Below are 49,752 nucleotides of genomic sequence, written 5' to 3'. Positions count from 1 at the left end.
TGGGACATTGGCCAGTGAACAGTAACTGCTATGCTCCTATTCCTTCACAGACACAGCCGGCATCTCCAGATACCTGTTCAGATCTTCTGTGAGAATATGGAGCTTAGTTCTGGTATCCTGTTCCTGGTACGTCAGCCGGCCTGCGATCCTGGTGATATAATCCTCTTCTTCGATGATCTCACAGGTCTCAGGAAAATTAATATCATAATACTGTGCAAGATAAGATACCCAGTAATCCACCGGCACATGTCTATCTGCGGATAACACGGATTCTCTTCTGAGACAGGACTCCCACACTGCCGGTGAGATCAGCCCTTCTCCTGCATCTTTCTCAGAGACTCCCAGCATGGCTTCAACAGACGCCTCCAGCTTTACTCTGCAGTTATCCAGCTTATCGGCATCTCGTATCAGTTTTGCATGGAAAAGTGTTCTTGCATCGTGGATTCCTTCCAGTTTGAAATCACTGTGCTTCCGAATTGCTGCATCAATCAGCTCATCAAATTTATCATCCTCCACGAAACGCCGGATCAGCTTCTCCTCCCCGAAGAGAAGTTCTGCACCGAACACGGCATGATCCATGGTTCCCGGCTCAAAGCTGTGAAATCTACGGATCTGCTCAAAACGGCCAATATCATGAAGCAGACCGATCAGCTCCGCAAGTTCCACATCTTCACCGGAACATTCCATTTTTCTGGCAATCTCTCCTGCGTATTTCACCACGCCATAGGTATGTACGATTTTCAGACAGATCTGTTCATCCTCCCGGTCGTATTCATCCAGATATTTTTCGAATTCCTGTTTTGCATGTGCAATGTCGATCATTCTGCCACACCCCCTTCTTCTTTTGTTCATTCTGTAGCTCTGTAAACACTCTGTATTTATTATACCGAAGGTCTCTGACAAATTCTACTGTATTTCCCGGAATTTCAAATCTTCTCTCTGCCGCCGAATGACTTCCCTGCTCAAGGAGCCAATTATACCCTTCGTTTCCGGAAATGATATCCGGAACAACATGGGCAACACCGCCCTCCTCTGTCTGGTCTGCCTCCACATCACGGAGCCATTTTCGGTAGAAGGAATAGGTATTTTCAAGGAAGCATGCCGTACGGCAGAAGATTTCTGCATCACCGGTCCATCCAAGACGCTCATCTCCCTGTGGTGTCTCAAAAATATTTTTTGGTTTTACTTCCTCCATAAGGGAAACCTGTCCGGTAAACCGTTTTTTCCGGTTTCATCTATTCATACTTTACGATTTCTTTCCGCAGCCGCTTCATGATCCGCTTTTCCAGGCGGGAAATGTAGGATTGCGAAATTCCTAAAAGATCCGCTACCTCCTTCTGTGTTTTCTCGCTTCCTTCCCGGTTTCCGATGCCGAATCGCAGACGGATGATCATCTGTTCCCGCTTTGTCAGTTTGCTGATGGCTTTTCCAAGAAGTGCGATCTCCACCTCATCTTCCAGACGTCTGGAAATCACATCGTCATCCGTTCCCAGAATATCCGAAAGTAGCAACTCATTTCCATCCCAGTCCACATTCAGCGGCTCATCAATGGAAACCTCCATCTTTGTTTTGCTGTTTCTCCTCAGATACATCAGGATCTCATTTTCGATACATCGTGATGCATAGGTAGCAAGCTTGATATTTTTTACCGGATCAAAGGTATTGATAGCCTTTATGAGCCCTATGGTTCCGATGGAGATCAGATCCTCCACACCTACCCCTGTATTATCAAATTTCTTTGCAATATAAACCACCAGCCGTAGATTATGCTCGATCAGAACCGACTTTCCCTCTTTTTCCTTTTCTGTTCCCAGCATTTCGATCACTTCAGCCTCCCGTTCCGCTGACAACGGCGCCGGAAGGATATCATTTCCACCAATATAAAAAACCTCTCCCGGACGATTGAACATAAATTTCCGGATCACCTGAAACGGATAGGATCTTGCAGCTGCTCTGTTCATAACATAAGCCCCCTTCTCAATTTAATAGTCTGGAATTCAAAAGTATCTCGTACTCTTCTCCCAAAGCTGAGGGCTCGGATGTTATGGCAAGCACCGGTTTTCCTACATGTACCACCCTTTCGGGAGTCTGGATCAGAAGTTCATCAAGGATCACTGCCAGCAGCAGTCCTTTTTTCCATCTGCGGTATGACAGCTCAGAAAATGCGGCTGCAGACTGACAAATCCTGTATTTTCCAGTGCCTCTGGTTTATCTTTAATATCCATCAGTTTTTTCACCTGCTCTTTCGATATCAGGCTTCCCAAAAGTTCCTGTTTGATGATCGATACCGGCTGTTTTTCACAGGATCCATAAGGAGATTTCCGGTATCATAAAAGCCGTATGTCTGCTGCAGCTTCCCCTGATATTTCAAAGTGACCGGAAAAATATTTCTTCTGCCAAACCGGAAGGTCTCGGTCACACATCCCAGAGTATAAAGTGTGCCATAAATCCCTGCCAGAAAAAGCAGAAATATTTTCACCGTCATGGTTCTTTCCGTTTCCAGTGCCTGATAGATCCCGCCAACCACAAAAGCTGTGAAATACAGAGCCAGAATGGTTTTTACAAGAAGGCCGCCTTTTTTCAGTCGAAAAGCAAACGACGCCATAAAAAAAGCGCAGCCGCCATGGATCAGGACAGCGGCAGGAAAAATGATCTTAAAAGGTACACATACAAGCAGGCAGGATACAAAAGATCCAAAGGCAGCGGATATCACACATCTTCTGCGTTTCCCGTCAAGATGCAGAAATTTTCCCACAAATCTTAAAAGCATGTAATCCATAAGGAAATTCGTCATAAAAACGATATCTATGTATATCCTCTGATACATAAGCCTCCTCCACTGCTGTTTCGTCTGCCATCGATTCTCAGCTTTGGTAAGTGTATTTATTATAGGGCAGGCTCTTTGCATATTTTGTCAAATCCGGATGTCGATTCTTCTAACTTATCGGGTCGTTTCTGTCTGCCTCGACATTTATAGATTTTTTCTATGAATCAGCGACAAAAATGTATAAATTTCCGTACAATATTTGTATTTGTTGATTTTCGCACTTTATAGTGCTAAAATATTTTTTATTATATTTCGTAAAGAAATTCTATTATATGAGATACAGGAGGGAATCGAACAATGATCAATATTACTGGACATACCGGGCTTACCGGCCTTCTGGGAAGCCCCGTGGCACACAGCGTATCACCTTTAATGCACAATGAGGCATTCCGTTATCTTGGACTTGATTATGTGTATCTCTGTTTTGATGTAACAGAGGAGACCCTTCCCCAGGCTGTGGAAGGACTGAAAGCCTGTGGGATCAAGGGCTTTAACCTGACCATGCCAAACAAGAATAAGATCGTAGAGCTTCTGGACGAGCTTTCTCCCACTGCCCAGCTGATCGGAGCGGTAAATACCGTACGCAACGACAATGGAAAATTAAAGGGGTTTAATACGGATGGTTATGGATTTACCCAGTCTGCCAGAGATGCCGGCTGTGATGTAAAAGGGCGCACCATCACCGTTATGGGCGTCGGCGGTGCCGGAATGGCGATCTGCGGCCAGTCCGCCCTGGAGGGTGCAAAAAAGATCCATGTTTTTGCACGTCCTACCAGCCGTTACTGGGAACGTGCTGCTGCCATGGCAGAAAAAATGTCTCATATGACAGAATGTGAGATGATCCTTCATGAGATGGATGATCACACTGCGCTGAAGGACGCACTGGAGGAAAGCAATCTCCTCATCAATGCAACTTCTGTGGGAATGGTTCCGGATGTGACAGGCACCGTGATCTCGGACAAGGCTCTGTTCCATCCGGAGCTTACCGTAGCCGATGTTGTATATGAGCCAAGAGAAACAAGACTTCTCAGGGAAGCCCGGGAAGCCGGATGTCCGACCTTTAACGGAATGTACATGCTGCTCCACCAGGGTGTAAAGGCTTTCCACATCTGGACCGGACTGGACATGCCGGTTGAGCTCGTCAGGGAGAAATATTTTAAATAAAAAATATCCGGCAATACTGACCGCCTCCGCATCACAGCGTGGCCTCAATATTGCCGGATCAAAAATAAAGGCGGCCCGCCTATCACACGGGTCGCCTTTTATTTATCCGTCAATCATCTGTTTTGTTTATTTCTTCTCTTCCTGAACCTCGATCTTACGGATCGTCTTGTTCTTGATCTCTTCTTTGATGAAGTCAATGAACTCACCAAGCTCTTTCATTCCCTCATCGCCAAGATAGCGGCTTCTTACGGAAACCTTACCCTCTTCTTCCTCTTTTGCACCAACGATAAGCATGTAAGGTACTCTCTCAAGACGTGCCTCACGGATCTTGTATCCCATCTTCTCGGAACGTCCGTCCACAGAGCAGCGGATTCCAGCTTCTCTCATCTGAGCTTCAACCTTCTGTGCATAATCGTTGTACTTCTCGGAGATCGGGATCACACGAACCTGCTCCGGGCAGAGCCATGTCGGGAACATTCCTGCGTATTTCTCAATGAGCCATGCCAGTGTTCTCTCATAGCATCCCATGGATGTACGGTGGATGATGTACGGACGCTGTTTGTCGCCATTCTCATCGATATAGTACATATCAAACTGCTCTGCAAGAAGTGCATCCCACTGGATCGTGATCATGGTGTCTTCTTTTCCGTATACGTTCTTTGCGTTGATATCAACCTTCGGTCCGTAGAAAGCAGCCTCGCCCACATCCTCTGTGAATGGAATGTTCAGCTCCTCAAGCATCTGGCGGATATGGCCTTCTGTCTCTTCCCATACCTCCGGCTCACCGATGTATTTCTCTTTGTTTGTCGGATCCCATTTGGAAAGATGATAGGTTACATCTTCCTCAACACCAAGTACCTGCAGACAGTACTGAGCAAGTGCGATACAGTCTTTGAACTCTTTTACCATCTGGTCCGGTCTTACGATCAGATGTCCCTCGGAAATAGTAAACTGACGAACTCGTGTCAGGCCATGCATCTCTCCGGAATCCTCATTACGGAACAGTGTGGAGGTCTCGCCGAGACGGATCGGCAGATCACGGTAGCTGTGCTGCTCTGCTTTGTATACATAGTACTGGAACGGACATGTCATCGGACGAAGTGCATAAACCTCTTTGTCCTTCTCCTCATCACCAAGTACGAACATACCATCTTTGTAATGATCCCAGTGTCCGGAGATCTTGTAGAGATCGCTCTTTGCCATAAGAGGAGTTTTTGTTCTTACATATCCACGCTTTGTCTCCTCATCCTCGATCCAGCGCTGAAGCTCCTGCATTATGATCACACCGTTTGGCATGATAAGCGGAAGTCCCTGTCCGATCACATCTACAGTTGTGAAGATCTTCATCTCACGGCCAAGCTTGTTATGGTCACGTCTCTTTGCTTCTTCCATCTGCTCCAGATGCTCTTTCAGCTCATCCTTTGTAGCATAGGCTGTTCCGTAGATACGTGTGAGCATTGCGTTTTTCTCACTGCCTCTCCAGTATGCGCTGGAAGAAGAAAGAAGCTTGAATGCCTTGATGCCTTTTACACTCATCAGGTGCGGGCCTGCACAGAGGTCTGTCCAGTCTCCCTGTGAATAGAAGGAAATCTCTTCTCCCTCCGGAAGATCCTCGATCAGCTCAACCTTGTATGGCTCATTTTTCTCTTTAAAGTATGCGATGGCATCCTCACGGGATTTTGTAAAACGCTCGATCTTTGCGCCTTTTTTGATGATCTTTTTCATCTCTTTCTCAATGGCGTCAAGATCCTCACGTGAAAATGGCTCGTGGTCGAAATCATAGTAGAAGCCTGTATCAATGGATGGTCCGATGGCAACCTTTGCCTCCGGGTATAAGTTCTGTACAGCCTGTGCCATTACGTGAGATGCTGTATGACGGAGAACTGCAAGGCCCTTCTCGTCTTTCGCTGTAAGGATATTCAGCTCACAGTCGCTGTCAAGAACTGTACGAAGATCTACGACCTCTCCGTTTACTTCTCCTGCACATGCAGCACGTGCAAGGCCTTCGCTGATGTCATATGCGATATCGATCACAGCTTTTGCTTCTGCATATTCTTTTTTGAGCCGTCTTTTAATGTAATGATCATTGTTGTTTCTCCTTTCATTTGAAATGAAGTTTCTATGGTACACAGTATGTGTCTGCTTTTGCAAGAGATTCTGCAATAAAAAATCCCTCACAGTACATCACATACTGTAAGGGACGAGTTCATTCATTCTCGCGGTTCCACCCTGCTTGCTCTGCTGCCCGGTCATGCCAGGATGCAAAGCCTCTCAATTATGATGATAACGGAATCACCGGACCGGATTGGGGCCACTCGGAGGTAGTCTTCGGCTGTTTCCCGATAAGATGTTTCCAGCACTTCACATCTCTCTCTGTAACGTTTCACAGCTTACTCGTCTCGTCAACGTGTTTTTTATTTCTTTTTCTGTGGTTCATTATAAGCGCAGTATTTTTATTTGTCAACGCATGTTGACAAAATTTTTGAGATTTCTCTTCTCGCACAGATCTACAGATTTCCCATGAGTTTGTCTTTGATAATGGCCAAAATCTCACGGGGAATGTAGATAAAAAGACGCCAGCTTCGATACCTGGAAGGTACCATGGCCACTTCCCGGAATCCACATTTTCTTGCAATGGCTGCTCCTCTCCATACATGAAAATTGTTCGTCACCACGCCTACAGAACAGTCTGTGGTTCCGATCTTTCTGCAGCTGAATTCCAAATTCTCTTTCGTACTGGTAGATTCCTCTTCCCGTATCAGTCTGTCCCCGTCTATTCCGTGACAGGTAAGATAACGATACATGGCCTCTGCCTCGGAAATGTTTTCTCCATCGCCTTTTCCTCCAGAGAGCACTGCCTTCGTACCCGGATTTTCTTCAAGATAAAGAAGGGCCCTTCTGGCTCGTTCCAGAAGGGCAAGTGTCATCCGTGTTCCGTCCACATGGGCACCTAACACGATAATGTAATCCAGATTCTTCTTTACGCTCATTATCTTCCGCAGCAGTGTTTGTATTTCTTGCCGCTTCCGCATGGGCACGGATCGTTTCTTCCGACCTTGTGCGGTTTCACAACTGTGCCGGATTTCTTCTGCTCCATGTAGAGGGTTTTCTTTTTCTCTTCTGTGAAGATCTTGTCCCACTGAGGAAGGTTGTAAAGCCAGTCAGCCTTGGCATCTACCATGTTCTTATAGAGTGCCTCTTTATCAAATGCAAGGTTTACCTTGGTATCCTCATCCATAGTCTCGATCGGGTTCGGAACCTTCAGACTGTCATTGATTCCGTCAAGGAAACCAACCATAGTCATAACGTCCTGACCGTATTTCTCAGCAAGCTCTTTTACAGTTCCGGAAACAACCTCATCCGGGTTCTCAAGAAGCTGCTCATAAATATTCTTCTCAATGTTAAAATAATTTGCCCAGAAGCGCTGAAGCTTATTCTTATCTGCATTCTGATTATAAGCAATGGAACGCCACTGCTCAAGAATTGTCATATCGCTCATTGTCTGATCCTCTTTTCCAAAATTTTAGATAAATAAGACGGAGATTTATATTCCGCTTCGCAATTTCTGTTTATTATATCATCTTTTGGCGAAGAAATCAAATACATCTGTTTCATATCCGAGTTATTTTATCACACTGTGATTTAGTTCAAGCAGATATTCGCGCCCCCGCAGGGGACTTACTTGCTTCAGTTAAAATATTTTCTGAGAAGATAAGTCGGAGTGCAGCTCCATGCGTGGCAGTAGCTGTTGACAATGCTGCTTCCATATGGAGATTCTGCAGGATTTTCCGGATTATAAAGCTCCCAGAATGTATCCGCACCGTGGCTTATCATTCCGCCCCAGTAATATTTCATATATTCCATTGCCTGGTCTTTTTTACCACACATCAGAAGTGCTTCCACAAAATGATGGTTCATATACGGAGAAACCATTCCTTTTTCCGGTTTCAGTTCCACCAGACGATTCAGTATTTCTGCTCCTTCTTCGCCGCTGACTGCTTCCGCCAGGATCATCCATACCTGACTTGCTCATGATATAAATGGCAATATCGTGCTTTCCAAGCATTACCGCTATACCCCTGTTTTTCCCCATGAACATGAATTTTTTGAGATTCTCTGTCTGTATGACGGAACTGCCCACACTGCGATACAGGGGATCGAACACACTTTGCATACCGGAGATATCTGTATCATCCCACCGCATACCACTCACAGTGTGGGGATCTTTGATGACAGTGTTGCTTTTAATATTCTGGGCCATGCTGCTGCGTTTTCACGAAAATGATATTGAATCCATCCTTACAAAGGACAGCACCGGAAATTCTGTAACGGAAATCCTCAACTACCTGAACCGTCACTACCAGAGCGTTACCTTACGTGAAGCTGCGAAGCATTTTGGCTATAGTACTTTCCACTTCAGTACCCTGATCAAGGAAAGTACCGGACGGACATTTTTACAGATCATCCGGGATATCAAGCTGAACCAGGCATGTCATGCTCTGCGTGAAACCTCTCTCAGCAATCTTGCGATCTGTGAACTTGTAGGGTATGAAAGTCCGGAGCATTTCATACGTACTTTTAAAAAACATATGGAATGACTCCCGATGAATACCGGAAGAAGAACAGGGAATAAAAGATTACAAGATCTTATATATTTTCTGTATAACAGATGCCGTTCCGGGAGATACTTATCATATCCTCCCCTTTAGAATGCAGAGGGCTTCGCGATGGTGCAGGCCCTCTGCATTTCTCTTTTCACACTGAAGGTCATTTCACACCAAGCTTCTCAAGCGCCTTCGCCGCCTGCTTCAGATTCTCAAACTGGATGGTATGGATACCGGCTTTTCCGGCTCCCTCACAGTTCACGGCACGATCATCCAGAAATACCGATTTCTCCGGTTTCAGGCTGTAACGCTTCAGAAGTGTTTTGTAAATATCCACCTCAGGCTTGATCTGCTGCACATCACAGGAAAATACCACTCCGTCCATATATTTCAGAAAAGACATATCCTGCTTTGTACGATCCAGCATATAAGTTCCGTAGTTGGAAAGGACATAGAGATGATATCCCTGATTTTTGAGATATTTCACCCAGGTTTCCGCATAATCATACAGATGCATACACTCCGGATCACGTCGTACCACCTCACGGATATCTGCTTCATATTCCGGTGCACTTTCCACAAATTTATCTACATACCAGGACTCCTCATGCTGTCCACGGTCCTGTTCCTCCCAGATCGGGTTTCGAAATACTGCATCTGCGATTTTCTGATACTTTTCTTCCGGGAAGTCATAGCTCCGAAGATACTCTTCCCAGTCATAGCCCATCAGCACATTTCCCACATCAAAAATAATATTCTCGATCATACGGTTTTCATCCTCTCTCGGCTTCTTATTTCCCCAGATCCGGTACGCCATCCAGAAAACATACGCTACGATCGGTACCAGAACAGCTGCCGCAAAAGCCCCCCGGAACAAAGCCTGGGCGTTTTCACTGCTTCCCCAGGCAAATGCCATTGGAAGGCAGAATATAAGAAGTAATATGACAACACCTGCAAGTGCCGCTATTCTTTTAAAATTTTTCATTGAGCTTCCTTTCACATGATACATCCGCTATTCTATCTGTTATTTTAACTGAATATCTCTTTGAAACAAAAGGGCGCCGGAGAAATTCTTCCCCGGCGCTTCCTGTTGTCATAATCCTGATACTGTAAAAATAATTATCTGTAAATGATGTCGCTTCTTCCTGGTCCGTTAGAGATCATTGTGATCGGGAATCCAATATGTTTTTCTACGAACTCTACATATTTTCTGCAGTTCTCCGGAAGATCCTCATATTTTTTGATTCCACGGATATCGCATTTCCATCCCGGAAGCTTCTCAATAACCGGTTTTGCTTTCTCAAGCTGCACAGTTGTCGGGAATTCTGTTGTTACCTCTCCGTCGATCTCATAGCCTGTGCAAACCGGGATCTCATCCAGATATCCCAGAACATCCAGTACTGTAAAAGCAACGTCTGTAGCTCCCTGGAGACGGCATCCGTATTTGGATGCAACACAGTCGAACCATCCCATACGTCTCGGACGGCCTGTAGTAGCACCGAACTCACCACCGTCACCGCCACGTTTTCTCAGCTCATCTGCTTCCTCGCCGAAGATCTCAGAAACGAATGCACCTGCTCCAACTGCACTGGAGTAAGCTTTGCATACGGTTACGACCTTCTTGATCTCATATGGAGGCAGGCCTGCACCGATGGCACCATAAGCAGCCAGTGTGGAAGAGGATGTAACCATCGGATAGATTCCGTGATCCGGGTCTTTCAGAGTTCCGAGCTGTCCCTCAAGAAGAACCTGTTTTCCCTCTTTCAGTGCATTCCAGAGATAGAGAGATACGTCGCATACGTATGGCTCAACCATCTTCTTGTATTCCATCAGCTCATTCATGATGTCTTCCGGTTTCAGAAGAGGCTTATGATAGAGATGCTCAAGTGTTACGTTCTTGGTCTCGCAGATACGTACAACCTTCTCTTTCAGTGCTTCCTCATCAAAAAGCTCACTTACCTGGAAGCCGATCTTTGCATATTTGTCAGAATAGAACGGAGCGATTCCGGATTTTGTGGAACCGAAAGCCTTGCCTCCAAGACGCTCCTCTTCATACTGATCGAACAGAATGTGGTAAGACATTACCATCTGTGCTCTGTTGGAGATCAGGATCTTCGGTGCCGGCACTCCACGGCCTACTACTTCGTTGTACTCCTTGAAGAATACCGGAATGTTCAGTGCAACACCGTTTCCGATGACACTGGTCGTATGTCCGTAAAACACACCTGACGGAAGTGTATGAAGTGCGAATTTACCGTAATCATTTACGATGGTGTGGCCCGCATTGGCTCCACCCTGAAATCTTACGATGATATCAGCTTTCTCAGCAAGCATATCTGTGATCTTGCCTTTACCTTCATCTCCCCAGTTTGCTCCTACTACTGCAGTTACCATAACACAGTTCCTCCTTGTGTCTTTCTCTATTATTCGGAACGACATGTTCTCTGCCTGTAATACACAGAGACACGTCATTCCTGTCTGTGTTCATTTCTTAATGTTTATAACATCTTGGAATTATACGTTGATCTCAACCTTAACGCCAAGCAGATCCTTATGTGCATCCAGAACCGGCTGTACCACATTGGCGATAAATGCCTCTGTCTGCTCTTTGGCACGTCCTGTATATCTGGACGGATCCATGGATTTCTGAAGATCCTCAAGAGTCAGGTTAAATGCCGGATCTGCTGCGATCAGCTCAAGAAGATTGTTATCTTTACCCTCTACCTTCACGTTCTTTCCTGCTTCCATGGAAAGCTCACGGATACGCTCATGAAGTTCCTGACGGTCTCCGCCTGCCTTAACTGCATCCATCATGATATTCTCAGTTGCCATAAATGGAAGCTCAGACATCAGTCTCTTCTCGATAACCTTCGGATAAACAACCAGTCCGTCTACAACATTGAGGCAGAGATCCAAGATTCCGTCGATCGCAAGGAATCCTTCCGGAACGCTGAGACGCTTGTTTGCAGAGTCGTCCAGAGTTCTCTCAAACCACTGTGTTGCAGATGTGATCGCCGGGTTCAGTGCATCGATCATCACATATCTGGACAGGGAAGCAATTCTCTCACTTCTCATCGGATTTCTCTTATATGCCATAGCGGAAGATCCGATCTGGGATTTCTCAAATGGCTCCTCTACTTCTTTCAGATGCTGAAGAAGACGGATATCGTTGGACATCTTATGTGCACTTGCAGCGATTCCCGCAAGGATATTCAGCACACGGGTATCAACCTTTCTGGAATAGGTCTGTCCGGAAACCGGATAGCAGGACTTAAATCCCATCTTCTCTGCGATCATCGGATCGATCTTGTCGATGGTCTCCTGATCCCCGTCAAAAAGTTCCAGGAAGCTAGCCTGTGTACCGGTTGTTCCCTTGGAGCCAAGAAGCTTCATAGTGCTTAATACATACTCAAGGTCCTCAAGATCCATCAGGAATTCCTGAGTCCAGAGAGTTGCTCTCTTACCTACGGTTGTCGGCTGTGCCGGCTGGAAATGAGTAAATGCCAGAGTCGGCTGATCCTTATACTGTGCAGCAAACTTGGAAAGCTCAGCGATCACGTTCACAAGTTTCTTGCGGACAAGTTTCAGTGCCTCTGTCATAACGATGATATCCGTATTATCTCCTACATAACAGGAGGTCGCTCCCAGATGGATGATACCTTTTGCCTTCGGGCACTGTACACCAAACGCATACACGTGAGACATTACATCATGGCGAACCTGACGCTCACGCTCCTTAGCCACATCATAGTTGATATCATCCGCATGAGCTTTCATCTCGTCAATCTGCTCCTGGGTGATGTTAAGGCCAAGCTCACGTTCCGTCTCAGCAAGTGCGATCCACAACTTTCTCCATGTGCGGAATTTCATGTCCGGGGAAAAAATGTACTGCATCTCTTTGCTTGCGTACCGCTCTGACAGCGGGCTTACATATCTGTCTGTATTCATTATTATCCTCCTGATTACATACATCCGGGCCGGAATGGCGAATGATCCGTTATCTGCCCGAATCTGGTTAATTCACGCCTCTTGAAATTATATAACATTGCCTCTTTAAAAGCAACCGTTTGTTACTCCATACCCTGATGGAATTTTCCCAAAAATTCCTTCATTCTGCCATTTTCGGAAGAAAATACCTCCTGCGGCGTTCCCTCCACTGCGATCACACCCTTATCCATAAAGATGATACGGTCGGAAATATCTCTTGCAAAATTCATTTCATGAGTAACGATCACCATGGTGATATGCTCCTGAGCAAGATCCTTGATAACCTTCAGGATCTCACCGGTCAGCTCCGGGTCAAGTGCAGATGTAGGTTCATCAAAAAACAGGATCTTCGGATTCATACAGAGCGCACGGGCAATGGAAACTCGCTGCTGCTGTCCTCCGGAAAGCTGAAAAGGATATGCCTTCTCCTTGTCTGCAAGGCCCATTTTCTTAAGAAGGCTTCTTGCCTGGGCGTAAACCTCATCTTTCTTTCTCTTCTGCACCTTCAGAGGTGCATCCACTATATTTTTCAGTACGGAAAAATGCGGAAACAGATTGAACTGCTGGAACACCAGTCCCACATCACCGTTTTTGATGATCTCGCCGCTGTCCGGCGTCTCAAGTCCTGTGGCACAACGCAGGATGGTTGACTTGCCGGAACCGGAAGGACCGATGATACTTAAAACTTCTCCCTCTTCCACGTCAAGAGAGATATCTTTGAGAACTTCCAGTCCGTCAAAGCTTTTTTGATATGTTTCATTTCAAATAATTTCATATTTTATACTCTCCATTCCGGTTAGCGGTAGTAATTCATACTTTTCTCAACCTTCTGCATCACAACAGCCACGATCAGGTTGAACACATAATAAAATATCGCAGCGATCACAAATGGCATCATTGTTGTCTGTGCACTTGCGATCTGCTTGGCAATGGTAAACATCTCCGCAACTGCCACAACAAACGCAAGGGAAGTATCCTTGACCAGCGTAATGACCTCATTTGTAATAGACGGCAAAATCCTCTTGATCACCTGTGGAAGGATGATGCGGAAAAATGTCTGCACCTTATTGTATCCAAGGATCTTTGCAGCTTCATACTGTCCCACCGGCATGGATTCAATGCCGCCGCGATAGATTTCTGCAAAGTAAGCTGCATAGTTGATGGCAAATGCGATAAATACAGCGATCAGACTATATCCCATGGAAATACGGATCCCGAAGATAAAATAAGGGCCGAAATATACCACCATCAGCTGCAGCATCAGCGGCGTTCCTCTCATGATGGATATGTACCCGGATACAATGGTACGGATCACTTTGTTTCTGGACATTCTGCCAAAACAGATCAGAAGTCCCAGCGGCAGAGAAAACAGCAAGGTTACAAAAAAGATCTCAATAGAGACCAGCATTCCTCCTGCCAGCTGCTGGAGCATTACACTAAAACTCATTTTTTTCCTCCTAGTTCGGAGTATCAGTCCCATTTATCGGACTGATACCTGTAATTCCTGTAAACAACAGGAAATGAGCGTGTACGGCAGCTCTTTCTGCGCCGAAGCACCCTCATTTCCTTTTTATGCGGAAGCTTCAAAAGCTTCTGCTATGTTTCTTATTTCTACTGCTGTTGGATAGCTTAAAAAAATATCTTCACAGCTTTTACTGTGCCGGATCTGTACCGGATCATTTGGATTCAGAATCGGTTTCTTTCTCTGTGCTGTCTGCACTTTCTTCTGTGTCAGCTTCTGCTGAATCAGAATTCTCTGTCTTATCCTTGTCCTCGCTGATGCAGAGCATGCTCTTATCCAGTTCATACTTATCTGCAAGCTTGTCAACCTCACCGGACTCGTCAAGCTTCTTGACCTCATCCCATACGAGATCCTTCAGTTCATCATTTCCCTTCTTGAATCCGATGCCATACTGCTCGTTCTGGATTGGCTCGTCAAGGATCACATATTTATCCTTGCCTCTCTGGGAAAGCTGATAGTTAGCAACACCGATATCAACAGCAACAGCGTCTGCAGCTCCGGAATCAATATTCATAAATGCAGTGTTGTAGTCCGGATTCTCTGTAAGAGATGCAAAGCTGTCCTTCAGTTCCTTATTGTCATCGTTGTTCAATGCGTCCAGTGCAGCGGATGCAGCCTGTACAACTACGTTCTTGCCCTTAAGATCCGCAAGCTTCTCAATTTCAGAATCCTTGGCAACTACGATCACCTGCTCATTGTTGATGTATGGATCACTCCATGTATAGTCATCCTCACGTCCGTTGATAGTAAATCCATTCCATATACAGTCGATCGTTCCGGAGTTCAGCTCCATATCCTTGGAATCCCAGTTGATAGGCTTCTTAACAAGTTCCCAGCCAAGATTATCACATACTTCCTGGGCAAGGTCAAGGTCAAATCCTACATATTCTCCGTTATCATCCTTATATCCGAACGGAGGATATTCAGCATCAAATCCTACGATCAGGGTCTTATCCTCAACACCTGCCTGTACACTCACTCCTGTTACCATCATTCCTATCGTCATCGCTGCCGCCATTACTACTGCAACTGTTCTTTTCTTCATGGTCATTCTCCTTTTTTCGGTTATCTCTTTATCACATGGTCACTCTACCACGTGAAAGCGTATGGTTATAGTAACATACCCAAAAGGAGCTGTCAAGAGCAAACCTTCTGCTCTGCCAGATAATCTTTGTATTTCTTTCTGGCCGTTTTCAGATATGTTCTGGAAATTGGGATTTCCGTCTGTCCGACCACAAAACTGTTCTTCTTAAGTGAAGTTACCTTCTCCATGTTGATACAAAAGCTCTGATGACATCTCAGAAAGCTGCTGTCTGACAGCTGTCCCGAAAAATCCCCCAGCCTGGCCCTGCAGCTGATCTTTTTTCCATCGGTAAGATGAAATGTCACACTGTGAAGACTACTGGATATATATGCCAGATGATCGTGCTGCAGTGTATAAACCCGTGTCCTGTAGCGAAAATACAGCGCTCTTCCGCCTTCACGCCTGCACACCTCCAGGATATGTACCAGAACATGTTCCAGTTCTCCACTTTCAACCGGTTTGACCAGATAGTTATAGGCAAACACTTCAAATGCTTCTTTATAGAATTTCTCATTCTCTGCCACCAGCACAACCGGGATATAGTGTCCTTTCAGGCGCATTGTCCGTACAGTTTCCAGACTCCTGCCCTGATCACCATCCAGTCCCAGAAATATCAGATCGCAAATCTTGTGTCCCTCTGCCAGTCCTTTCAGAAGACTCTCTCTGGTCCGATACAGAAGGAGCTCTGCATCAGGGACCAGTGTGGAAAGCTGCCTGTACAGCTTCTGTGCATCCTTTCGTATTTCATCACATATCGCGATCGTCATCACTGCCATTGCCGTGTTTTCCTCCCTCATGCTCTTTCTGATATTAACATTTTATTTTCAAAGAAAGACCTGCGCAATATGTGCTTCTAATTGTGCCTTGTTTTTTACAAATTATTGCAATTCATGATCTGTTTTCGTATAATAATGTCATATAAGCACCAAAAGGAGTACTACTATGTCTGATTTCAGCGACAAATGCCGGGAATACCTAAAGGATACAGGAGAAAACGTTTATCAGTTATCTGCTTCTTCGGGACTTGACCGTACCTCGCTACAACGTATGATCACAGGGAAACGTCTTCCCGGTATTGATTTTGTGCGCCAGTTCTGCGATTCCCTCCGGATCAATCCTTCCCAACGCAGGGAACTGATGGAATTATATAAAATAGAAAAAATCGGAAAAGAAATATATTACAACCGCAAATATATACAGGAGCTTCTGGGTGTTATCAGCTCCCAGCAGGTCATTTCCCGGGAGGGTTTTCTCAGGCTTCCATCCTTTCCCTTTTACCGTGGAACTTTTTCTCTTGATGTGGAAAAGAAGGTCCTGAGCCTTTTTGAGGACATCCTGTCTTCCGGTTCTTCTGAAACGATCCGTACCAACCTTCCGGCCAACTGCCGGCTTCTTGTACAGATCTTTTCCCATCTTTATCCCAAATATGAGAAACTGCCACCGGTGATCCAGATCCTGCCGCTTCACCAGAACCCGTCCGCCTCACCGGATTACAACATGAATCTGGAAACCTTTCTCTGCACACTCCTTCCGATCCTGTCAGGTTTTGTGGGCTACCAGCCATATTATTACTATACTCAGACAGGCCGAGAGTTTTCCAGCTATGAACTGTTTCCTTTTTTCTTACTCACTGAAAAAAAGCTGCTGCTGTTATCCTCGGATATGATGACCTGTATTTTTACTGAAAATCCGGAAGCGATCCACGCATATCAACAGGAATTCCGGCGGGTTCTTGAGAATTCCAGCCAATTCTTCCTGCAGTCGGATTCTCCGGACAGGATCCTTAATATCTTTGGTTCTATCATGCAGACAAAGATCTCAACAAATTTTGCACTGGAATCTCATCCCTGCCTTGCACTGATGTCCTATGGTCAGGGCTTTATTCAGTCATTGTTTGATAACAGGGATATCGATCTTTCCGATCCGGTCTATACCCAGCTGGCAGCGGTTCTGAACCAGACTTCCTTTTCTTTTACAGAAGCTGCCTTTTCCTGCAATTATTTTACACTGAGCGGGATCCGGAAATTTGCCCGTACCGGACTCCTTGACGGACCTTATTCCTACCATCAGACCCCTCTTCCGAAAGAAGAACGAAAAAAGCCCTCAAGCATCTTCTTGACACAGATATGGGACATGAAAAATGCAGGATCCTGAAGCCTTCCGTACTTCCTGAAACCGGGATCCATCTGGAAGTTCTGTCTGACTATTCCGTTTTTCTCTGCTTTCTTTCCGAAAAGGATACTTTTCTCTGTATCTATCTGAAAGAGACCAGTATCGGACAGGCCCTGAATGATTACCTCTGTTCCCTGTCTGAGGAAGAATCCGTATATACAAAAAAAGAAGCCCGGCAGATCCTGCTGGGACTTCTTGAACAGCTTTAAGAGCCGGTACTTCTGTGATATTCTCTTGTGAGATCCTCCAGGATCCTGTCGGTTTCTCCGGATGCGATATGCTGCTCCGGGAGACCGGCAAAGCTTTTCAGAGCCTGGTCTGTTTCCTGCCTTACCATTTCATCTGTCTTCAGATCTTCCTGTCGTTTCCTGTATTCTTCTTCACTGTGAACACTGCGGTAGGCCAGAAGATAAACCTTCAGCGCTTTCTCTGAATGATTCTCCTTCCATGCTTTCCAAAAGCAATCCAGCGCTTTATCCATCTGGAACAGGTAACTGTATGCGCATCCCTGATTATGCAGGATCCTTTCACGCATCTCTCCGGTGATTTCTTTCCCGCCATGCTCCAGAAGCTTCTGATAAACACGGAGTGCATTCACATACATCCGATTCTCCATCAGCGCATCACCTTTGCGTTTCTCCCGTATTTCTTCAGGTTCACGTTTTCTGGCTTCAATGCGCCCGTTTAAGGTCTTAAGCTCTTCATAAGCCAGATAATTGATCTCTTTAAATATCGGATACAGTACTTCTTCAAGTCCGGCCTCTCTTCCAATATAAGGTTTCAGCTTGGCCGCAAGCTTCGGAAGCTCCAGTTCTTCCTCCAGCCAGGTACAGAGCTTACTGCTGATCAATGAGCTGTCCACAAGATAAAGATTGTTATAAAGATAATAGCAGAGTTCTTCTATAGAATAGATATTGGTACTGATATTTTCGATATAAAACGGCTTCTCTGCCTTTTTTACCTGACATAAAATATATCCGCTCATGCCTGCTTCCTTTCTTCCTGCTCATCCCATCGTACCAGTTCCCTCCAGATCTTCCCACTGGAAGGATACATTTCGCCAAAGCCCAGATCCTCTACTGTGATCTCACAGTCTCTCGGCGATACGTATTTCAGCGTGAGGGAAAGCCTTGAAGTCCGATTAGGCCGCTTTGGCAGACCCTCAAGTGCCATGGCCACACGTTTCTTCTCGGTTTCTTCCGGAATACTTACTACAAATACCAGTTCACTGGTATCATCCAGGATCAGCTCGCAGGATGCACTGCATTCATACCAGTTGCTGCCGCTTTCGATCAGCGAATAGTAAGCCGGAGAGCCCATCACCCGCATATCCATTCCTACGTCCGCAGTCACCAGCGAATCACTTAAATAGCGGTAACCTTTGAGTTTTTTATCCTCCAGCCTGTCCTTACCGGCTATACAGGCTCCCTTTGCAAAAAGATTGTTTCCGTAAAAAACCTTCCGTCCCTGATGACACAGAAGCTTTACAGACTGCTGTGCCCACTGCTGGTCAAATCCTTCTCCCGTGATCTGCACACTGGAGAAGAGCTCTTTGCCGAGAGTCTTACTGATAAAACGGTAAAATTCCACATCACGGATCTCTTCTTCCGGTTCAAGCTTTGTACTGACCGGATCCTCCAGTTTTACAAGCACCGGTCTGGAAGAGCCGTTGATGGTCAGCTTCCGGAAAGTTACCGTATCGCCTGCAAAGGCATACCAGCCTACACTTCGATTCCAGGTTTCCCGTTTCTGTCCCAGTGCATAATAATAAAAGCTCTCGCCATAGTCCATAAGCATATATTTCTCACGGGAAAAACCTGCAAGGCTGCAGGCCTTCTGATAATTCCGTACCTGAAGTGTACTAAGCTCCGGCGATGTGATACAAAGGCACCGGGTATTCTTTACGATATCCTGGATTCCCAGAAATTTCAGGATTCCCCTTAGAAAATGTGCCAGAAGCTCTGCCGGCTCTTTTTCCTCTCCTGCCACCTGGATCTTTTCTTCCTTCTGACAGATATCATAAATATTTCCGATCATGATCCCGCCCTTTTCCCTGGCAAAATACTCTGCTTCCAGGCCTACGCAGTAATCACCGTGATCGGTACGATAGCAGATACAGCCCGGAGCTTCGTACTGACTGGCTCCTACTTTCATGGAAAGAGAACGGGCTTCTTCTGCTTTTCTGTCATAATAACAGATCTGTGTGTATTCTTTTCCAATATCAATTCCTATGATCAAGTCACGAATTTCATTCATCTTTCCGGTTCCTTCTCTATGACAAACATTTCATTAACGTACTGTTCCTGCCGGAGATACTGTGCCAGCTTCTCCTTCACTTCCGTGTCTTTCTCCAGTTTCCTTGCACAGAGTATCTGATTGATCAGCTGATATTTGCTGGATGCCTGGTCATTACTCTGGCTCATGGTCAGTATTTTTTCTTCCGTTTTGTGTACACCGGTTTCATCTTCTGTCTGGAAATAATATCGCAGAGTCTCTCCATAAAACAATGTAAATGCTCTGGCAAAAATTCCCTCATAGACATTTTTGAGCGGTTCACTTTTATAGTCCGGTACAGTTCCAAGTCCTGTATCCAGGGAATAATACAGTGTGACCAAAGTCTCCGGTGAAGTATGATACTCTACAAAAGTCTTATCATCCAGCTGATACGGTCGCAGGATACTCTGATCCAGATTCCGGAAAAACTCAAATAGCATTCCTTCCTTTACACAGGAGGAGAGGATTTTTTCCTCCATTTCCAGATTTTCTTCATCAGCAGTTTTTTCTTCGGAAAGCAGTTTCAGAAGGGTCAGGTCACAGATCCGGTCTCCGGGCCACTCCTTTTCTCTGCGATTTTTCAGATACTCCTTAAGTCCAGGCATCTCCGGCATTTCTTTTACAAACATTCCGTAAGACATCAGAGTCAGATACGCACCAATCACACTCTCTTTTCCGGAATGACGGATATATGCTTTCAGGATATCCGCACCCTCTGGCCGGTAATCCCAGTTAAACATCAGAAGAGAAAGGATCCTCTCCTCCAGATTATAGGTATCCATCTCAAACCCACAGGCACTTTTCCAGATATCCAGAAGTTCATCCACAGGTCCAAACCGGAATTTCATCAGATACATGAGGATCACTTCATCATAGATTCCCTGTCGGTATACATGAGAGGAAAGTGCGATCAGCTCTTCGTCTTCCGCACAGTCACAGCGGATGATCATACGGCTTACCAGCTTCAGAAGAGCACGCTCCTCTACTCCTTCAAATCCAAATGCTTCCACCACGCTCATAGCCTGCGGAAACAGTCCCCGCTGGATCAGGATCTCCAGAAGGGTTTTCCGGTCGACCATGGCATATTCCCGATAATCCATCATCTCCAGACAGGCATCCAGATCTTCTCCCTGCACGTGATCCCGATAATAATCCAGGATCTTTTTGCGGATCAGCCTCTTATATTCATCAGTAAACGCCGGTGAAAGGACCAGTTTCTGAAAAATTCCCAGATTCTTACGACTGATCTCCTGACCCTGACAGTAATACAAAAGCACAGCCGGTTCATCCGCCCCTTTTTCCAGCACTGCCGGAACCATCTCACGATCATCAAAAAGTGGTGTCAGATTATAATCTACCGTAGCAGCATAACGTCTCTGTTTTTCATCCTGAAATACAACGGCCGCATCTTCGCTGCAGATCCTTGGGTAAGCGATCCCATGGATACACGGATAGATTTCTTCCTGTTTCATCTGTCTGTGACGGACGATCACACTGCGAACCTTCGGATCATCCGTATACAGCCGGCAGGTAAACATTCTGGAGGCGATCACCTGCGCTTTTTCGCTGTCCGATGGTTCCCGCATGAATTCCTGATAAACAGCGGCATAATTTTCATTCATCCGGCCTTCCCGTAACTTACGGAAAGCAAATTCCTCCATGCTTTCACGATAACTTTCGTATGTCTGTGGATCACGTTCCTTCCCTGCAATGATGCATGCATACAGATAGGCACGCTTGGAATCACCGAGAGTATTGTTGTTATAGGTAAAATACATCAAAAGCGGTTTCGGCAGGACTCTCCGATAAGAAGTATCCAGTGTTTCCACATAATATTCATACAGCCGTGTGATCCGGATCCCGCGGTCCACGGCAGCGGAAAACCACTGAAAATATTCCGGTTTTCTTGGATTTCCCTTCATAATATATTTACAGATAGCTTCCACGGTATCATCCGACGGAAAGGCTTCACATCCCATGGCCATAGCACGGTACAGACTTTCGTTAAAAGCTTTCTCATAACCGGAAAGATATGCCAGGCGCATGACCAGCTCTTCCGTCAGCATCTGTTCTTTTCCTGCAAAAAGGAATACCTGGGCCCAGAACCCATTGATTCGATGCAGCAGAGACATATCTGCACAAATACTGTTCCATGCTTCCAGATACAGAAAAGGACTTGTACATCCCCGCTCAAAAAGTTCCTCCATCAGAAAGATCTTTTTTGACGGAGAAAGCGTATGATCCATTTCAAATACCAGTTTCAGAAGGATAAAGCTGTCTTCCTTCTGCATCTGGAAATTCTGTACCTTGCGGAGGGCCTGTTCCTTATCCCGGTACAGCCCGGTCTGTGTACACAGATACAGATAAATCCCTGCCAGTTCCAGTTCATTGTGATGAAAGGATTTATTCTGATAACGCTCAAGGATTTCTGAAGCCTGGTCATCTTCTCCTTCCAGATGAAGAAGATAGGCTTCCAGAAGCTGATATTCCGGATATTTCAGTCCGTTTTCGCCCATACGGTCAAGCTTCTCATGAGTAGAGGCTGTCCAGGCCTGAAAATCTGTTCTTTTACAGAGATATCCCAGGTATTCCTTCATCAGAGATATCCGGTACTGTTTTTCCAGAAGATCCAGGTTCACGGCACTCTCAGTTCCTCTGGATGCAAGAACGTGATATACCAGTTTCTGGTATGGGGTTTTTACAATGATCTCGCCGTACTGATTTCCTTTTCCAAGTTTTTCCTGGCGGATCACATAGTTTATTTCACAGGTACTTCCGATAAAATCCTCTTCTGTGACCACATGCTTGCCTGCCTCCAGAAAATCCCCGTTTACCTCAATATCTGCCCGCAAGTGTCCCCATCCGCTCCTGTGGATATAAAGGGATTCCTGAACAGATTCACTGACATCATAAAAACCGGCCTCTTCTCTGTTCAGACTCAATGTCACCTTTTCCTTGGCACCGGCTGCGATCAGAAATTCCTCCAGATGCTGATAGGTCACCGGCTGCTGTGACATTCCTGCATAAAGAGAACGGATCTTCTCACTCTGATCACTCAGGATCAGGGAAAAATGTCGTTCTGTAAAGATCCGGTAAGCCTCATGGAAATCTTCCCTTGCAATGTGCAGAAATTCTTCCAGAGAAGATACCTTTCTGCCTGCACTCTTCACCTCTTCCGTCTGTACCTGTACAGTGAACGGCAGCTTATATTCTCCGATACTGGTAGTAAAACACAGCCAGCCTTCAAAGCTCTCTCCCGGCCTCATTCCCTCTGCATCTACCCCATAAGGCATGCGCACTGTGGTTCCGGAAAAGCGGTCAAATCCCGGCACCAGTCTCCGGTCAGATGAAGTCACAAAGCCACTGATCCTGCGGTTGTCATCGGTACCGAAATAAATCTCATCCTTTGTAGTCTCTCCTGCCTTCAGCGTAGCGAAAATACAGTCCTGTGAAAACAGAAGCTCAGGCTGTTCATAAATAAATTTTCCGTTAAGAAGCTGTTCTATCCTCTTTTTCAAAATATATACTCCTCATCAATATACACTGATTGTTGTCACTCGTATTTTATGATTATACACCAGATCAGAATGTGACGCAACAGGTGTTCGCCTCTGTCCTTTTTATAAAGTTTCTGTTGGAAAAGCACGAAAAGCACGTCCGGCTCATAAGCTATAAGGAAATCCCCTTTGAGGTGAACCCTTGAAAACCTTTCTGAAACCGCTTTCTTTTGCGGAAGAGCAGTTCTATCTTCTACAGCTCCAAAGGGGCGATCCGGAAGCAAAAAATATCCTTATCGAACACAATCTCCGCCTCGTAGCACATGTTGCAAAAAAATATCAGGGATGTGACGAGGATCAGGATGATCTGATCTCCATAGGCACCATAGGTCTGATCAAAGCCATTTCCACCTTTGATCCCAGCCGGACTTCCAAGCTTTCCACTTATGCTGCACGGTGCATTGACAATGAGCTTCTCATGATGTTCCGTGCCCGCAGGAAACGTTCCAGAGAAGTTTCTCTCTATGAACCCATCGGCACAGACCGGGAAGGCAACGAGATCAGCCTTCTCGATATCATTGAAAGTCCACCCGTTGATGTTGTGGATGATTGTTTCAAAAGGGACAGCATTTCCTATCTTCTCCGTTGTATCCGGACAGTACTCTCCCCAAAGGAATACCAGGTGATCTGCTGCCGCTACGGTTTGAATGGTCAGGAGCCACTGACCCAGCGAGAGATTGCTGAAAATCTCTCCATCAGCCGCTCCTATGTATCCCGTATCGAAAAGAACGCTCTTCGAAAACTCCGTACTCTTTTTCCTGAAAATCAGTAAAGGGGAGAACGTTCTTTTCGTTCTCCCCTTTACTCTCTTATCCACCCTTTCGGATCATTCACCTCTTCGGAGAATATCAAATACCTCCGGCATCTCAGTCAGTTTCACATAGATCCTCTGCTGAGCATGTGGTGCACTCTCCATAGCTTCGCCCTCTTCATTATAAATGGCTTCCACTGTGACCGGAATATTCCTTCCGTCCGGTTTCATGATTTCGATGGTCTCTCCTACAGAAAACTTGTTTCTCTGTGTCAGTCTTGCCAGACCTCTCTCATCGATCTCTTCTGCAAATCCAAGATATGTGTATTCTCTTACATATGTGTTGCTGTCATAGATCTGGGTATTCTCATCCGGCTTTCCGTAGAAAAATCCGGTGGTAAACTGACGGTAGGTACAGTTTGAGATCTGCTCCTGATACCACGGCATATTTGCATGATATTTTTCCGGACTTTCCATACAGTCATCAATGGCTTTGCGGTAGGTTCTTGCCACTGTTGCCACATAAAGAGCTGTTTTCATACGTCCTTCGATCTTCAGGCTGTCAATACCGCTTGTAAGGATATCTTCCATATGTTCTACCATACAGAGATCCTTGGAATTAAAAATAAAAGTTCCTCTCTCATTTTCAAATACCGGCATGTATTCTCCCGGACGCTTCTCCTCCACAACAGAATATTTCCATCTGCAGGGATGGGTACAGGCTCCCTGATTGGCATCTCTTCCTGCCATAAAGTTACTGAGAAGACATCTTCCGGAATAGGAAATGCACATGGCGCCGTGGATAAACGTTTCAATCTCCATATCCTCCGGAATATGTGCCCGGATCTCCCGGATCTCTTCCAGAGAAAGCTCTCTTGCACTTACCACACGTTTGGCACCAAGGTTATACCAGAAACGGTAAGTCTCATAATTGGTATTATTTGCCTGTGTACTGATGTGACGCTCAATCTCCGGGCAGATTTCCTTTGCATACATAAAGATTCCCGGATCTGCGATGATCAGTGCGTCCGGTCCGATCTCCTTCAGTTCCTGAAGATATTCCCTTACACCCTCAAGATCACGGTTATGCGCCAGGATGTTTACTGTCACATAAACCTTTACACCATGGGAATGGGCAAATGCGATTCCCTCACACATATCTTCTTTTGAAAAATTCTTAGCCTTTGCACGAAGTCCAAAAGCTTCTCCGCCGATGTAAACAGCATCTGCACCATATATGACGGCAACCTTTAAAACCTCAAGGCTGCTCGCCGGAACCAATAGTTCTGGTCGTTTCATAAACCTGTTCTCCTGTTTTTACACTTACAGCCGCTCCGTCTCCAAGAGGAAGCACCGATGTACGAAGCACCGGACTGTGAGTCAGCTGCCAGAGATATTCTCTCATTCTTTTATAGATTGTACGGTTACGCCGTTCCACAAGATAATGAGATTCAATAATATCCCCTTCCTGCAGCACGTTGTCAGATACCAGCACGCTTCCCTCTTTCATCAGTCTCAGCACGTCAGGAAGCCAGTGGATATACTGGCCCTTGGCTGCGTCCATGAAGATCATATCAAAGGTTCCGGTAAGATTCTTCAGGATTTCTCCGGCATCTCCCTCCAGAAGCGTGATCTGTGACTCTCTTCCTGCGCGCCTGAAATTATCCTTTGCGACAGGAATTCTTTTTTCATAATTCTCTATGGTAACAATTTCCATATCTTCCGGCCCATACTCACACATAAGAAGTGTGGAGAAGCCTACGGCAGTCCCCACCTCCAAAATGCGCTTCGGTTGTTTCAGTGCCAGAAGCATCCTCATAAAGCTCTGCATATCTCTCCGGATGATCGGCACCCGGTCTGCAAGTGCCTTTGTCTCCAACTCCTGCAGAAATGGAGTATTCCCCATATCCAGTGAATTGATATAGGTCTGCATGCGTTCTTCTACGATCACTGGCTGTTCGATCCTTCCTTGCTCTCTTCTCCTGACAGCACTGCAATGATCCTGGTCGGTGTATAAGCTGTACTGAGAAGGTATGTACCTGCTTTGATCTGTCCGTGATATGCGGACATTCTTTCCTGTATGGTAAATGCAAGCGCATCCTTGATAAGACCCTTCTGCTCCAGTGTCTTGCCTACTTTATATGCAGAGGCACCTTCTTTTATGACTACCGTGACCTGCTGTCCCTCTCCCGGGCTCATAGCCTGCTGGTTAAACACATCGTAGCCAAACTGATATGCTGATTTTCCAACCCAGATCAGAAATACGATAATAAAGATATATACAGCGGTTTTAAATACCCCTCCAGCCAGAAAAACGCCGGCCCTGCCAACCTTGTCTCTTGTGTCTGCCATAGTCTTTCCTCCTATAAGTCAGGAATCTGTATGTCGATCCCGTCCACCAGCGTCCTGCATATCCGCTGCATCAGTCTGCACAGCGCAAGCTCTGCGTCGAGATAGGCATTTACTTTCAGGTTCTGTCTCAGACTTGCAGACTCCTGATTGAGCTGTTCCGCAATATGGAACAGCTCATCCTTGTCTGAATGATTCTGCAGTCTGAAATTATCTCCACGGAATCTCATCACTCTGGCTTTCAGCTCAGGATCCGCTTCAAGCTGGGCTGCCTGTTTCTGATATTCCTGATATTCATCGCTTCTGTGCACAGCATCGAGAAGCTTCTCAATCTCCATGCTGATCTCATCCATGAACCTACGCCTCCATAATGATAGGCAGGATCATAGGATTTCTCTTGGTCCGTTTCCACAGATACTCTCCAAGGGCATCCTTGACCTCGGTTTTGATCTTGCCCCAGTCCGTGATATTGTTCTCCAGGCAGGAATCCAGTGCAGTTTCCACAACCTGTCTGGCATGCTCCATAAGATCCTCAGATTCTCTTACATACACAAAACCTCTGGAAACGATATCCGGACCTGCGAGAACTACATTACTGTGGCGCTCCAGTGTCATAACTACGATCATGATTCCATCTTCAGACAGGTGCTGACGGTCACGGAGTACGATATTTCCCACATCGCCAACGCCAAGTCCGTCTACGAAGATCGCACCTGTATGAACGCTTCCTGTCACCTTGGCATCCTGTCCGTCCAACTCCAGAACATTTCCGGAAGAAAGGATAAAAATATTCTCCTTCGGGATTCCCAGATCTTCCACAATGTGTTTCTGTGCAGTCAGATGACGGTACTCACCATGGATCGGAATGGCATATTTCGGTTTTACGAGGGAGTAGATCAGCTTGATTTCCTCCTGGCAGGCATGTCCGGAAACATGGACATCCTGGAAAATAACCTTGGCTCCCTTCATAGACAGTTCGTTGATGACCTTGGAAACTGCCTTTTCATTTCCGGGGATCGGATTGGAGCTGAAGATGATGGTATCGTTAGGCTTGATCGTGATCTTCTTATGGATATTGGCTGCCATACGGGAAAGTGCCGCCATGGACTCACCCTGGCTTCCTGTTGTGATCAGAACCACCTTGTCGTCCGGATAATTCTTCACCTGATCGATCTCGATCAGTGTGTTCTCCGGGATCTGCAGATAGCCAAGCTCTGACGCTACGGAAATAACATTGACCATACTGCGGCCCTCCACAGCAACCTTTCTTCCGAACCGGTATGCAGTGTTAATGATCTGCTGCACACGATCCACGTTGGATGCAAAGGTTGCAATGATGATCCTGGATGTACGGTACTCATTAAAAAGATTATCAAATACATGTCCCACTGTACGCTCGGACATTGTAAATCCCGGTCTCTCTGCATTGGTACTCTCACACATCAGTGCAAGCACACCCTTCTTGCCGATCTCTGCAAAACGCTGCAGATCGATGGCATCTCCAAATACCGGTGTATAATCAACTTTAAAGTCTCCTGTGTGTATCACGATTCCCACCGGTGAATAAATAGCAAGTGCGGATGCATCCTGGATACTGTGATTCGTTTTGATAAATTCCACAGCGAAATCCCCAAGATTGATCACCTGCCCGTGTTTTACCTCTTTCAATTTGGTAGAACGCATAAGGTTATGCTCTTTCAGTTTGTTGCGGATCAGTCCCAGTGTCAGCTTGGTAGCATAGATCGGAACATTGATCTCTTTCAACACATACGGAAGAGCTCCGATATGATCCTCATGTCCATGAGTGATCACAAATCCCTTCACCTTGGAAATATTTTCCTTAAGGTATGTTACATCCGGAATGACCAGATCGATTCCCAACATATCGTCCTCAGGGAAAGAAAGACCACAGTCTACAACTACAATACTGTCGCCATACTCAAAAGCGGTAATGTTCATTCCGATCTGCTCCAGACCGCCAAGTGGTATGATCTTAAGCTTGGATGTTGTTCTGCGGCCGGTTTTCCGACCGGATGGCCTGCCGCCGGTCTTTGCCGGCTTCTGTGTGTTTCTGCTGTTTTTTACAGCGCCACCGGCTGCTGTTTTCTTTGCTGTTGGCCGGAAAGGCTTATCCTGACGGTTTTTGCTGCCACCACGATACTGTCTTGTTCTTGATCCGGCATTCTTTTGTCTTGCTGCGGTTCTTCTGGTACCGCCTGCGGAAACTTGTACTCTGCTCTCCGCATTTTTGTTGTCATCGTTGTTCTCGCTTTTCAAAAATCGCTCCTCCATTCAAAATTCACGTCATCCAGCATCTGCTGAAAAACTGCATATACAGCCTGAAGTTCGTCATCATCCTCGACCATCTCATAACAGGCTTCTGTGCTTCCCGGAGCTGAAATATCCTTCAGAATATATGCGTCTGCTTCCTCATCCTGTGAATCGGACACCAAAAGATAAGTCACACCCGCAATATTGGTCTGCTCCTCTACGTAAAACTCAGCAGCTGTGCCGTCGTCTGACTGAAATATTATTTTTTCCATATTTAATTCTTCCTTATCCGTTCTTGTCAAGCGGATATTCACAATCCGCATTTGCTACCTAATCCGCTCAAAATATCTATTTGCGTTTCCGATCATTCTTCCACGCCTTCCTGCTGCTCTCTTCTGTATGCGGCAGCATCCAGATATCCCTGCAGGATAAAGACTGCTGCTACCTGATCCAGATACTGTTTACGGTCTTCCTTATGCACACCGGTCTCCTCCAGAGTACGGTCTGCCGCCATGGTAGTCAGTCTCTCATCCCACATAACAACAGGCAGACCCGTACGTTTCTCCAGCATTTCCTTAAACTCCAGAGATTTCTCGGCCCGCTCTCCTACTGTATTGTTCATGTTTTTCGGGTATCCCAGAACGATCTCCGTAACCTGATACTCCGAAATGATCTCTTCAATACGTGCCAGAGTACGACGAAGCTTGTTTTCCTGCTTGCGCCATACGGTTTCCACACCTTGGGCTGTCAGGCCAAGGGGATCGCTCACTGCAACCCCAACGGTCTTCGAGCCATAGTCCAGTCCCAGTACTCTCATATTACCGTTCCCAGGACTTATTCTTGATATACTCGGTGAGAAGCTCCTCTACCAGCTCATCACGCTCCACCTTCATGATCATGCTTCTCGCACCCTTGTGGCTTGTGATGTAGGTCGGGTCTCCGGACATAATATATCCTACGATCTGATTCACCGGATTGTAGCCCTTCTCATCCATTGCATTGTACACCAGATCCAGGACTTCTTTTACCTGAAGCTCCTGATCCGGTTTTGTTCTGAAATACTGTGTATTTCCCAGATTATTCTCTGCCATTGTCTCTCACGTCCTTAAAATATATTCTTTTTTATTTTAATATAAATTTACATAAATTACAATCTTAAATTTAACGAGGATTGCGAATACAAACTGTCAACGTTACTGTTCACTCCGTTCTCAGTAACACGCTTCGCAAAATATTACCAGTGAACAAACAACCTTTCAACATACGATCCCGTTCTTCACTCCACGGCTTCACCGGTCATGATATGCTCTTCAAGAAAGCCTTCTGCCTTTACGATTACGATATCATTTACGCCATAAGCTTCCGATTTCGGTACAGCAGTTTTTATATACTCCCGGCTGTGTCCCAGATACCAGGTCCGTCCATCCTTTGTATACTCTTCCTCGATCAGTACCTCCAGGTTTTTGCCAAGCATGGATTTCTCATAATCCCCTGCATGACGATGATGCAGCTCGATCATCTTCTCACTGCGGAAGGATTTCTCCGCCTCTGTCAGCTGTCCGTCCATGGCAGCCGCCTTTGTTCCCTGTCTTCTGGAATATTTGAAGATATGAGTCTCGTAAAAACGGATGCTGTCCACAAAATCATAGGATTTCCGGAATTCTTCCTCCGATTCCTGCGGAAAGCCTACGATCACATCCGTTGTCAGTGCCGGATTTCCATACACTTCTCTTAAAAGCTCACAGCGCTCTCTGTATTCCCCGCTTCTGTATCTGCGGTTCATCCTCTCCAGGGTCTCATCACAGCCACTCTGCAGGGAAAGATGGAAATGCGGGCATACCTTCGGCAGCGCCGCGATCCCTTCCGCAAATTCTCTTGTAACGATTCCCGGTTCCAGCGATCCCAGACGGATACGCCTGATTCCTTCGATCTCATGCACAGCACGGATCAGAGAAAGCAGCGTCTCTTTTTTCTCCTCCGGGAAATCCACTCCATAGGAGCTTAAATGGATTCCTGTAAGGACCACTTCCTTATACCCTTTTTCCGCAAGTGCACGGACCTCCTTCAGCACACTTTCAATATTCCGGCTTCTGACACGGCCTCTTGCATAGGGAATGATACAGTACGTACAGAACTGATTGCATCCGTCCTGAACCTTGATATATGCCCTTACATGTTCTGCTGTATGATCAATGGAAAGTTCCTCATACTCTTTTGTCTGATTGATCTTGATCACATGGGAACCATGGCCCGGTTTGTCTTCCGCATATTCGGCCAGTGCCTCCACAATATTGATCTTCTGATTATTTCCCAGAACAAGATCAATGGCTTCGTCTTTTTCCAGTTTCTCGCCACCGGTCTGTACATAACAGCCCGTTGCCACCACGATCGCTTCCGGATTCATTTTTTTGCTTTGTGGAGCATCTGTCTTGATTTTCTGTCTGCAATATTGGTTACTGTGCAGGTATTGATCACATAAATATCCGCTCCCGGCTCAAAAGGCACGATCTCATATCCCGCCTCCTCCAGAAGCTGCTGCATGGCCTCGATCTCATAGGCATTTACTTTGCAGCCCAGGTTGTGTAATGCAACTTTATTTCCCATTTTTCCTCACTTTTTTTACACTTTAACTAATTATTAAAACAATTTTTATCTCTTTTCACCTTGACTTTTTGGGTACTGACAGGTAAGATGAAAGCTGTAAAACAACAAAAATTTATCAAGGGAGGTTATTATAATGAAAACAGCTAAAATCTCACTGAATTCCATCGATAAGGTGAAAGCATTCGTAAACGAGATCAGCAAATTCGACTGCGATTTTGATTTAGTATCCGGAAGATATGTGATCGATGCAAAATCCATCATGGGTATCTTCAGCCTGGATCTTTCCAAGCCGATCGACCTCAACATCCATGCAGATGGCGCTGCTCTGGATAACGTAATGCAGATTATTTCCAAATATACAATCGACTAATCTATACTGTATATTTGAGAGGAACTGTATCGTATACAGTTCCTCTTTTTTCATGCTTTCAGAATCCTTCTGTTCTCAATGAACTCCCTTTTCCTGATATATCGGTAATTCCAGGGAACCTCTGCAGCGAGGTTCCCTGTTTGTTTTTTCTTATCTAAAAACGGATCACTGAATTTCAATGATCTCTGTGGTATTCAGAGCCGTTTCCATAAGCTCATCGATCTTCTCAGAAAGCTTCTGCTCAGAACGGCGGATCACCTTAAGATTCGGCTTTGTTACAGGATGTTTCGCTACAAAGATGGTACAGCAATCCTCAAACGGCTGAATAGAAGTCTCAAAGGTATCGATCTTTCTGGAAATACGGACGATCTCCTCTTTATCAAAGCCGATCACCGGACGATATACCGGAAGTGTGCAGACTTCATTTGTAGAAGCAAGGCTCTGTAAGGTCTGGCTTGCAACCTGTCCGATGCTCTCACCTGTGATAAGTCCGAGACAACGGTCTTTTTTAGCGAAATGCTCGGCAATACGCATCATATATCTTCTCATGATAATAGTAAGCTCATCATGAGGACACTGATCATAAATATAAAGCTGTATATCTGTAAAGTTAACTACATGGAGACGGATCGGTCCGCTGTATTTGGCTACCAGGCGGGCAAGATCCACTACCTTCTGTTTTGCGCGCTCACTGGTGTAGGGCGGTGCATGGAAATATACCGCATCGATCTTAACACCACGTTTTGCGATCATATAGCCGGCAACCGGACTGTCGATCCCACCGGAAAGAAGAAGCATGGCTTTTCCGTTTGTTCCGATGGGCATTCCGCCCGCGCCCGGAATGGTCTGGGAATATACGTAAATCTTGTCACGGATCTCAACAGAAAGATCCAGCTCCGGATGATGAACATCTACACTCGCCTCCGGGAACGCATCCAGGATACGTCCGCCAAGCTCAGCACTGACTTCCATGGAGCTGATCGGATAGGATTTCTTTGCGCGGCGTGTCCAGACCTTGAAGCTTCCGTTAAAGTCCGGATGCCACTGCTTCATATAACCCACAACATCTTCGGCAAGCTTCTCAAAGCCCTGTTCTTCATAGATCATAACCGGGCAGATGCCTACAATACCGAATACATGCTGCAGCGCATCTACAGCCTCATCGTAATCATAATTCTCCGGGCAGAATACATAAACTCTTCCCTGCTCTTTTTTTACTTCAAAATCTCCCTCGATCTTGGAGAGTGCGATCTCCATCTGATGTACGAGAGCATCTTCAAAACGATAGCGGTTTTTTCCCTTAAGGGCAATTTCCGCATATTTGATCAGAAATGCATGTACTAACATAAAAATCCCTTTCTTCTGTATTCTCTATCGACGTGCATACCTGCGCAGCATCGGAATTGTTTTTCCCAGTGCTTCCAGGCAGTAATCTACCTCTTCAAAGGTATTTTCCTCACAGAAGCTGATGCGAACGGTACTCTCCACATCCGCTCTTGAAAGTCCCATAGCTGTCAGTGTTGCACTCGGTTTTCTCTTATGACTGGAGCATGCACTTCCTGCGGAAATATATACTCCGAATTCTTCCAGTGTATGGAGCAGGACTTCGCTTCGGACTCCATGAAAAGTCACGCTCATGATGTGCGGTGCCCCTTCTCTTAAAGGCATTCCGTTGATGGTGATGTCTCCAAGCTTTGAAAGTCCCTCTGCCATCCGTTCTTTCAGGTCATAAAGGTGCTGTATTTTTTTATCAAAATCCGTATATACCATCTCTGCGGCAACGCCAAGGCCTGCGATCCCCGGCACATTGTCTGTTCCGGAACGCATGCCGTTCTGCTGTCCGCCTCCAAGGATCTGCGGCTGTACTCTTACTTTTTCGTTAATATAGAGAAAGCCTACGCCCTTTGGTCCATGGATCTTGTGGCCGCTCACAGAAAGAAGATCGATCCCCAGCTTTTTCGGATAGATACGATACTTTCCGAATGCCTGGATGGCATCTACATGAAAAAGTGCTTTCGGACTTTTTTCATGGACAAGCTTTCCGATCTCTTCTACCGGCATCACGGCTCCCACCTCATTGTTCACGTACATCACAGACACCAGAATGGTATCCGGACGAAGAGCTGCTTCCAGTGCATCCAGCTTTACAACTCCCTGATGATCCACAGGAAGAATGGTCACCTCATAGCCCTGTTCCTTCAGATAAGCAAAAGGCTGGGCCACTGCTGCATGCTCTACTGCAGTTGTGATGATATGGTTTCCCATACGCTTATTGGCTTCCACACCACCGATGATAGCAAGGTTATCCGATTCTGTTCCACCGGAGGTAAAAAGAATCTCTTTTTCATTCACTTTCAGTAATTTTGCAAGGGTCTGGGCACTTCTGCGGACATAATTCTCCGCTTCCATTCCCTTTTTATGCATGGCAGAAGGATTTCCGAAATCTTCTGTCATGGTTTTGCAGACAATATCCTTTACTTCATCGAAGCATCTCGTTGTCGCGGAATTGTCAAAATATGCTTCCATAGTTTATTCATCCTCCAGTTGAAACATCAGAACAGAAAGTACTGCGAGTCCCGCAGTTTCTGTCCGTAAGATCCGGTGTCCCAGGGTGATGGGTTTCGCACCGGCTTCCATGGCATCTGCCACTTCCTGCTCTTCAAAACCACCCTCCGGGCCGATAAAGACACCGATGCTTTTTCCCGGTTCGATCGACCGGATCAGTTCTTTCGTCTCTTTCATTCCCTTTGCAAGCTCATAAGGGATCAATAGAACGTCCAGTTCTTTTGCATAGACAAGGGCTTCTTTAAAGGTCATCACAGAATGTACCTCCGGCACCAGCATACGCTTGGACTGTTTTGCCGCACTTTCTGCGATCTGCTGCCAGCGGGATACTTTTTTTCTGCTTTTTTGTTATCCAGTTTTACCACGCAGCGCCTGGTTGAAACAGGAACTACGGAATATGCTCCAAGCTCTACTGCCTTCTGGATGATCAGCTCCATCTTATCAGCCTTCGGCAGTCCCTGAAAAAGATAAATACGGTTCTGCAGCTCATAATCCGGCTCCTGTACATAGAGGATATGAAGCAGGACTTCATTCTCCCCTGCGTTTTCGATCACACAGTGATATTCTTTTCCTTATCGCTGATCCATAGCTCCTCGTCTTTTTCATACGGAGCACATTGACAATATGATTGACATCATTTCCTGTGATACGGATCTCATGTCTGTCCCTGTCGATCTGATGAGGTTCCACAAAAAATCGCTGCATGAGATCAGTCCTTTCTTGCTGTCACAGATACCCACTCGCCCTGATGAGTCACCTCAACAAGAGTCAGACCGGCGTCTTTTACAGCCTTCACCACGACATCCTCCTTTACATCCAGAATGCCTGATGTAATGTAGTAAGCGCCTTTTTTCATCTGTGCAACGATCACCGGAGTCAACGGTACCAGAACATCTGCCAGGATATTTGCAGTTACGATATCATATTTCTCATATCCGACCTGTTCCTGAACTTCTTTGTCATCGATGATGTTTCCGATCATCATGTCAAAGGATTTCTCCTCGATCTGGTTGGCCTCCTTGTTCTCAGATACTGCCGGAACTGCACAGGGATCAAGGTCTGTACCAACCACATGACCTGCACCAAGCTTCAGTGCAACGATCCCCAGGATTCCACTTCCGGTTCCCACATCAAGGATCTCCATTCCCGGCTTCACAAATTTCTTCAGCTGACGGATCACAAGCTGTGTGGTCTCATGCATTCCTGTACCAAAGGCAGTTCCCGGATCAATGTGGAGGATCATCTTGTCCTTATCTTCTGCCTTCACTTCTTCCCAGGACGGTACGATCAGAATGTCGTCTACATAGAACTGATGGAAGTACTGTTTCCAGTTATTGATCCAGTCCTTGTCCTCTGTCTGGGATTCTGTGATGGTTGCCTCTCCGATATCCACAAAGCTTCTCAGATCCTCCAGTGCAGCCTTCACATCTTTCAGGATTGCCTCGGTATCCGCATCCTCTTCCAGATAGAAGTTCAGATATGCGATCCCGTCATCTGCTGGTCCTTCCGGCATAATATCCACAAACATCTGTGCCTTATCCTCATCGGTCAGCGGCTGCTTGTCCTGGATCTCCACACCTTCAATTCCCACCTCGGCAAGTGTACAGATCACAATATCCTCTGCCTCTGTTTTTGTCTTAAGTGTAAAACGGTTCCATTTCATATTTCTATATCTCCTTATGCTGTATACACATTTACGGATTTCTTTTCCTGTCTGTTGCCTGTTTTCCTGAAAACGGGCACTTCTTTTAATATACACGAATACAGAAAAAAAGAAAGAGGCATTTTGTGCCTCTTTCCTGTTTTCACTTTATTTATTCCTCAAACATTTCCTTAACTTTCTCACGGAAACCTTTTTTCTTCTTTTCGGTTTTTTCGGAAGTCTCGGATGTGCTGTCCTCTGACGGACGGTTTCCACATGCCGCATCAAAAGCTTCCAGAGCTTTCTTTGCTTCCTCATTGAGATTTGTCGGAGTCTGGACTACCAGGGTTACATAGTGGTCACCACGAACATTCTTGTTACGTAATGACGGAACACCTTTGCCCTTCAGGCGGATTCTTGTATCTGTCTGTGTTCCCGGTTTCACCTCATAGGAAACCTCACCGTCAACGGTATTAATACGCATCTCACCGCCAAGTGCAGCCTGTGCAAATGTGATCGGAGCTGTTGAAAAGATATTCATATCCTGTCTCTGGAAGATCGGATGACGGGCTACATTTACCTCAACCAGCAGATCTCCTCTCGGACCGCCGTTGGTTCCCGGCTCACCTTTTTCACGGATACGGATGCACTGGCCATTGTCGATACCGGCCGGTACAGATACCTGGATCTTCTTTCTGGAAGAAGTATATCCGGTTCCACGGCAGGCACTGCATTTGTCCTTGATCACCTTACCGGTTCCGTTACAGTCCGGACAGGTCTGAACATTACGTACCATACCAAACATGGACTGCTGGGTGTAAACGATCTGACCCTGGCCTTTACATTTCGGACATGTGACCGGTGATGTTCCAGGTTTCGCTCCGGTTCCGTGACATGTGGTACACTCATCCTTCAGAACGATCTCCAGCTCTTTCTCGCATCCGAAAACCGCTTCCTCAAAAGTAATGTTCACACGTGCACGAAGGTTGGCACCCTTCATCGGTCCATTGTTGGCCCGTCTGGTTCTGCCTCCGCCGCCGAACAGGTCTCCGAAGATATCTCCGAAGATGTCTCCCATATCCGCACCGTTGAAGTCGAATCCACCAAAGCCGCCGGCTCCGCCTCCGCCGCCGTTTTCGAATGCTGCATGACCAAACTGATCATACTGTCTTCTCTTGTCGGCATCACTTAAAACGGAGTAAGCCTCTGTCGCCTCTTTGAACTTCGCCTCAGCCTCTTTATCACCCGGATTTACATCCGGGTGATATTTCTTGGCCAGCTTACGATATGCTTTTTTAATGTTGCGTCGTCGGCGTTTTTATCCACACCTAAGACTTCATAATAATCTCTTTTATCAGCCATTGTAATTATTTCCTACTTGTCTTAGACTTCCTTGTAATCAGCATCTACAACATCATCGCCGTATCCTGCTTCATTTCCGCCCTGAGCACCAGCGTTTCCGCCCATGTTGCCCATATCCGGTCCCGGACCAGCCTGACCCTGAGCTCCCTGAGTCTGCTCATACATCTTGGAGAACAGCTTCTGAGCGCTCTCCATCATCTTCTCCTGTGCAGCCTTGATGTCTGCAACCTGAGAATCAGTAAGCTCCTGAGCATTTGCTGTCTGTGCAAGAAGATCTTTCAGTGCATTGAGGTCAGCCTCAACACTTGCTTTATCGTTTGCGTCAAGCTTGTCGCCAGCTTCTTTCAGTGCATTCTCAACCTGGAATACCATGGAGTCTGCATTGTTTCTTGTGTCGATAGCCTCTTTACGTTTCTTATCCTGAGCCTCGAACTCAGCTGCTTCTTTGACAGCTTTGTCGATATCGGAATCGGACATATTGGAACCAGCTGTGATTGTGATGTGCTGCTCTTTACCTGTTCCAAGGTCTTTAGCGGATACATTAACGATACCGTTGGCATCAATATCAAATGTTACCTCAATCTGCGGAACTCCACGACGTGCTGGCGGGATTCCATCCAGACGGAACTGGCCGAGGGATTTGTTGTCTTTCGCGAACTGACGCTCACCCTGTACAACGTTGATATCTACAGCTGTCTGGTTATCTGCTGCTGTGGAGAAGATCTGGCTCTTCTTTGTAGGAATTGTAGTATTTCTCTCGATCAGACGAGTTGCGATACCACCCATTGTCTCGATGGACAGTGACAGTGGGGTAACATCCAGAAGAAGGATATCACCGGCACCTGCATCACCTGCAAGTTTACCACCCTGTACGGAAGCACCAAGTGCAACACACTCATCCGGGTTCAGGTTCTTGCTTGGCTCTTTGCCAGTTAACTGTCTTACCTTATCCTGTACAGCCGGGATACGGGAAGAACCACCAACCAGAAGTACCTGGCCAAGCTCGGAAGCTGTGATACCTGCATCAGACAGTGCACGGCGAACCGGCTCTGCAGTCATCTCTACAAGATCATGTGTCAGCTCATCAAATTTAGCTCTTGTAAGGTTCATATCGAAATGCTTCGGTCCCTCAGCTGTAGCTGTGATGAACGGAAGGTTGATGTTTGTTGTTGTTGCAGAAGAAAGCTCTTTCTTAGCCTTCTCAGCTGCCTCTTTCAGTCTCTGAAGAGCCATCTTATCGTTGCTTAAGTCTACGCCCTCTGTTCTCTTGAACTCGGAAAGCATGTAATCTGTGACCTTCTTATCAAAGTCATCTCCACCAAGACGGTTGTTACCAGCTGTGGAAAGAACCTCGATAACACCATCACCGATCTCGATCACGGATACATCGAATGTACCGCCGCCAAGGTCGTATACCATGATCTTCTGCTCTTTCTCATTGTCAAGACCATATGCAAGAGCTGCTGCTGTAGGCTCGTTGATGATACGTTTTACATCAAGACCTGCGATCTTACCTGCATCTTTGGTAGCCTGACGCTGAGCATCGTTGAAGTAAGCCGGAACTGTGATAACTGCCTCTGTTACTTTCTCACCAAGATATGCCTCTGCATCCTTTTTCAGTTTCTGAAGGATCATTGCGGAGATCTCCTGTGGAGAATATTTCTTGTCATCGATGGTTACACGGTAATCGGTACCCATCTCTCTTTTGATAGAGGAGATCGTTCTGTCTGCATTTGTAACTGCCTGACGTTTTGCAGGCTCACCTACCAGACGCTCTCCTGTTTTTGTGAATGCTACAACGGATGGTGTTGTTCTTGCGCCTTCTGTATTTGCGATAACTGTCGGCTGTCCACCTTCCATTACGGCTACACAGCTGTTTGTTGTACCTAAGTCAATACCAATAATCTTTCCCATGATTTTTTCCTCCTGTTTTAGTCTGTATCTGTTAAAATAAAGTTTGTTGTCAGTTAGTTCGCAACCTTTACCATACTGTGGCGTACTACGAAATCCTTGTAGGTGTAACCCTTCTGGAATTCTTCCACCACGATGTTCTCTCCAACCTCTTCATCCTCCACATGCATCACTGCATTATGGAAATCCGGGTTGAATTCCTTTCCCACTGCTTCGATCGGCTTCACACCAAGCTCATCCAGTGTTGTGGTAAGCTGCTTGTAGATCATTTTCATTCCATCTGCAAAAGCATCGCCTTCCTGTGCCTGTGCAAGACCTCTTTCGAAGTTATCCACAACCGGCAGGATCTTTTCAACGATCTCTTTTGCTCCGATGATGTACATACTGGATTTTTCTTTTTCCGTTCTTTTACGGAAATTGTCAAATTCAGCCATGGTACGCTTCAGGCGATCGGTAAGTTCCTCCACCTTCTGCTCAGATTTATCTTTTTTCTTCTTTCCGAAGAAGGAAGTTTTTGATTTTTCTTCTTTTTTATCCTCTGAGGCAGCTTCTTCGCCTGGAGTATTGTTTTCTTCCTCCGGCAGATCTTCTCCCTCCGGTGTCAGGTTTTCTTCTTCCTGATCTCCGTCAGTTACGGGGATTTCCTTCTCCGCTTCCTGCTCTTCGGATGTTTTCTTTGTTTCCTCCGACACTTTTTTTCTACCGCCTTTCTAAGTTTTCTTCTTTTTCAAAACGTCATCCAGATGATTCTTCAGTTCCTTCAGACTGTCCACTACATTCTCATAATCCATTCGTTTGGGACCGATGATCCCGATGGTTCCGTACATTCCGTCTCCCAGTTCATATCTGGCAGTTACAATGCTGCAGTCCTTCATGGTCTGGATTGGCATCTCATCACCGATGTAAACCTGGATTCCTGTATTCTCTCCATCTGACATCTGTTCTTTTACAAGATCGGCAAGTTCATGCTTCTCCTCAAATGCGGAGATCAGCTCCGTTGCCTTCTCTTTATCGGCAAGCTCCGGATACTTGAAGATGTTAGTTGCACCTGAAGTATAGATCTCCATATCTTCCTCTTCCACATGAATGGTGGCTGCCACTGCATCCAGAACCGTTGCCACCACACCGCTGTGGCTGCCTGCCTGTTCCTTCAGTCTGGCGATCATCCCAAGGTTGATATCCTGGATCGGGATCCCATTGAGATTGGTGTTAAGAAGAAGATTCAGTTTCAGGATCGTCTGGTCGTCCATTTCCTCATCCAGATTGATGATCTGGTTCCGGACTGTGTTGTTGTCACTGACAACCACTGCCACAAGCTGAAGCTCGCTCATCCTCGACAGCTGGATGAACTTGATCTTGTTGCCGCTGTACTGCGGAACGGAAACCATGGTAGCATAGTTGGTATTGGAAGCAAGAACCTTCGCAACCTTCTTAAGCACCTTATCCATCTTATCTGTCTTCTCAATGATCAGATCTCGCAGCTCTGCGACCTCCGCTTCCTTCTCCTTCATTAGCTCATTGACGTAAAGTCTGTAGCCCTTATCTGAAGGAATCCTTCCTGCTGAGGTATGAGGCTGGACGATATAGCCCATATCTGTCAGGTCTGACATTTCATTTCGGATCGTTGCGGAACTGACATTGAGATCCGCATACTTGGAAATGGTCCTGGAACCAACCGGTTCTCCGGTTTCCATATAGGTCTTGATGATTGCTTTTAAGATTTTTTGCTTGCGCTCATTCAACACCTCTTCCATGAATCCATCTCCTTTCCTTTTTATTCTTTCCTGACGGATGTTGATTCTTTTTTATATCTGTTAGCACTCATTTTAGTGGAGTGCTAACATCTACAGTCTTTAAGATATCACCATGTAAAATATTTGTCAATATGTTTTGAAAAAAAGTTCTTATTTTTTCGCAACAAAAAAAGCATCAGTACGATGCTTTTTTGTAATACTGGTCTATGCATTTCTGTGCCCCGGCAAAAAATTCCGCTTCTGTTTTCTGTCCCAGCACATATTTCTGAAATTCCGTACCCATAGCCGAAATAGCTTCTATGGAATCGGCACACAGTGGTCTTGCTTTCAGCTTATAATCTTTCAGATATTGCCGGATCATTTCAATGCCATCCAGATCAAAATTCTTATCCTCGATCACATCCAGTCTTGCCGGACACATTTTGGTCAGCTGTCCGTAATTTTTGCTTGCCTCATATCCGGACACATACTGAAGGAACTTCAGAGCTGCTTCTTTATGATCAGAATTTTTATTCAGTACATACTGCCAGGTTGCGATATTGGTCACCTTCTTGGCAAATTCCGGCAATAGTGCCATATGGATCTTATCTTTTCCATATACGCCTGCATTCTGAAAGGTCCTCAACGCACCGGTATACATGAACATACATCCATACTGGCCGTTTATAAATTTTTCATTCAGCTGATCATGCTGGTCGATCAGATTCTCCTCTGATATCATCCCTGTATCCAGCATTCGCTTCATATATTCTGCCGCTTCTCTGGTTTTCGGATTCGTCCAGTCTGTATAATCTCCTCCGAAAAAATTGACATACTCGCTGATACTGTTATATATGTAGGAAATCTCCCATGCATCCCCGTATGCATATTTTCCCGTATTCTGAAGCTTTTTCTGAAGGATCTCAAGATCACTGAGACCGGAGAGTCTGTCCAGACCAGCCTGATCCAGCAATTCCTGATTCACCCAGAATGCCATGATATCCATCCTGAACGGTACCGAAAAAATATGTCCGTCTGACATGCATATTTCTTTCAGGTATTCCTGCAGAAAATTCGCCGCTGTCTCCTCTGTCATAACCGTATCTTCCAGCGGAAGAAGAAATCCCTTATGTTTAAATTCGGATATCATCTCATCATTTACTGTGATCAGATCAACAGAATCATCTCCTGATGTCAGAAGAGTTGCTATTTTGGCCTGGCGATTGTCCGCATTGGCCGGACATTTTTTCAATATGGATCTTTATTCCAAGATCTTTTTCCGCCTGGCTGATAAAAGAATCAAAGCCTTCTGTGCCTGCATCCACATGAAGGATCGTCAGTTCCTGTCTGTTCTCCGGCACAATATCAGATGCAGCCTCCTTCTTCTGGACTCCACATCCTGTCACTGCCAGAGCCAGGGCAAATACCCCGCAAAATACCTGTTTTTTCAATCTCTACCACCCTTTTTATCTGGGCCATCTATCCTCTTTTGACATCAACGGCTGGAACGGTGCATGAGGAAGTGTCTGATACCAGTACGCTACACTTGCCACATCATCCTGTCGTTCAAACAGGCCACGGTATCCGACGCCTATCTGCTGAATCGTAACGCGAAGATCCTCTTCAAAGCAGATTGGATCCTGTAAATGCCATCTGTAAAAGCCTCTCATTGGCGGGCAGTCATCATTATGATAAAAATTGTGGATCAGCTCGTCATGGGCAGAATAATACGGATATCCCAGATACGGCGTGTTATAATTCTGTTCCACGGTTTTTCCATCCACCTGTTTGGCAAAGCTCCAGGAACCACCAAAGTAATCTTCCGTTCCTGTTCCACAGATGGTCGGATACTCCTCATCTCCGTCAATATAAAACTTCATTTCTCCCTCGCCCCACCAGTAACGTTCCAGTGTGGTAAGTGCCATGTAGGTTCCTATATAATGGCCTTTTCCTTTTACTCCATCCAAAATTGTATAATCTTTTGTTTTTCTGTCAACCGTTCCCTTCTCCACTGCGCATGGAAATAAGCAATATCGTCCGGAAGCTCATCATAGAGACAGTAATCTACCTGATAAAAGAAAGCCGGGATTTTATTTGCATGCTGGTTTTCCAGTGTGATCTTTGCTTTCTTCTTAAACGGCATCGGGAAATAGCAGTTAAAGCCCCTGTTTGGAACAACAGCCACCGGAACAGAATTTACAAAACATTCCCTTCCGAATCCGCAGCAGAAGAAATCACCCAGAGGACTTTCCACGGAAGGAGTTTCCTCGTCATCCCAGTACATACGGATTACAAGATCTCTCAGTACAAAGCAATCTGCCTCTGTAGTCTTGTTATCAACGGTGATCCAGATATGATTGATCTGTCCCGGTCCTTCCATTTCTGCCAGAGTTACCACAGTTCCCGGCTCAATATCCCTGAGACACGGGCTTCCTTTTCTGGACGGTCCCAGATGACTTGCAGCCATACCGCCTCTGCCTTTTTCTCCATGAGGATTTTCTGCGTTGATCGCACGGCTTTTTCCATGCTTTGCAAGTGCGATCCCTCCCAGTCCGCCTGTAAATGCCTGATACATATCTGTTTTCTCCTCTCTTTTGGAAATTAAAAATATTATATTTACGCTTTTACTCCACCTGCCATGATACCATCCATGATCTGTTTCTCAAAAACAGCTACAAAGATAATGATCGGAAGAAGGATGATCCATCCCATGGCGCTGACCAGATCCCACGGAACTCCATACATGTTGTCACGTAACGGAAGCTGTACGATGGAAACAGAAAGTACCTGAATACCATTTGAATAAAACAACGGTGTGAAAAAGTTATTCAGACAGGTAATAAAGTTGATAATGCAAACCGTAGCGATTGCCGGCTTCATCAGCGGCAGAACGATCGTAAACAGTCTCTGTGAAAAAGATGCGCCGTCAATAGCAGCTGCCTCCTCCAGTGAGATCGGGATCTCACCGACAAAGTTTCTGAGGATCAGAACCGTAAACGGTATAACGGTACTGATATAAAGAAGGATAAGTCCCGGATATGTATCATACAGCTTTACCTTCTGCATAAACTCATACAGCGGGCGGGCTGTGACAACCTCAGGGATCAGCATGGTAGCCAGAACAAACGCAAATGCAACAGAAACTCCCTTTGAGTTAAATCTTGAGAAGCCATAGGCAGCCATTGCACACAGCACGGTACTGATCACAAGTGTAATGCCTACGATCAGAACTGTATTTCCGATCTTTGAAAGCAGTCCTACATTCTGTATCAGAAATTTATAGCTTTCCAGTGTGGGATGATCCGGAAGATAATCGATCGGTGTTTTAAACAGTTCTCCTGACGGTGTGATCGAAGAAATAAAGATCCAGTAAACCGGGAACAGGATCAGAAAAGCCACAACTGCAAACAGAACCCATCTTCCAACGGCTACCACTCCATGATAAACATTATATTTTCCTGTATTCTTCACGATAATTCCCCCTAACTGTCAAACTTATTCATAACACGTATATTCAGCCAGCTGAAGATCGCCATTACAACAAACAGCAGCATAGCCAGCGCCGAAGCATATCCTACGTTTAGATTTGTAAATGCTTCTGTTGTGATTCTGTATGCGATCAGCGCAGTATCCTCTCCAGGGCCTCCAGATGTCATGGAATAAACCAGATCGAAGGTTGTCAGTCTCCAGAGTGTGAACGGAATACATAAAGTCAGGACATTTTTTGCGATCAGCGGAAGTGTGATCCGGAAAAAGCTCTGGATCCCGTTTGCACCGTCTACCTTTGCTGCCTCATAGATATCGCCGGAAATAAACTGAAGTCCGGAAAGTACAAGAATTGCAAAGAACGGAAGGTCCTTCCACAGGTCCATTGCAATTACCGCTGCTCTTGCAGTACCTGTATTGATCAGCCAGCTGTTCTGGTAACCCGGTACAAACCAGCGGATAAAATCATTGATCAGACCATAATCATTGTTAAATGCCCATTTTGCAGCCATACCGGCTACTACTGCAGGCATAGCCCACGGGATCAGCACGATGGTCCTCAGAAAACGGCGGCCTTTGAATTTCATATTCAGGATCAGTGCCAGGATAACTCCGAGGATCACATGAAAGATCATGGAAGCAACCACAAATATTGCCGTAAAGCTGATCGATGTGAGCACTTTAGGATCAGAAAATACCTTCAGGTAATTCTTGAAGCCTATAAATTCATTGATACCTGCAAGGATACTGATATTAAAGAAGCTGTTTTTCACAGTCATCAGAATGGGATATACTGTTGTAAAACCTCGAATCAGTACAACCGGCAGGATCAAAAGCCATGGTATCCACTTCATATTTTTTTGCTTATTGTCATGGAACTTTCCTCCCTGTTCATCAAGCAATGTAAAGCAGACTTTTACCTCTGCTTTACATTGCTGTTTTTTATATCTTTTACTTATACATATCTACCACATCCTGAGCCTTCTTGCAGAACTCATCAACTGTAATCTCGTCTTTCATACAGGACTGGAAGATTGTTCCCATATCGCTGATAAATTCCATTGTCTGTGCCACCATCGGACGTCCCTGTACATTGCATTCATTTGCATATCTGCTGTACATTTCTTTTGCCGGGTCAGAATCCGGAACTACCTTCTCTGCAACATCCTTTCTTGCAGGATATCTGTCAAATGCTTTATAGGAAGCTTCCATTCCGCCTTCATCAGCCATATACTGGAGGAATTTCACAGCTGCATCTTTATTCTTGGATGCTTTGTTGAGAACATAGCTCCAGGAATCTGTAAAGATCGCACGCTCTCCCTTGCCGCTGAAATCCGGTACCATTTCCATGTGGATCTTATCTGCGCCAAGCATATCTGCCTTTGCATAATCTGTTCCAAGGCCCCACATGAACCAGCATCCGTATTTTCCGTCATTGATCTTCGGATTCATCTGCTCATATTTATCAGCGATCTGCTCGATGGATGTTTCTTTATCAGCAACCAGATCGTGGAGGAACTGAACTGCTTCCTTGTTTTCCTCTTTGGTCCAGTCAAAATAATCGCCGCCGAACATGTTTACAAACTGTGCAAGCTCGTTAAATGCATAAGTTTTCTCCCAGGAACCGCCGTAGCCGAATCTTCCGTCCTTGGAAACAGCCTTCATATACTTCATGAAATCCTCTTTTGTATCAATGGATTTGATTCCGACCTCATCCATGATCTCCTGATTTACCCAGAATGCAAAATATCCTGTATAGCCTGGAACACCGATAATGTTTCCGTCCTTATCTGTGATCATATTCTTTACATATCCCTGGGCAAACTGATCAGCGATATCATCTGTCATTACTGTATCATTCAGTCCTTCCAGCCATCCGGAATTTTTAAATGCCGCACTCATCTCATCGTTGATCTGAATGACATCCACGGAAGCATCTCCTGTGGAAAGCATTGTGGTGATCTTCTGCTGACGGGTATCTGTATCTGTAGGTGCCGCAATTACATTAATGTTCAGGCCCGTAGCATCTTCCACATTTGCAAGCCAGTCCTCAAAATCCGGGTCTGTGGTGTCGATGCTGTATAAGGTAAGATCATATTTCTCCTCTGCGGAAACAGTAACCACGTTACCTGCCATACCCACAACCATCGCTGCTGCCAAAACTGCACTCATTACTTTTTTCTTCATATCTTTCTTCCTTTCTGGACATTTTCGTGTTTGTCCACACCTGTTTTTGATGGTTTAAGGATACCAGAGAGCCCCCTCATTCTAAATACAATATTTTATGATTTCTTTATATTATTTTTCGTTCTCTTGTATTTTTGTTGTTAATTTTTATAATCCTTTTATATAATCTATATTTGTAACGGCTTTTTTCACAGCTGGATTCGGTTTCATTAATTTGTTTTCGACATAAAGGAGAGTATGTACTATGAAATTCCACAAATGTATCCCACCCATTTTTTCCTCATTTCGCTATAAGCTCCTGCTCGCATTTCTGATCGCAACTATGGTACCTCTGATTTCCCTGACCTTCATCAGCTATCACATTTCCTATAACATTGCCAGAGATCGTATCATCGATTCTGCCGTAATGACTGACAAGCAGCTGGTCTCTCAGCTGAACGACCGCCTCGGTCAGGTTGAAAATGTAGCAGATACCATACAGTTTCAAATGTACTCCCTAAATCAGCCTTCCTCTAATAAGGTAGATGCACTGAAAAAATTCACCACTGTAAAAAACAATATTTCGCTGTATAAATCCACATTCGATTTCTTCCATATATATGTTTTTCTGCAGCCCGATCAGCTCGGTTCAAAAGAAAGCCTGTACTTCTTTTCCACAGATGAGCTTTCTGCATATGGTCTGGATAAAAATATTGTTTCCGGTTCAGGCTTTTCCTCTGTCTGGATACCGGTTTCCAATATGCCTCTGCCTAAAATACTGTCCACAAAAAAATCATCTGCCGATGTGATCCTCTGCGTCCGGGCACTGAAAAATCAGGCCACCGGTATTCTGGAATACGCCTACGGCATTGCTCTGGACACCTCAGAGCTTACCACTTATCTGCAGCCTGCTGCTTTGGATTCCCGCATATACAGCTACATTCTCACAGATCACGGAGAGATTGCAGCAAAAAATACATCCTCACTGAATTTATCCGGAATTTCCAAAGCACAGTTTCAGAAACTCAAAGGAAATGCAGATTCTTCTTTTCACAGCGGCGACAAATATTATAACTGCTGCACCTTAAGCAATGGCTGGCTTCATGTTACCGAAATCCCGGAAAGCTATATTCAGGGCAACACGCACATCCTGATCCGTGCCTTACTGATCACTGTCCTTATTTTCTTGCTCCTTACTGTTATCATCGTTATCCTGTTTTCCGAAAATCTTACCCGGAAGATCACTGCACTTTCCTATGCAATGGAAGCCTTTCAGCTGGGATATGACCCGGAACATCTATCTATCGTTACTGTTCCCCACCCGGATGATCCTTCCAGGTATGATGAGATTGACAGACTGGGCATCACCTTTGAAGATATGCAGCACACAATAGCCGGAAACCTGAAGTCCATTGTAAATCTTTCCGTAAACGAAGAACGTCTGAAATACCAGCTGCTCCAGTCACAGATCAATCCGCATTTTCTTTACAATATCCTGGGATCGATCCGTACCTGCCAGTCCCTTGGAAAGCTTGACATTGCTGATCAGATGATTGCAAATCTGACTGCCTTTTACCGTCTTACCCTGCGTAAATCAAAGGAACTTATTCCTATTAAAGATGAATTGGAAATTGCCCGGCTTTATCTGGAAATGGAAAAGCTCTGTCATAAAGATAATCTGGACTGGGAGATCGAAGCAGAAGATGGAATCGAAAATTTCCTGATCTGCAAGTTTACACTTCAGCCATTTCTCGAAAATTCCATTCTGCACGGGATTTCTTCGGGCACACCAGCTGTTTTCATTTCGATCCATGTTCTTTATGGCGATGATACGGTTGTGATCTCCATTGAGGACAACGGTGCCGGCATGGACTCTGAAACCCTTGCACAGCTGCGCCATGCTATTGAGCATAATGTTATTGATTATGAGAAGCATTTTGGAATTTCCAACGTAAGTTCCCGTATTTCCAACCCATTATACGGAAACGGTTCCGTAAGGATCCGCAGCAACCCCGGAAACGGCACATACGTCACCATTGAATTCGAACAGATGGAGGAAGATATCGATGAAAAAATAATGATCGTAGATGATAATTACTTATCTGCAGAAGGTATCGAAAAAACATAGACTGGGAAACACTGAATGCAGAGATCATCCATGTCTGCTACAATGGAACCTCTGCTATCGAAGCCATGAAAAAAGAACCGGCAGATCTGATCATTTCTGACATTGAAATGCCTGATCTTGACGGCATTTCCATGAGCCGTCAAGCTCTTGAGATCAATCCTATGGTGAAGATCATCCTGATCAGTGCCTATGATAAATTTGAATATGCAAGACGTGCTCTGCTCCTCGGTGCTCTGGATTATATCGAAAAGCCTCTGGATTATGCCTATCTTATCCAGAAGGTAAAAAACGCTTTTGCACTGATGGAAAAGGAACAGAAAAATCTCCAGCTTCTGAAGCAAAGCAGGCCTCTTCTTACGGAAAAATTTTTCCGCGAGATCACACACCTTCCGTCTTCTGAAGCAGCCTACCGACTGAAGCCTTATCTTAAGTATCTGAACCTGGAGCTGAATTATGATTTTTATACAGTTGTTATTCTGGAGCTTGAAAATGCTCCGGATCTAAAAGCTGTTTACGGGATTGAAAAGTTTCAGATGGAGCTTTTCAACCTTCAGGATCTGATAACTGAGGAAACCGCTTCTCTTGATTTTGTGTATCTTCTCCCGGATATGGATGGCTATCTGTGCATTCTGGGACACAGCGGCTGTCAGTCCAACAGCTTCCGCCAGCTTACCAGCGGACTTATTTCATCAATCGCAGATGCCTGCCAGCCACTGGGGCTTTCTCTCAACGCAGGTATTGGAACAATTGTCCAGGATTTTTGGAACCTGAACCATTCTTATAAAAGCGCCGTACATGCACTGGAATACAGATTCTTTTTCCCGCATCAGAATATCTTTGACGGAAGAGAGGCCCTGGGTTCCGATCTGTCTGTTGCAGATTTTTCAGATACAAAGGAAGATGAACTGATCCGGCTTCTCTGTAAAAAGGATACCTCTGCCATAGATCTCTGGTTTCAGAATTTTTCCGACTGGCTTACCCAGAAATTTCGCACAAAGAATTTCGCTTTCATACAGATTTATTCTCTTCTTGGCCGGATCCTGAAATTTTTCTATGAATTAAATCTGGATACGCATGACCTTGAAGCTAAAATTTTGTATGTTTACAACCACATAAATGAGTTTCATAATACGGAAGAGCTATGTCAATGGCTGAAGGATCTGTGCCATCTTTTATGCCGGAAGCTTGATTCCTCCATGAATGATTATCACCAGAAGCTCTGT

General features: G+C 45.5%; 46 protein-coding genes and 5 pseudogenes. 9 read left to right on the top strand and 42 right to left on the bottom strand.

Annotated elements, in window-relative coordinates; translation table 11 throughout:
- Window positions 1-36 precede the first annotated feature (36 nt).
- From CK1_RS15615 to CK1_RS15600, 4 genes are all read right to left on the bottom strand, one after another.
- Window positions 37-822, bottom strand: coding sequence for an HD domain-containing protein (locus CK1_RS15615; RefSeq protein WP_015527112.1), 786 nt, complete (start codon window positions 820-822; stop codon window positions 37-39).
- A complete protein-coding gene (locus tag CK1_RS15610; RefSeq protein ID WP_015527111.1) occupies window positions 773-1,195 on the bottom strand; it encodes an alpha-L-rhamnosidase-related protein in 423 nt (140 codons plus the stop codon). The genes CK1_RS15615 and CK1_RS15610 overlap by 50 nt, the downstream gene beginning before the upstream one ends.
- Window positions 1,196-1,235: 40 nt before the next feature.
- A complete protein-coding gene (gene sigE / locus CK1_RS15605; RefSeq protein WP_015527110.1) occupies window positions 1,236-1,961 on the bottom strand; it encodes an RNA polymerase sporulation sigma factor SigE in 726 nt (241 codons plus the stop codon).
- A gap of 290 nt (window positions 1,962-2,251) precedes the next feature.
- Window positions 2,252-2,827 (bottom strand): sigma-E processing peptidase SpoIIGA, encoded by a 576-nt coding sequence (locus CK1_RS15600; RefSeq protein ID WP_015527109.1) that lies wholly within the window; start codon window positions 2,825-2,827, stop codon window positions 2,252-2,254.
- Between the two features lie 297 nt (window positions 2,828-3,124).
- Here CK1_RS15600 and CK1_RS15595 point away from each other — a divergent pair, with 297 nt between their 5' ends.
- Complete coding sequence (locus tag CK1_RS15595) at window positions 3,125-3,991, top strand: shikimate dehydrogenase (RefSeq protein WP_015527108.1); 867 nt, start codon at window positions 3,125-3,127, stop codon at window positions 3,989-3,991.
- A gap of 126 nt (window positions 3,992-4,117) precedes the next feature.
- On the opposite strand, the pseudogene thrS reads toward CK1_RS15595, so the two are convergent.
- The 4 genes and pseudogenes from thrS to CK1_RS15575 form a co-directional block, all read right to left on the bottom strand.
- Window positions 4,118-6,078 (bottom strand): annotated as a pseudogene (gene thrS, locus CK1_RS15590) (threonine--tRNA ligase).
- Window positions 6,079-6,498: 420 nt separating this feature from the next.
- Window positions 6,499-6,981, bottom strand: coding sequence for a YdcF family protein (locus tag CK1_RS15585; protein WP_015527106.1), 483 nt, complete (start codon window positions 6,979-6,981; stop codon window positions 6,499-6,501).
- The gene (locus CK1_RS15580) at window positions 6,981-7,481 is read right to left on the bottom strand and encodes an SEC-C metal-binding domain-containing protein (protein ID WP_227588426.1); all 501 of its coding nucleotides are present in this window, start codon (window positions 7,479-7,481) and stop codon (window positions 6,981-6,983) included. Before CK1_RS15580 ends, CK1_RS15585 begins: the two co-directional genes overlap by 1 nt.
- 197 nt (window positions 7,482-7,678) lie before the next feature.
- Window positions 7,679-8,005: a hypothetical protein gene (locus CK1_RS15575; RefSeq protein WP_015527104.1), complete on the bottom strand. Its 327-nt coding sequence runs from the start codon at window positions 8,003-8,005 to the stop codon at window positions 7,679-7,681.
- A gap of 37 nt (window positions 8,006-8,042) precedes the next feature.
- On the opposite strand from CK1_RS15575, the gene CK1_RS18540 reads away from it, so the two are divergent.
- Together CK1_RS18540 and CK1_RS15570 are read left to right on the top strand one after the other, a co-directional pair.
- On the top strand, window positions 8,043-8,276 hold the full coding sequence (locus CK1_RS18540) for an AraC family ligand binding domain-containing protein (RefSeq protein WP_173745700.1): 234 nt from the start codon (window positions 8,043-8,045) through the stop codon (window positions 8,274-8,276).
- Entirely contained in the window at window positions 8,221-8,589 is a 369-nt protein-coding gene (locus tag CK1_RS15570) for a helix-turn-helix transcriptional regulator (protein WP_015527103.1), read from the top strand. The genes CK1_RS18540 and CK1_RS15570 overlap by 56 nt, the downstream gene beginning before the upstream one ends.
- A gap of 169 nt (window positions 8,590-8,758) precedes the next feature.
- Here CK1_RS15570 and CK1_RS15565 read toward each other — a convergent pair whose 3' ends face one another.
- The 7 genes and pseudogenes from CK1_RS15565 to CK1_RS15535 form a co-directional block, all read right to left on the bottom strand.
- Window positions 8,759-9,580, bottom strand: coding sequence for an HAD-IA family hydrolase (locus CK1_RS15565; RefSeq protein WP_015527102.1), 822 nt, complete (start codon window positions 9,578-9,580; stop codon window positions 8,759-8,761).
- Window positions 9,581-9,714: 134 nt separating this feature from the next.
- Entirely contained in the window at window positions 9,715-10,989 is a 1,275-nt protein-coding gene (locus CK1_RS15560; protein WP_015527101.1) for an adenylosuccinate synthase, read from the bottom strand.
- A 120-nt stretch (window positions 10,990-11,109) separates the two neighbouring features.
- Window positions 11,110-12,543, bottom strand: coding sequence for an adenylosuccinate lyase (gene purB / locus CK1_RS15555; protein ID WP_015527100.1), 1,434 nt, complete (start codon window positions 12,541-12,543; stop codon window positions 11,110-11,112).
- A 122-nt stretch (window positions 12,544-12,665) separates the two neighbouring features.
- A pseudogene (locus CK1_RS15550) lies at window positions 12,666-13,357 on the bottom strand (amino acid ABC transporter ATP-binding protein).
- Window positions 13,358-13,378: 21 nt separating this feature from the next.
- Window positions 13,379-14,029 carry an amino acid ABC transporter permease gene (locus CK1_RS15545; RefSeq protein WP_022426149.1) on the bottom strand — a complete coding sequence of 217 codons (651 nt, stop codon included), beginning with the start codon at window positions 14,027-14,029 and terminating at the stop codon, window positions 13,379-13,381.
- 229 nt (window positions 14,030-14,258) lie between these two features.
- Window positions 14,259-15,149, bottom strand: a complete 891-nt coding sequence (locus CK1_RS15540; protein WP_015527098.1) for an amino acid ABC transporter substrate-binding protein — start codon at window positions 15,147-15,149, stop codon at window positions 14,259-14,261.
- Window positions 15,150-15,241: 92 nt separating this feature from the next.
- Entirely contained in the window at window positions 15,242-15,964 is a 723-nt protein-coding gene (locus CK1_RS15535) for a LytR/AlgR family response regulator transcription factor (RefSeq protein ID WP_015527097.1), read from the bottom strand.
- 166 nt (window positions 15,965-16,130) lie between these two features.
- Here CK1_RS15535 and CK1_RS15530 point away from each other — a divergent pair, with 166 nt between their 5' ends.
- Together CK1_RS15530 and CK1_RS15525 are read left to right on the top strand one after the other, a co-directional pair.
- Window positions 16,131-17,342 (top strand): helix-turn-helix transcriptional regulator, encoded by a 1,212-nt coding sequence (locus tag CK1_RS15530; RefSeq protein ID WP_015527096.1) that lies wholly within the window; start codon window positions 16,131-16,133, stop codon window positions 17,340-17,342.
- Window positions 17,315-17,569, top strand: a complete 255-nt coding sequence (locus tag CK1_RS15525; RefSeq protein ID WP_015527095.1) for a hypothetical protein — start codon at window positions 17,315-17,317, stop codon at window positions 17,567-17,569. The genes CK1_RS15530 and CK1_RS15525 overlap by 28 nt, the downstream gene beginning before the upstream one ends.
- Here the strand turns inward: CK1_RS15525 and CK1_RS15520 are convergent.
- Genes CK1_RS15520 through CK1_RS15510 form a run of 3 tightly spaced genes read right to left on the bottom strand, consistent with a single transcriptional unit; the run spans window position 17,566 to window position 23,152 of the window.
- Window positions 17,566-18,345, bottom strand: a complete 780-nt coding sequence (locus CK1_RS15520) for a hypothetical protein (RefSeq protein WP_015527094.1) — start codon at window positions 18,343-18,345, stop codon at window positions 17,566-17,568. The two genes, CK1_RS15525 and CK1_RS15520, sit on opposite strands and share 4 nt — an antisense overlap.
- Window positions 18,342-19,616: a DUF5716 family protein gene (locus CK1_RS15515; RefSeq protein ID WP_015527093.1), complete on the bottom strand. Its 1,275-nt coding sequence runs from the start codon at window positions 19,614-19,616 to the stop codon at window positions 18,342-18,344. The genes CK1_RS15520 and CK1_RS15515 overlap by 4 nt, the downstream gene beginning before the upstream one ends.
- A complete protein-coding gene (locus tag CK1_RS15510) occupies window positions 19,613-23,152 on the bottom strand; it encodes a DUF5717 family protein (protein WP_306288985.1) in 3,540 nt (1,179 codons plus the stop codon). Before CK1_RS15510 ends, CK1_RS15515 begins: the two co-directional genes overlap by 4 nt.
- Window positions 23,153-23,333: 181 nt before the next feature.
- On the opposite strand from CK1_RS15510, the gene sigK reads away from it, so the two are divergent.
- Window positions 23,334-23,963 (top strand): RNA polymerase sporulation sigma factor SigK, encoded by a 630-nt coding sequence (gene sigK / locus CK1_RS15505; protein ID WP_110102496.1) that lies wholly within the window; start codon window positions 23,334-23,336, stop codon window positions 23,961-23,963.
- Between the two features lie 54 nt (window positions 23,964-24,017).
- On the opposite strand, the gene CK1_RS15500 is transcribed toward sigK, so the two are convergent.
- The 9 genes and pseudogenes from CK1_RS15500 to mtaB all read right to left on the bottom strand — a co-directional run bounded on the left by CK1_RS15500 (window position 24,018) and on the right by mtaB (window position 31,166).
- Window positions 24,018-25,241 (bottom strand): peptidase U32 family protein, encoded by a 1,224-nt coding sequence (locus CK1_RS15500; protein WP_015527092.1) that lies wholly within the window; start codon window positions 25,239-25,241, stop codon window positions 24,018-24,020.
- The gene (locus CK1_RS15495) at window positions 25,201-25,893 is read right to left on the bottom strand and encodes an O-methyltransferase (RefSeq protein ID WP_021652340.1); all 693 of its coding nucleotides are present in this window, start codon (window positions 25,891-25,893) and stop codon (window positions 25,201-25,203) included. The genes CK1_RS15500 and CK1_RS15495 overlap by 41 nt, the downstream gene beginning before the upstream one ends.
- Window positions 25,890-26,294 carry an endolytic transglycosylase MltG gene (locus CK1_RS15490; RefSeq protein WP_015527091.1) on the bottom strand — a complete coding sequence of 135 codons (405 nt, stop codon included), beginning with the start codon at window positions 26,292-26,294 and terminating at the stop codon, window positions 25,890-25,892. The genes CK1_RS15495 and CK1_RS15490 overlap by 4 nt, the downstream gene beginning before the upstream one ends.
- An 11-nt stretch (window positions 26,295-26,305) precedes the next feature.
- Window positions 26,306-26,644, bottom strand: a complete 339-nt coding sequence (locus tag CK1_RS15485) for a YlbF/YmcA family competence regulator (RefSeq protein ID WP_015527090.1) — start codon at window positions 26,642-26,644, stop codon at window positions 26,306-26,308.
- Between the two features lie 4 nt (window positions 26,645-26,648).
- Window positions 26,649-28,568 carry a ribonuclease J gene (locus CK1_RS15480; RefSeq protein ID WP_502685114.1) on the bottom strand — a complete coding sequence of 640 codons (1,920 nt, stop codon included), beginning with the start codon at window positions 28,566-28,568 and terminating at the stop codon, window positions 26,649-26,651.
- The gene (locus tag CK1_RS15475) at window positions 28,565-28,834 is read right to left on the bottom strand and encodes a DUF1292 domain-containing protein (RefSeq protein WP_059086846.1); all 270 of its coding nucleotides are present in this window, start codon (window positions 28,832-28,834) and stop codon (window positions 28,565-28,567) included. Before CK1_RS15475 ends, CK1_RS15480 begins: the two co-directional genes overlap by 4 nt.
- 92 nt (window positions 28,835-28,926) lie before the next feature.
- Entirely contained in the window at window positions 28,927-29,379 is a 453-nt protein-coding gene (gene ruvX, locus CK1_RS15470) for a Holliday junction resolvase RuvX (protein ID WP_015527088.1), read from the bottom strand.
- A 1-nt stretch (window position 29,380) separates the two neighbouring features.
- Window positions 29,381-29,653: an IreB family regulatory phosphoprotein gene (locus CK1_RS15465; protein ID WP_015527087.1), complete on the bottom strand. Its 273-nt coding sequence runs from the start codon at window positions 29,651-29,653 to the stop codon at window positions 29,381-29,383.
- 185 nt (window positions 29,654-29,838) lie between these two features.
- Window positions 29,839-31,166 (bottom strand): annotated as a pseudogene (gene mtaB / locus CK1_RS15460) (tRNA (N(6)-L-threonylcarbamoyladenosine(37)-C(2))-methylthiotransferase MtaB).
- A gap of 133 nt (window positions 31,167-31,299) precedes the next feature.
- Between mtaB and CK1_RS15455 the strand changes: the two are divergent.
- Window positions 31,300-31,536: an HPr family phosphocarrier protein gene (locus CK1_RS15455; RefSeq protein WP_015527084.1), complete on the top strand. Its 237-nt coding sequence runs from the start codon at window positions 31,300-31,302 to the stop codon at window positions 31,534-31,536.
- 165 nt (window positions 31,537-31,701) lie between these two features.
- Here CK1_RS15455 and thiI read toward each other — a convergent pair whose 3' ends face one another.
- The 15 genes and pseudogenes from thiI to CK1_RS15385 all read right to left on the bottom strand — a co-directional run bounded on the left by thiI (window position 31,702) and on the right by CK1_RS15385 (window position 46,422).
- Entirely contained in the window at window positions 31,702-32,883 is a 1,182-nt protein-coding gene (gene thiI, locus CK1_RS15450) for a tRNA uracil 4-sulfurtransferase ThiI (RefSeq protein WP_015527083.1), read from the bottom strand.
- Window positions 32,884-32,907: 24 nt separating this feature from the next.
- Window positions 32,908-34,062 (bottom strand): cysteine desulfurase family protein, encoded by a 1,155-nt coding sequence (locus CK1_RS15445; RefSeq protein WP_015527082.1) that lies wholly within the window; start codon window positions 34,060-34,062, stop codon window positions 32,908-32,910.
- Window positions 34,063-34,065: 3 nt separating this feature from the next.
- A pseudogene (locus CK1_RS15440) lies at window positions 34,066-34,655 on the bottom strand (RsmE family RNA methyltransferase).
- Between the two features lie 155 nt (window positions 34,656-34,810).
- The gene (gene prmA / locus CK1_RS15435) at window positions 34,811-35,764 is read right to left on the bottom strand and encodes a 50S ribosomal protein L11 methyltransferase (RefSeq protein WP_015527080.1); all 954 of its coding nucleotides are present in this window, start codon (window positions 35,762-35,764) and stop codon (window positions 34,811-34,813) included.
- A 151-nt stretch (window positions 35,765-35,915) separates the two neighbouring features.
- Window positions 35,916-37,105 (bottom strand): annotated as a pseudogene (dnaJ, locus tag CK1_RS15430) (molecular chaperone DnaJ).
- 21 nt (window positions 37,106-37,126) lie between these two features.
- Entirely contained in the window at window positions 37,127-39,019 is a 1,893-nt protein-coding gene (dnaK, locus tag CK1_RS15425; RefSeq protein WP_015527076.1) for a molecular chaperone DnaK, read from the bottom strand.
- A 53-nt stretch (window positions 39,020-39,072) separates the two neighbouring features.
- Window positions 39,073-39,708 carry a nucleotide exchange factor GrpE gene (gene grpE / locus CK1_RS15420; RefSeq protein ID WP_059085388.1) on the bottom strand — a complete coding sequence of 212 codons (636 nt, stop codon included), beginning with the start codon at window positions 39,706-39,708 and terminating at the stop codon, window positions 39,073-39,075.
- A gap of 18 nt (window positions 39,709-39,726) precedes the next feature.
- A complete protein-coding gene (gene hrcA, locus CK1_RS15415; RefSeq protein ID WP_015527075.1) occupies window positions 39,727-40,770 on the bottom strand; it encodes a heat-inducible transcriptional repressor HrcA in 1,044 nt (347 codons plus the stop codon).
- Between the two features lie 175 nt (window positions 40,771-40,945).
- Window positions 40,946-42,001 (bottom strand): ABC transporter substrate-binding protein, encoded by a 1,056-nt coding sequence (locus CK1_RS15410; protein ID WP_306288983.1) that lies wholly within the window; start codon window positions 41,999-42,001, stop codon window positions 40,946-40,948.
- A complete protein-coding gene (locus tag CK1_RS15405; protein ID WP_306288982.1) occupies window positions 41,931-42,200 on the bottom strand; it encodes a hypothetical protein in 270 nt (89 codons plus the stop codon). The genes CK1_RS15410 and CK1_RS15405 overlap by 71 nt, the downstream gene beginning before the upstream one ends.
- Window positions 42,201-42,215: 15 nt before the next feature.
- Window positions 42,216-42,716, bottom strand: a complete 501-nt coding sequence (locus tag CK1_RS18935) for a glycoside hydrolase family 172 protein (protein ID WP_502685113.1) — start codon at window positions 42,714-42,716, stop codon at window positions 42,216-42,218.
- Window positions 42,704-43,324 carry a glycoside hydrolase family 172 protein gene (locus tag CK1_RS18930; protein WP_015527073.1) on the bottom strand — a complete coding sequence of 207 codons (621 nt, stop codon included), beginning with the start codon at window positions 43,322-43,324 and terminating at the stop codon, window positions 42,704-42,706. Before CK1_RS18930 ends, CK1_RS18935 begins: the two co-directional genes overlap by 13 nt.
- A 41-nt stretch (window positions 43,325-43,365) precedes the next feature.
- Entirely contained in the window at window positions 43,366-44,220 is an 855-nt protein-coding gene (locus tag CK1_RS15395; RefSeq protein WP_021652326.1) for a carbohydrate ABC transporter permease, read from the bottom strand.
- Between the two features lie 11 nt (window positions 44,221-44,231).
- Window positions 44,232-45,089 (bottom strand): carbohydrate ABC transporter permease, encoded by an 858-nt coding sequence (locus CK1_RS15390; protein ID WP_306288981.1) that lies wholly within the window; start codon window positions 45,087-45,089, stop codon window positions 44,232-44,234.
- 97 nt (window positions 45,090-45,186) lie between these two features.
- Window positions 45,187-46,422, bottom strand: coding sequence for an ABC transporter substrate-binding protein (locus CK1_RS15385; protein WP_015527072.1), 1,236 nt, complete (start codon window positions 46,420-46,422; stop codon window positions 45,187-45,189).
- Between the two features lie 244 nt (window positions 46,423-46,666).
- On the opposite strand from CK1_RS15385, the gene CK1_RS15380 reads away from it, so the two are divergent.
- Together CK1_RS15380 and CK1_RS15375 are read left to right on the top strand one after the other, a co-directional pair.
- Window positions 46,667-48,529 (top strand): sensor histidine kinase, encoded by a 1,863-nt coding sequence (locus tag CK1_RS15380; RefSeq protein ID WP_015527071.1) that lies wholly within the window; start codon window positions 46,667-46,669, stop codon window positions 48,527-48,529.
- Between the two features lie 65 nt (window positions 48,530-48,594).
- On the top strand, window positions 48,595-49,752 hold a 1,158-nt coding region (locus CK1_RS15375; RefSeq protein ID WP_306288980.1), incomplete at its 3' end, for a response regulator.

Origin of the sequence: Ruminococcus sp. SR1/5 (assembly GCF_000209835.1) — a bacterium.
In the GTDB taxonomy this organism is placed as follows: Bacteria; Bacillota; Clostridia; order Lachnospirales; family Lachnospiraceae; genus Blautia_A; species Blautia_A fusiformis.
This window is presented reverse-complemented; position numbering and strand designations above follow the sequence as displayed.

Bases quoted from the DNA above. Each gene is read 5' to 3' on its own strand.
- CK1_RS15575 (WP_015527104.1), bottom strand. From the start codon at position 8,005: ATGATCCTGGCGGAAGCAGTCAGCGGCGAAGAAGGAGCAGAAATACTG.
- CK1_RS15465 (WP_015527087.1), bottom strand. From the start codon at position 29,653: ATGGCAGAGAATAATCTGGGAAATACACAGTATTTCAGAACAAAACCG.
- CK1_RS15535 (WP_015527097.1), bottom strand. From the start codon at position 15,964: ATGGCAGTGATGACGATCGCGATATGTGATGAAATACGAAAGGATGCA.
- hrcA (WP_015527075.1), bottom strand. From the start codon at position 40,770: ATGGAAGAGGTGTTGAATGAGCGCAAGCAAAAAATCTTAAAAGCAATC.
- sigE (WP_015527110.1), bottom strand. From the start codon at position 1,961: ATGAACAGAGCAGCTGCAAGATCCTATCCGTTTCAGGTGATCCGGAAA.
- CK1_RS15610 (WP_015527111.1), bottom strand. From the start codon at position 1,195: ATGGAGGAAGTAAAACCAAAAAATATTTTTGAGACACCACAGGGAGAT.
- CK1_RS15390 (WP_306288981.1), bottom strand. From the start codon at position 45,089: ATGAAGTGGATACCATGGCTTTTGATCCTGCCGGTTGTACTGATTCGA.
- CK1_RS18930 (WP_015527073.1), bottom strand. From the start codon at position 43,324: ATGTATCAGGCATTTACAGGCGGACTGGGAGGGATCGCACTTGCAAAG.
- prmA (WP_015527080.1), bottom strand. From the start codon at position 35,764: ATGAAATGGAACCGTTTTACACTTAAGACAAAAACAGAGGCAGAGGAT.
- purB (WP_015527100.1), bottom strand. From the start codon at position 12,543: ATGAATACAGACAGATATGTAAGCCCGCTGTCAGAGCGGTACGCAAGC.
- CK1_RS15560 (WP_015527101.1), bottom strand. From the start codon at position 10,989: ATGGTAACTGCAGTAGTAGGAGCAAACTGGGGAGATGAAGGTAAAGGC.
- dnaK (WP_015527076.1), bottom strand. From the start codon at position 39,019: ATGGGAAAGATTATTGGTATTGACTTAGGTACAACAAACAGCTGTGTA.
- CK1_RS15500 (WP_015527092.1), bottom strand. From the start codon at position 25,241: ATGAAACGACCAGAACTATTGGTTCCGGCGAGCAGCCTTGAGGTTTTA.
- ruvX (WP_015527088.1), bottom strand. From the start codon at position 29,379: ATGAGAGTACTGGGACTGGACTATGGCTCGAAGACCGTTGGGGTTGCA.
- CK1_RS15530 (WP_015527096.1), top strand. From the start codon at position 16,131: ATGTCTGATTTCAGCGACAAATGCCGGGAATACCTAAAGGATACAGGA.
- CK1_RS15385 (WP_015527072.1), bottom strand. From the start codon at position 46,422: ATGAAGAAAAAAGTAATGAGTGCAGTTTTGGCAGCAGCGATGGTTGTG.
- CK1_RS15600 (WP_015527109.1), bottom strand. From the start codon at position 2,827: ATGTATCAGAGGATATACATAGATATCGTTTTTATGACGAATTTCCTT.
- CK1_RS15485 (WP_015527090.1), bottom strand. From the start codon at position 26,644: ATGGATGAGATCAGCATGGAGATTGAGAAGCTTCTCGATGCTGTGCAC.
- CK1_RS15520 (WP_015527094.1), bottom strand. From the start codon at position 18,345: ATGAGCGGATATATTTTATGTCAGGTAAAAAAGGCAGAGAAGCCGTTT.
- CK1_RS15515 (WP_015527093.1), bottom strand. From the start codon at position 19,616: ATGAATGAAATTCGTGACTTGATCATAGGAATTGATATTGGAAAAGAA.
- CK1_RS15585 (WP_015527106.1), bottom strand. From the start codon at position 6,981: ATGAGCGTAAAGAAGAATCTGGATTACATTATCGTGTTAGGTGCCCAT.
- CK1_RS15540 (WP_015527098.1), bottom strand. From the start codon at position 15,149: ATGAAGAAAAGAACAGTTGCAGTAGTAATGGCGGCAGCGATGACGATA.
- CK1_RS15565 (WP_015527102.1), bottom strand. From the start codon at position 9,580: ATGAAAAATTTTAAAAGAATAGCGGCACTTGCAGGTGTTGTCATATTA.
- CK1_RS15615 (WP_015527112.1), bottom strand. From the start codon at position 822: ATGATCGACATTGCACATGCAAAACAGGAATTCGAAAAATATCTGGAT.
- CK1_RS15545 (WP_022426149.1), bottom strand. From the start codon at position 14,029: ATGAGTTTTAGTGTAATGCTCCAGCAGCTGGCAGGAGGAATGCTGGTC.
- CK1_RS15455 (WP_015527084.1), top strand. From the start codon at position 31,300: ATGAAAACAGCTAAAATCTCACTGAATTCCATCGATAAGGTGAAAGCA.
- CK1_RS15380 (WP_015527071.1), top strand. From the start codon at position 46,667: ATGAAATTCCACAAATGTATCCCACCCATTTTTTCCTCATTTCGCTAT.
- CK1_RS15475 (WP_059086846.1), bottom strand. From the start codon at position 28,834: ATGGAAAAAATAATATTTCAGTCAGACGACGGCACAGCTGCTGAGTTT.
- CK1_RS15580 (WP_227588426.1), bottom strand. From the start codon at position 7,481: ATGACAATTCTTGAGCAGTGGCGTTCCATTGCTTATAATCAGAATGCA.
- CK1_RS15595 (WP_015527108.1), top strand. From the start codon at position 3,125: ATGATCAATATTACTGGACATACCGGGCTTACCGGCCTTCTGGGAAGC.
- CK1_RS15490 (WP_015527091.1), bottom strand. From the start codon at position 26,294: ATGGCAGACACAAGAGACAAGGTTGGCAGGGCCGGCGTTTTTCTGGCT.
- thiI (WP_015527083.1), bottom strand. From the start codon at position 32,883: ATGTTAGTACATGCATTTCTGATCAAATATGCGGAAATTGCCCTTAAG.
- CK1_RS15445 (WP_015527082.1), bottom strand. From the start codon at position 34,062: ATGGAAGCATATTTTGACAATTCCGCGACAACGAGATGCTTCGATGAA.
- CK1_RS15570 (WP_015527103.1), top strand. From the start codon at position 8,221: ATGACAGTGTTGCTTTTAATATTCTGGGCCATGCTGCTGCGTTTTCAC.
- CK1_RS15525 (WP_015527095.1), top strand. From the start codon at position 17,315: ATGGGACATGAAAAATGCAGGATCCTGAAGCCTTCCGTACTTCCTGAA.